Source organism: Pseudoalteromonas sp. SG43-6, assembly GCF_014164365.1.
GTDB classification, from domain to species: domain Bacteria; phylum Pseudomonadota; class Gammaproteobacteria; order Enterobacterales; family Alteromonadaceae; genus Pseudoalteromonas; species Pseudoalteromonas rhizosphaerae.
The window spans coordinates 1-57,671 of sequence record NZ_JACJEZ010000005.1 but is presented as its reverse complement, the minus strand read 5'-3'; the positions used below and the strand labels follow the sequence as shown (position 1 = coordinate 57,671).

The following is a 57,671-nucleotide window of genomic DNA, read 5'->3' as shown; positions in this document are numbered from 1 at the left end:
TGCTCGACAGTCAATTACATATCAAGCTAACCCCGAGCGAGCAATCTCAAGCGATTAAGCCCGATTGGTTTGGTTACCATATATTATAAATAATCAAGAGAGTGTGTGGTACAAGCGTTAGCCGTTATCACTTTGTTCTGCACGCTCTTTGTCTTCACTGTTACTGGCAATTTTAAAAGCGATAATCACTAAGCCAAACATAGCAAAAGGTAACGCAGCAAGCATATACTCGGTAACATTGCTATCTTGGAAGCTGGCTTGTAGTAAAAAATGCCCAGCAATACACAGTAAAATAACAATCAGTAAGATCGGTAATAAAATAAGTTCTTTTTTAGCAGAATGAGTTTTCATTATTAGGCAGTACTTTTACAAGGTGCGCCATTGTAATGAGCAAACCACTTTTAGGTCAAACAACTAGGCTGATAAATTACTTTTGATTGCGTTATGTCATGTTTTTCAGTATCAGAGTTAGGTTCGCTACTGTTTAACTCATCACTATCTTCATAGCTGTATAAATCAAAAATAAAATCAATTTCTTCACGTTTCAGTATCGCTTGCATATTGCCTCCTATCTTATCAACTTAGTTAAGTAGTAAGCATATGTCTGCGCGACTGAATTGTAAGTGAACATTAACCGTACAAAATGTGTATAAATGTAATCCTTAATTATTATTAATAGGCAGTCGAACGGTAAAAGTCACACCATCAGCTTGTTGATTATTAGCCGCGCTAACTGTGCCTTTATGGTATTCACACACTAAACGTACTATATAAAGCCCTAAACCCAAGTGTGGTTGCTGCTGCAGTTGTTGACTACGTACCGACACCATTGAATCAAAAATATGCTCTGTTAATCCCTCGGGTAAAAGTGGACCTAGATTACTGACACATAACAGGGCTTCATTATCATGTTGATCAAGGCTGACACTTATAGCGCTATCTTCAACACTAAACTCTAAGGCATTATTGATTAGTTTATCTAGCAACTGAGCAATAAACTCAGGCGCGCCGTTAAGTAGTAATGGTTGCGGACAAATATTAAGGCTAAATTGCTGCTGTGCATAGGTTAGCTGGTAGCCTTGCATACAACCATTGATCACATTTCGCAAATCAAACGGTTCAGCTTCAGCGCTTTGAATACTTTGCTCAAGGCGAGTTGCTTCGCTCATGGTGGTGATTATTTTACCTAAACGCTCGACTCCTTCACTGGCACGATCAAGGTATTTTTGGCTCAGCTCACTTTGTGGCTGCATTTGTAAGTTTTCAAGGGAACTACGTACGACCGCAACGGGTGTTCTGAGTTCGTGAGATAATCGCGACGACATGGTTTCTAAATAGTTAGTGTAACCACCTAAGCGACTTACAATATTTGCAAAACTGCGAGATAAATCGCCAATTTCATCGTTTGAATCGCTGTAATTAATAGTGCCAGTTACTCGCCCTTGAGCATCAATGGCTTGCTCTGCGGTATCTCTTAAGCGACGAATACGACTGGAGATCCTTGATGCAAAAAAGAATAACGTTACTGTGCCTATTAGCATCACTGCTAAAATCACATTAAATAGTTTCTCTAACGATTTGTTGCGTAATGTGCGAACACCATTGGTAGTCTCTTCGGCCACTACAGCACCAATGACCTTATCTTGGATCCAAATAGGATATGCGGCTGATAAAATAACCGCTTTGTTATCTGGAGTGAGTCGCCAAGACGATGCTGGTGTGCCACTGAGTGCTTTACCTATATGTGTGCCTTGCATCGCTGCGACATCGTGCAAGGTATCTAAAAATTCATTTTCAGGGCGGGTAAGTACTTTATAGTAAAGTGGATGTAAGTAGTTTTTCTCAAATCGTTGCCACCAGGTTTTTGCTGGCTGGTCGTTAAGCCCATCAGCCCAAACGCCGTCGGCATGATGAATTGATCCTGACTGCGCTAACACGCGGTGATGATTATCAACCACCCAAATTCGGCTGCCGCTGTGACCCATACCTTTTAATATACGATTTATTTCAGGGGAGGGCACCAGCACTGAGCCAATATCATTGGGGTTTTGTAAGTTTGAAGTCGACATAGTCTGTGGCTCAGGCTTGCCTTGATCCCAATCTTCAATTGCAAAGCCGAGCTTATTGCCAAGCATAGTTAGCGGAAACCGCAACTCTATGTTGTAGCCAGTCTCTGTACTGACAAAATATCCTTGAATTTTTGTTATTGGGGTTTTGCTTTGTGCGTCAAATGCGTTGATCCAGCCATCTTGGCGAGCGGCAACAATATAGTGCTTAAATTCCCCTTGTGGGGTTTTTAACATGATCTGTAAGTGATCATTACGGGTTAAACTTAGGGTGTTTTTAGCGCGATAAACCACCGAGTCATCGGTAACTTTAAATACTGCATATAAAAAGTTTTCATATTTACCAACCATATGCTCAAACGATAAGTCCTCAAGCTGATGGTCTGGTTTATTAGTTTGTAAATAGCGCTCGTCGTAATGCCAAAAAAGACTTTGATAAGGCTGCCAGTCCGACAGTTTGCCATCAAGTTGAATGGGGTTACTAAGGTTATAGGCGTAGAGATCACGGCCTTTTATAACCTGATCTAAAAAATTGGTTTGCGAGTCAAATAATGCTGGGCGCTCATGCAGGGCCGTGGCGAGTGCTCGGGTAGTGCCGACTAAGGTTTTTTCTTGACCTTGACGCAGAAATTTTTCCATTTCCCACACGTATTCATAGCCAAGCCAAGGCAGTAAAAATAAAAAACACGACAGCAATATAAATTTACTGCGCAAACCAAAACGCAGCATTACACTTGCTCCCAGCGATAACCCATACCGTACACGGTATCTATACAATCAAAGTCAGTATCTAAAGCGATAAATTTTTTGCGAATACGTTTAACATGAGAAGTGATAGTGCTGTCATCAACGTAAATCTTTGCATCACTCATTAGTTCGTTACGGCTTTTTACATGCCCAGGGCGCTGTGCCAGTGAATGCAGCATCCAAAATTCAGTTACGGTTAAATCGACTATTTGCTGCTGCCAAAATACTTGCATGCGTTTAGTATCAAGCGTGAGCGGGCCGCGATTGAGTAAAGCATTTTGATCAGCGGGTTGCTCGAGTGCTTCCATACGTCGAAACAGTGCACCGATACGAGCCGCCAAATGCGCCATGCTGATATCTTTAGTGAGATAGTCATCAGCGCCCATGCGTAGGCCACACACTGTATCTATTTCGCTGTCGCGGGCGGTTAAAAAAATAATCGGCAAGGTTTTAGAAAGCGAACGCAGAGTTTGGCATAGTAAGAAACCGCCATCAATTTCATGACCTAAACCAATATCGACAATCGCTAAGTCTGGTAGTGCGTCATTAAAAGCATGCTCTGCACTTTGACGGTTGCTATAGCCGCTGACCAGATAACCCTGCGCGCTGAGCATTTCCATGTAATTTTCGCGGATCGCGGGTTCGTCTTCAATAATTGCAATCTTCTTCATTTACAGCACCTTCTTATATTCTAGTTGCACTATACCTAATTTTTTTGCTTTCGCACTGGCGAAAAAGCAATTGCCTTTTTTTTGCCACAATTGCTCAGCAGTTTGCCTTTTTTGCTCCCCTTTGTTGCCACTTGAGCTTGCTTTAATGGCGTTATACCAAATCGGGCAGCTACCAACCCATGAGTTGCCAACTATTAAGTAATTAAGCAAAAAAGGATTACACCATGAAAAAAATGATTATCGCTTGTACTGTCGCGACTATTTTTGCAGCACCTAACTTAGCCCACGCTGACACAGTTGCAGTTAAAGCAAAAGAAACTCATAAAGAAACGGTGATAGGTTTAAGTACGGGGGCAATTGTTGGCGGTATTGTTGGCGGCCCAATTGGTGCCTTTGTTGGTGCATTTGCCGGAGGCTTGATTGGCGAGCAAGAAGTGGCAGAAGATAAAATTGCCGAGCAACAACGTGCGTTAGTTGTGCTGCAAGATAAAACCGATGATTACCAGCATGTACTTGCTCAAAATGCGCAAATGAGTGAGCAGCTCGATAAGCTTGAGAGTAATAACGAACGCCTTGCATTAGCAAAAATGCACAACCTAATGGCAATGACCATTCAATTTAAAACCGGTTCAAGTGAGATTGCCCCGCACTTTGCCAGCCAACTTGATCAACTAGTGAATTTACTACAAAGCCAGCCAGACTTGCAGCTGGATTTAAATGGCTTTGCCGATCAACGTGGTGATGAGCTCGCTAACTTAGCGCTTTCAAAACAGCGAGTCGCAAATGTACAAAGCTACTTAATAAAGCAAGGTATTAGCCATACCCGCTTAACGACTACCGCATTTGGTGAGCAACAAACTGTGGCAGATAGCGATAATTATGAAGAAAACATGTTTGACCGCCGTGTAACGTTAACAACTCGTCCAAGCACGCAGCCGTATAACCAAACCGCGAGTAACTAATCGCCATTTTGCCAAGTAGCCGCCAAGGGAGTGATTTTTATGTTGAGTAAACCAAGCAAAGTGCTGACCCGTAGCCATTTATGGTTACGGGGAAGCCTTTTTACCTTCATCGCGTTTGTTAGCTGTGCGAGTAACGCCAGCACATCGCCAGAACTAACTATGTTCGACAGCAATGGTGCAAAGGCAGCGCCTGGCGTTATCTTAAAAAGTGATGCCACCATGACAGTCACCGGATTGATAAACCATGTCGTGGTAACTCAACATTATCGCAATGAAAACCCGTTTGCTGTTAATGCACGCTATGTCTTTCCGCTGCCAGAGGAAAGTGCGGTGCATGCTATGACTATGCACATTGGTGAGCGAGTGATCAAAGGTGAAATTGATAAAAAAGCACAAGCCGAGCTGCGTTTTCAACAGGCGCAACAAGCGGGTAAACAAGCCGCTTTAGTGCGCCAGCAGCGTGCAAACATGTTTGTCACTAATGTGGCAAACATCGGCCCCGGCGAAGAAGTACAAATAGAGCTGCAATATCAAGAAGTGATTGATTATCGCAGTGGTACATTTGCACTACGATTTCCAACCACGATAACGCCGCGTTACCATCCGATTAATGGGGTATTAAATGAAACAGCAGAGGATATGATTGACTCGCAGAGTAATGAGTTATCATCAGCGAGTATTGCTGCCACGGGGTGGATAGCACCGATTTACATGGCCACTAAAAATGCAGGCGCGGTTCAAGGCGAGTTTAAGCTAACGGTTAATATTGATGTTGGCCTAGAGCTGGTGGATATTCAGTCTAAATATCATCGTATTAATACCGAAAATCTGGCATTTGGTCAGTATCAAGTTACTTTAAATGAACAACGTGCCGTGAATCGTGATTTTTTACTGGAGTTTAAACCGCTGCAAAAAGAGCAAGCGCAAGCCGCATTTTTTACTGAGCAGCTCAGTAATGGTGAGCGTTATGGATTATTAATGTTGCTGCCGCCGGATGATCATTTTACGCAGACTCAGCGTCTATCAAGAGAAATGATTTTTGTAGTCGACACTTCCGGCTCTATGCACGGACAGTCAATGGAGCAAGCCAAAAGTGCACTTCATTATGCGTTATCGTTACTTGATAGTAACGACAGCTTTAATATTGTCGGCTTTGACGATCAAATTATGCCTATGAGCGATAAACCTGTGCCGGCTAATGATTTTAATTTACGCCGTGCTGAGCGCTTTGTATATAATTTACAAGCTGATGGCGGCACTGATATTAAAGGGGCATTAGATGGTGTACTAGATGCTCGTGAGCATCTAGGGTATGTGCGTCAAGTGGTATTTTTAACCGATGGCAGTGTCAGTAATGAAGATGCATTGTTTAAACATATTAGTGCGCAACTAGGTGATAGTCGTTTGTTTACGATTGGTATCGGTAGTGCGCCTAATAGTTACTTTATGCGTCGAGCTGCAGATGTTGGGCGCGGAACGTTTACTTATATTGGCAGCAGTAGTGACGTGCAACCAAAAATGCAGCAACTATTTGATAAGTTAGCTCATCCTGCAATTACTCAACTTGCGCTTAGCAGTGATTTGGCAAATCAAGCTCTTGAATATTGGCCATCGCCGTTACCCGACCTGTATTTTTCAGAGCCGGTGATGGTTGCTATAAAGCTTGATAATAATGCCGGCGTTACTTTAGCGGGGCAAACGGCGCAAGGACCGTTGTCGATAAAGTTAAATACACAACAAGGGCGACCGGCTCATGGAATTGCAAGGTTGTGGGCACGGCAAAAAATTAAATCATTATTACTTTATAACGAGCAAGAGCAGGTTAAAGCACAGGTTGAGAGTCTAGCGCTTGAACATCAATTACTTAGTCCGTTTACCGCCTTTGTAGCGATTGAACAGACACCATCGAGCACTGTTGCTGAGCAGAATGTGCAAGTGGTTAATCAACGACCTCAGGGTCTAGCAATGAGTTTGCCACAAACTGATGGGCAAAGCAGACTACATATTTTACTCGGTTGCATGCTGTTGGCTGGATTTGCAGTGTTGAGACTGAAAAAATGAAAGCAGTGATTGGCGCTATATTGTTGATTGTTGGCTTGGCGTTGCTTGGTCATGGTAGTTATATGCAAGCTAAAGCGTGGCTGGCACAACACCTTATAGAGCAGGCTTGGCAAGTGGCACTGACAACGCCAGAGCAACAAGTTAAACCCTGGTTCTATGCTGATAGTTATGTAACTGCACAACTGAATTGGCCAAGCCAAAAGCAAACCTTAACAATATTAGCAGGAGCCAGTGGCCGTAACTTAGCGTTTGCTCCGAGTCACTTTTTAGCTAGTGCAGAGCTAGGCTCTGAGCAAGCAGGCGTGTTAATTGCTGGACATAATGACACTCACTTTGCTTTCTTACAAAAAGTGAATGTAGGTGAGCAATTTAGCTTACAAACGCAAAATGGCCAAATTGATCGCTATCGAGTGCGTGGGATTGCGGTTATTCATCAGTCCCAGTACGATTTTTTAGCGCATAAAGGCTTGTATTTATTAACCTGTTATCCGTTTGACTCTTTAGCCTCCGGGACTGAATTACGATTATTAGTCTCTGCCGATAAATTGCCATCACCTGCATCGGTGTTATCTATGTCTACTACCAATTCTTGATGACGCTGACTTATCATTACACCTACAAATACCACGCCAATGCTGAGCCATTGGCTAAGAGAAAGCACTTCTCCCAAGATAATTGCTGATAATATTAGGGTGAAAATCGGTATTAAATTTGAATAGGCTGCGGCAGTGAGCACTGACACCTTACTAATTGCGTAATTATACAAACCATAGCCGCCTAAGGTGACGCAAGAGCCTAAATATAAAATACTTAATAATGCGCCAAGGTCGTGTTGATTTTCACTGGGTAAATCAATAAACAGTAAAAATGGCGCAAAGAACAGACTACCGCTAAAACCTTGCAGTGCAATTAAGGTTAATGGTGAGTAGCGAGCAACTAAATGTTTAACTGAAATAGTATAAAATGCAGCGCAGACCATTGCCATTAACTCCAAAAAGTTACCCAGCAATGGATTGGGAGCCTGCTCTGAGCTTGGCGACATTAAAGTTAATAAGATACTGCCGCCAATACAAAAAGTGAAACCAATAACAATGGCCTTACTAATGTACTCTTTGAGCATAAAAAACGCTAAAAGTGCTACGATAATCGGTAAGCACGATACAATAACCCCCGCTTGAGAAGCTGAAGTATATTCCATCGCATGGCCTTCAAATAAAAAATACAAACAGGGCTCAGCCAGCGACATCCCCACCAGATATTTCCAGTCACCTTGATGATATTTAAAGCGAATAACGTAACGCCATAAGCACAATGCCATGACTAAGGTGGTTAACATGCGTAAAAAAATCACCAGTGCAGGGTCATAAATGGCGATCGCGTATTTCAGCGCGATAAAAGAACTACCCCATAAAAAGGTGGCGATTATTAAACATAAACTGGCTGGCATGAAGGTCGCTTTAAAGTGAATTAAAACACGATCCTAGCACGTCAGCACCGTGATTGAATATTTTTAACTTGTTCAAAAATCGATAACTGGTATAAATAAATCCTTCAATATTTTTGTGTAGTAAAAAGCATGCAAAGGGCACAGGTAATAGTGGTTAAGCTGGGAACGAGTGTACTCACTGGTGGAACCGATAAACTCGACAAAGCACACATGGTTGAATTAGTTCGCCAATGTTGTGAATTAAAAAAGCAAGGTCATCAAGTTGTGCTGGTATCAAGTGGCGCGGTGGCTGCTGGCCGAGAGCAACTATTAAAACCCTGCGGTCGTTCTTTGATTGATAAACAGATGCTTGCCGCGATTGGTCAAGGTCAGCTTATCCACATTTGGCAAAGCTTATTTGCTTTATATGGCGTGAATGTAGGGCAAATGCTACTGACTCGCGCTGACGTTGATGACCGAGAACGCTACCTCAATGCCCGCGATACTTTAACTGCATTATTAAGTTATGACGTGGTGCCAATCATTAATGAAAATGATGCGGTCGCAACTGCTGAAATTAAAGTCGGTGATAACGACAACCTCTCAGCACTGGTCGCTATATTAGCTAATGCCGACAAATTATTATTACTAACCGACCAAGAAGGTTTATTTACCAGTGATCCACGTACTGATGTTAATGCGCAATTAATTGACGAAGTGGCACATATTGATGATGAGTTACGCCAGCTTGCTGGTGGCAGTGGAACTAGTCTAGGCACGGGTGGTATGGCAACGAAATTGCAAGCCGCTGATATCGCTCGTCGAGCCGGGGTGGAAGTGATTATAGCCAAAGGTGCTGGTAAAAATGTGATCCTTAATTGTATGAGCGAACAGTTACCAGGCACACGCTTTGTAAAGCTAACAGCGCCAAGAGATGGCCGTAAAAAATGGCTGTTAGCTGGACCTAAAAGTAGTGGCCAAATAGTGATTGATGATGGCGCAGTAAATGCTTTACAGCAACAAGGCGCTAGTTTATTAGCCAAAGGCGTACGCGGTGTGCGCGGGCAGTTTGAACGTGGCGATTTGATTGATTTAGTCACCAGCGATCAACAATTAGTGGCCCGTGGGTTAGTACGTTTTAGTAAAGCTGAAACCGATACCATTAAAGGTTGTCATTCAAGTGAAATTACAAAGTTGCTAGCTTTTGATTGCGGTAGTGAAGTGATCCATCGAGATGATTTGGTGTTGTTTTAGATTATCAAACTACTACATTGTAAACATTAAAGTCATCCCTTGAGGATATAAATGAATAGTTTAATAATACAGCAAGACTCAAGCTTTTATTCTTTGATGCAGGCCTTTTCACTGCGGTATTGAGTTTTGCTTTATATTTTTAAAATAACGTGGATTGCTTTACCTTTTAGGAGATGGATTCACGTTCTTTGATGCTATTTTAGCTTTATATTCTGTGCTAAAATCTGTGCCCTTAAATTGTTGTAAACAGGGCCCAGTTGATGAAATTAGTTCGTTGGTTATTAGGTAGTTTGATCTTATTTTTTGATTTTGTTTTTACACCACGTAGTAAAAAACGTCCTGCGGGAGAGCAAGCTCAGCTTGATCAACTCACTGCACAATTTAAACTATATCAATTCAAAGCTTGCCCATTCTGCGTAAAAGTGCGCCGTGCAATTAAACGCGAAGGGTTAAAAGTTGAAACGCGCGACGCGAAAAGTAATGAACGGTATCGTCAAGAATTGCTCGAACAAGGCGGAAAAATAAAAGTACCGTGTCTACGTATCGAAAAAGATAACCAAGTCACTTGGTTATATGAATCAAACGATATCATTGCTTACTTAAATAAAGCTGCAGCTTAATATTCATTTTTCAAGCGCATTTGCTGTGTTAGCATTTAGCGCATATTTTATTGCCCATTGAAAGAGAACATAACCATGACAATTCGTACACGTGTTGCGCCGTCACCAACCGGTGACCCGCATCTTGGTACCGCTTATATCGCCTTATTTAATTACTGTTTTGCTAAGCAGCAAGGTGGCGAATTTGTACTTCGTATTGAAGACACAGACCAAGTACGTAGCACTTCAGAATCAGAACAAGCGATTATGGATAGTCTTCGTTGGTTAGGGCTTGAATGGGATCATGGTCCTGATGTCGGTGGTGAGTTTGGTCCTTATCGTCAATCAGAGCGTAGCGATTTATATAAAAAATATGCGCATCAGTTAGTTGATGATGGCAAAGCATTTTATTGTTTTGCAACTAGCGAAGAGCTGGACCAAATGCGTGAAGAGCAAATGGCTGAAGGCCTGCGTCCTAAATACGATGGCCGTGGTTTAAACCTTACGGATGACGAAATTAAAGCCAACTTAGCTGCCGGTAAGCCTTACGTTATACGTATGAATATTCCAAGCGAAGGTACCTTTAAATTTAACGATTACTTACGTGGTGAAATTGAGATCCCGTGGGAAAACGTTGATATGCAAGTGTTACTTAAAGCCGATGGTTTCCCAACTTACTTTTTAGCTAACGTGGTTGATGACCACCATATGGAAATTAGCCATATTTTCCGTGGTGAGGAGTGGATCAACTCTGCGCCTAAGCTGCTAAAATTATATGAAGATTTTGGTTGGCAAGCGCCGGTGCTTGGTCACTTACCACTATTACGTAATCCAGATAAGTCAAAGCTATCTAAGCGTAAAAATCCAACTTCTATTAATTACTATAAAGAAATGGGTTACTTACCTGAAGCGGTACTTAACTACCTTGGACGCATGGGCTGGTCAATGCCGGATGAGCGTGAAAAGTTCACGCTTGCTGAAATGATTGAACATTTTGATATGAAGCGTGTATCACTCGGTGGCCCAGTATTTGACGTTGATAAACTAAGCTGGTTAAACGGCATGTGGATCCGCGAAAACTTCAGCAACGAAGAGCTAATTCAGCGCTTTGTAGATTGGAAGTTTAATGGGGCAATGCTTGCTAAAGTATTACCAGAGGCGAAAGCCCGCATTAATACCCTATCAGATATGGTTGATTTAGCCGGTCATTTTGTCGGTGGCATTCCAACTTACGACCCTGCGTTACTGACCGCTGGTAAAGCCGATGAAGATGTAATTCGCCAAGCTTTACAGTTCTTTATCTGGGAGCTTGAGGGCTTACGAAGCTGGGAAAAATCAGCAATATTTGCTATAGCTAAAGCGGTGTCTACTTTCCATGAGCTGAAGATTAAAGACTTTTTAGAGCCGATATTTGTCGCTATTACTGGCAAAACGTCTTCAACATCAGTACTTGATGCAATGGAAATATTAGGCTCAGATCTATCGCGCGCACGTTTACGTGTAGCACTTGCGCATTTAGGTATCTCTAAAAAGCAAGCGAAGAATATTGAGCGTGCGTATCGCGAGTATCCTGCTGCATAGGTAAAGTAATCTAGCTAAGCTTGATGATCATTAAAAGCCGAACTTTATTAACGTGGAGTTCGGCTTTTTTGTGGAAAAATAATGGAGTATTGCCAACAAGCAAAGCTAGTGTGTGGACGATGAAATTATAACAGTTGGCTGTTCTCACGCAATTTGTTAGCTCAGCAGTGAAAAGTGGGGTATCGGTGGTTTATTTTTTCGAAAAAAAAGCCGTGTTTTAAATCAACACGGCTTTGTTGTTTTAATTTGCTTTGCCCTAGACTTTGAACTCATCTACAGACAAGCGTAACTCTTCGGCAAGTTTAGCGACCTCAGAGCTTGATATATTAGTCTGATTAGCTCCTTCAGCGGTTTGTTCAGCAATGGCTACGATAGACTCAAGGCGCTCGCTGATCTCTTGTGAGACTTGTTGTTGCTCTTGTGCTGCGGTCGATATTTCTTCACTCACATCATGTGCTAAAGCAACCGCTGAGGTGATTGAATCCAGTGCTGCGTTGGCTAGGTCTGATTGTTCAACACAAGAATCAGCTTGTTGCTTGCCTTTAGACATTGCAGTTACGGCTGCTTCAGCGCCTGTTTGCAATGATTCGATCATGGCTTGAATTTCTTGAGTCGAGGCTTGTGTTTTACTAGCCAATGAACGAACCTCATCAGCAACAACGGCAAAACCACGACCTTGTTCACCGGCACGTGCTGCTTCAATAGCTGCATTAAGTGCTAGTAAGTTAGTTTGATCCGCGATACCACGAATAACATCAAGAATACTACCAATCGAGGCGCTATCTTGATGAAGCTTATTAATGACTAGTGAGGCTGATTCAACTTCACGAGCTAGCTGCTCAATGGTCGATTTATTCTGGCTAGAAATACCCTTAACTCGTTCAGCTTCTTTATCGGCATTTTTGATTTCTTTAAGTGCCTGTTGTGCGCTATTACTCACCGTTTGTGAGGTACTGCTCATTTCTGTTGTCGCTGTTGCCGCTTGTTCTACCTGTGCTTGTTGATTACGAATTGCTTGGCTTGATTCACCGGTAATAGCAGACGTTTCTTCTGAGGCCGCAGCAAGTTGTGTGGAACGAGATATAATGCCTTTGATCAAGCTGCGTAAGCTGGCGATAAGTGTATTACAACTACGCGATAGCTCACCAAATTCATCTTTAGCCGTATCATCAAGACGTTGTGTCATATCGCCACTAGCAACAATATCAAGAATGCGGTTAACTTCTGCAAGTGGTTTAGTAATGCGATTAACTGTTATATAAGCCACTATTATAGCTAGTAAGGTAGCACTTATCATACCAACCCAAGTCCATAAGTTGGCTGAGTCGACGTCGATCCTAACTTCTTTTTGTAATTCAAAAGCAACATTACTCGCTTGAGCGACTAACTCGTTGAGTTGTTTTAATGCAGTTGCCGTAGCTTGCTCTGCCTCAGTAAGTTCCGTTTCAGTCATTGCGATCACATCAATTAAACGCTTTTTATTAGCTGAAATACTATTGTTGCCGAGAATGTTATCGCGAATAGAGACAAAGTAGTTGTTTAGATCGTTGTATAAACCCGGCTCAGCGGCTTCAACAACCGGTTTGAGTAGCTTTAAACTACGCTCAATTTCTTCTAAATAATAAAGCTGCTCATTTTTGACGATATCTAAGGTATTTTGGGTTTTAACTGTCAGCATGTCAGTGCTGTTAGTCACCAAAGATAAAAAGTTATTTTCTAATTTATTAGCTGCTTGATAGGCTCTGCTATCACTGCTTTCTAAACCATCAATATCGATAATATCCAAAACCACAGAGTTAGCATCTTCTGCAGCAAGCTCAATAGTTTCTAACTGTGCTCGTAATGATTTATTGAGTTCTAATTGAGTTTTTTTATCTTTTAATAAATCTTCTACTAATTTAATAAAACTTTTGTAAGTTCGTTCCACGCTTTGACTACTTTGATTTAGTTGAGCATTGTCACTGACAACTTGTCGTAATTGCGAGTAAGATTTATCAAAGCGTTGTTTTTGTTCGAACACTGATTTTTCAATTGGCGCAAGCTCTGCAGCTGAAGTGGTATAAAAGCTTGCTTGGGCAGCTTTACTCATTAAGATAAACTCAACCTGAAGTTCAGAACTTTGTTCCAGTGCAGGCAATGATAATTGATTTACTTGCTGCGCTGAATTATTAATATTTGCGATTCTGAACAGTGAATTACCCCCAATTAAAAGAAGTAATAAGGTGATACAAATAAAACCACCCCAAATACGCTGGCTGACAGTTAAGTTCATATAAAAATTCCATAAAGAGAGTAGCAATTAGACTTTATCGGCTTTATTGCGGATAAGTTAAGTAATTAAATTTAATTACTTTTAACATTTATAACTTTAAATCTAACAGAAGATGAGTTTTTTTTCAGGTTATTTAGATAGAATTAGCTGAATTAATGCTGAATAATTGTTTGTTTTTTAATTCTAGCAAGGTCATAGCTCCACCCCACACACAACCAGTGTCTAAAGCGTAGATATTTTCATGATCGGTTACACCTTCAAGAGCAGCCCAATGACCAAAAACAATATGTTGTTTAAAAGTTGTAAATCTTGGGTGCTTGAACCAAGGGATCATTGCAGTAGCGTTAGCAATACCACCTTTATAGCTTAACTCTAATTGTTCATCAAGGGTTAAAAATCGCATTCGAGTAAAGTAATTTATAATATAACGAAACCGCTCAAAGTCATTGAGTTGTTCACTCCAAAGGCTAGGGTGCTGCTCATACATATGTTTGAAAAAATCGCGCGCATTCTCACCTTGATAGCAGGATTCAGCAAATTGAGCATGTTGCAGAGCCTGCTCAATGGACCATGCGGGGTTGAGACCGGCGTGGCTAATAAATACCTGTTCTTTTTCAAGCCATAAAGCAAGTGGTTGCTGTTGTAACATGGCTATATAAGCAGGTAGCTTTGTGGAATCAAGCAGGGCGGTGAGCTTGTCTTTAGGATTAGCGGGTTTATCTAACATGTAATTGGCAATCAGGTGTAAGTCGTGATTACCCAAGGTAACGGTGATGCTATCTTGATGTGTATATATATAATCTAGGCAGGCAAGTGAGTCGGGGCCGCGGGCGACAATATCGCCCACTAAATAAAGGTGATCTTTGCTTGGGTTGAAGTCAACTTGCAGCAACAAAGCTTGAAATTCTTTATAACAACCTTGTAGATCACCTATCGCATAATTTGCCATTATTTAACCTAAATTCGGGAGAATAAATCTATCTCCTGTGGCTATTTTCAACGCTAACTGCGTTGAATCTACTTGCAATAGGCCAGCTATTGACGCGTAAATTCGCCTTGTTATCTCTGAAAATCTCCGACAGGACAGCTTAAAGGCTAGTTATATCATTAAATCAATGCGTTAATAAATATCTTAACCCGATTTCAGGTTATTTAATGTAAAATATTAGGCAGTGATAAACGAAAAACATTAATAGGTGCATCAAACTCTGTACCGAACTCATTCTTCAAGGTGTAATAACCTTGCATCGTTCCTACGGGAGTATCTAGCACTGCACCACTGGTATATTTATAGCTTTCACCAGGACCAATAGTTGGTTTTTCACCGACTACGCCTTCACCTTGTACCTCGATTTCTTTACCATTTGCATCAGTGATCAACCAATAGCGGCTAATTAACTTTGCGCTGCATAGACTGTGATTTTTAATGGTAACGGAATAAGCAAATACATATTTATCAAGTTCAGGTTGTGATTGACCCTCAACATAAAATGTTTCTACCGATACTTTGATGGGTGAGCCCAAATTACTGCTTGTTGTCATAAATCCAATTAGCTATATCAATAAATTGTTGTAACGAAAGGCTTTCAGCACGCAACGTGATATCTATACCAATGCTAGTTAATTCATCTGCGGTGAGTAAATTAGCTAAGCTGTTGCGCAGTGTTTTGCGGCGCTGATTAAAGGCCTCTAAACACACAGTGTTAAGAATTTTAGTACTTTTTGCTGTACGTTGCTCTGGCTTTTTCGGTATTAAACGAATAACGGCAGAATCAACTTTCGGTGCTGGTTTAAAACACTCTGGTGGTACTTCGATGACAGGCATTGCATTACAGTAATACTGTGTCATTACACTCAAGCGACCAAATGTTTTACTACCAGGTCCTGCTACCATGCGTTTTACCACTTCTTTTTGTAGCATAAAATGCATATGCTCAATGTTGTCGGCAAACTCGAATAAATGGAACAGTAACGGTGTTGAAATATTGTACGGTAAATTACCAAACACTTTTAGTTTGTTGCGGTCAGCTTTGATCAAACTTGAAAAATCAAATTTCATTGCATCACCTTGATGCACAGTAAGCTTAGGCCCTAAAAAAGGATGCTCAGTTAAGCGCTGGGCTAAATCTTTATCTAGCTCAACAACCGTTAAGTGGCCACTTAGCTCACTTACCGGTTCAGTGATAGCACCTAGACCAGGACCGATTTCAACTAAATTATCTTCAGGTTTAGGATCAATCGCGGTGACGATTTTATCGATGATCATCTCATCACATAAAAAGTTTTGCCCAAAACGTTTGCGGGCGCGGTGTCCTAAATGTACTTTATCTGTCATTGATTTTGTGCTTTTTCATGGGCGAGCTTAATTGCTTCGCGGATCGCTAATTCAAAACTACCAACATCAGCATCACCAGTACCGGCTAAATCGAGCGCCGTACCGTGATCAACTGAGGTGCGTATAAACGGCAAACCAAGGGTGATATTAACCGATTTGCCAAAACCTTTGTATTTTAGCACAGGTAAACCTTGATCGTGATACATTGCCAGCACAGCATCAGCTTGTGATAGATATTTGTCTTGGAACAAGGTATCAGCAGGCAATGGCCCGATTAAATTCATACCTTCACTATTTAGCTGTTCAATGGTTGGGGTGATGGTGTCAATTTCTTCACGCCCTAAATGGCCATCTTCACCCGCATGAGGGTTAAGCCCACAGACTAAAATACGTGGTTTTTCGATACCAAATTTAGTTTGTAAATCATGGTTTAAAATACCCGCAACTTTACTTAAACGCTCACTTGTAATAGCACGTGATACATAAGCTAGTGGGATGTGCGTGGTCACTAGTGCAACTCTTAAGCCTTCAGTAGCTAACAACATCACCACATCAGGGGTGTTTGATTGCTGGGCAAAGTATTCGGTATGGCCGCTAAATGAAATACCAGCTTTATTGATAATACCTTTATTAACAGGGCCAGTTACAACCGCAGCAAACGTACCATTCATATTTTTTTCGCACGCGATACGTAAAGTATCGAGTACGTATTGGCCGTTGGCATCATTTAATACACCCATTTCAACTTCGGCACCTAAATCAACTTGGTGCAGATAGACACTCCCTGCTGGAGCGATTGCTGCTGCTGCGTTTTCATCAAATGGAATTAAATTGATTGTTAAACCAAGCTGTTTGGCTCGCTGTTGTAATAACTGCTTATCAGCAATCACAACCAGCTGCGCAGGCCAATCATGCTGTGCAAGTTGCAACAGTAAATCTGGGCCGATCCCGGCAGGTTCGCCGGGAGTAATTGCAATACGTAGAATCATTGGTTATTCATCAATTGGGAAAATTTCAACATGGGCTTGCTCACGCATTTCTTGCTGCCAGTTAAAGCTTTCTTCTTTAAATTTACGATTAAAGAGCATGCCATGAGCACGGTTACGTTTAGCTAGTTCGGTTTTATCAGCAATGCGTTTGTCTAATAGCTGCACTATATGCCAACCAAATGTGGTTCTAAACGGGTCACTGATCTCATTTTTATCAAGTGATAGTAGGGCGTCTCTAAACTGTGGCACATAGGTTGTAGGATCTGTCCAATCGTACTCTCCACCTTTAAGTGCAGAGCCTGGATCTTCTGAATACTCTTTAGCAAGCTCACCAAAATCAGCTGTACCTGCGCGTAACTCTTTGGCAAAACCATTTAGCATATTGCGGGCTTTTTCTTCACTTAAGATAATTGACGGCTTGATTAAGATATGGCGAGAACGAACTTCAGTTGTTTCAACAACCTGGCGACCACGAATATCTTGCACTTTAATGATATGAAAACCAGCGCCAGAGCGTAGCGGGCCGATAATGGCATCTTTTTTAGTGCCTTTAACTGCTTCAGCAAATAATGACGGCATTTCATTGATACTCATATAACCTAGCTGACCACCTTCAAGAGCTTTTGAACCACTTGATGATGAAATAGCGATGCGTTTGAATTCTTTACCTTCTCGTAAAAATTCGATGACTTTATCGGCACGAGTTTTTGCATCAGAAATTTCATCTGCAGTGGCATTATTTGGAATATCAATGAGGATATGACCAATGTCATACTCTTCCGTATTTTGACCTTGGCTTTCCATTATTTTTAAAAGGTTATCAACTTCTTGCGGGCTAATATAAATACGACGATCTACGTTTGCGCGCATCACTTGTTGAGTAGTAATTTCTTTACGAATTTCTTCACGATAAGACTGGAAACTCTCGCCTGACGCTTCAATCGTACGGCGCAAGTCTGCAATTGTTCCGCCTTGTTCTTTAGCCATACTAACCAAAGTTTGATCCAGTTGACTATCAGAGATTTCTAACCCCATACGCTCGGCTAATTGCATCATCAGCGCTTGATTTACTAAGCGCTCCATTGCTTGAATGCGTAGCGTATCATCCGAAGGTAATTCTTGTCCTTGCTCTTTGGCTTGGGTTTTTACACGGTTAACTATGGTGTCAACTTCACTTTGTAAAATAACCCCTTGGTTTACAATACCAACCACCTTGTCTATTTCAACAGGGGCTGCGAAAGCGCTTTGGTATAAACCAAGCGTCAAAAATGCTGATGCTAATAATTTTTTTAAATTCATACTTTTTCTAATACTCTTGCTAATAGTACGGTAATACTAGTTATTAAGAAAATACGGTCTACGATAGCCAAAAATACCTTGTTGTAATAATTTTTGTGCATCATAACGGCTTTTACTACCTAACCCTTTTAAGACAATATTAAACCCAATGCTTGAATCAAAAGTGGCTTGTTCTTGGCCTATCGCTTGATTTAAATCAGTTGCGATTTGGCGACGACCGGTAATTTGAAAGGCCCAACAGCAGGATTCATATTGCAATCCGCTGAACACCTCGACACTACGACCGCTTTCTAAATCGCGGTGATAGCTACTTACAAACTGCCATTGATCACTGAGCGGAATGCTAGTAAAAAAGCCAACTTGTTCGATTGTATTGCCTGAGACATCATTTGCATAGCGATGGTTCAATTGTACCAGCTGATTATCGTCACCTTTATAATCTAAAGTCACATTTGACTGGATAATCTGCTTTCCATCGGTGTCATACTGAATTCCGCCTGATAAATACCAGCGGCGGTGCCAATGTAACATGGTTTGTGCGGCAAACAAGGCATTATAGTTGGTATCTGAGTTTAACCCTTGTGATGTTGGCTTGGCAGAGTCACTTAAATAAAATATTTGACCGGCACTAAAATTAAACAATTCTTCGTTTTTATTATTAAATAAACGCGTGGTTGCACCTAATGTAAATTGATTCGCTGCGGCTATACGATCAACGCTTGAGAAGCGACTATCACGGAATAAACCAAAAAAATCATCTTGTAGTTTTGTCGTATCGTATAAACCTATATCGGATTGATCTTTATTTGGTGTATACAAATATTGCACTTGTGGCTCTAAGGTTTGAATCCCATCATCAGCGAAGATAGTGGTATCACGCTCAAAGTTTAATTGGCTGTATAAACGCACTTTAGGCAAGGTACGTGAAACTGATTTAGCATAATCGGTATTAGCTAAATCACCTTCTTGCTTATAGTTAGTGTGCAGTACGCTAAATTCAGATAAAAACGACCAAGCATGCTCTTGATAACCATAACTTACTTTGGGTTCGATGTGCACCCGAGTGGCTTTTTCTATGATTGCCGTATCATTAGTAAAGTGGCTCAGTTCACCGTCTAGGGTCAGTTCAATATCCTGAAAACTAAATGGTGCTGTTTGTGAAAAGCTAATTTGTGGCCATGCCGCATACGATTCAAGATGATCACCGAGCACTTCAAAGTTTTGTACTTTAATATCTGTACGCCAAGTATCACCTAAGTGTGATAACGAGCCAGTACGATACAGTTGGGTGTCAGTACGTGTTGCGTAATTAGAACCCAAATCAGTGAGATAGTTATCATCGCTGACGTTGGTTATATCAACATTTGCACGCCAGTTTTCGGCAAAATAACTTTGTTGTTGCCAGTGAAATAGAAAGCGCTCTTTGAGTTCTGGTTCGGAGTCGTCTTTGTCAAGGTATTCAAGTGCTACGAGACCTTCATTGATATCACTTAAATAACGAAACTCGGTTTGCAGCTGTAAGCCTTTTTTAGACATATAGCGAGGTGTAATCGTGGCATCAAAGTTTGGTGCAATATTCCAATAATATGGAGTAACAGTTTCTACGCCGTAGCGATCTGAACTGGAAATATTGGGTGTTAATAAGCCTGATTTTCTTCGATTATCAATTGGGAAAGTGAAATAGGGTAAATAAAGTACTGGCGTATCCATAATACGTAATACCATATCATGGGTTTCGCCCCAGCCTTCTTCACGGGATAATAAAATTTGTTCAGCTTGAATTGCCCACACGGGCGTATCGCTTGGACAGGTAGTAAAGCTTGCGTTCAGCAGATCTAAGCCAGACTTATTAATGGTGAGCTTTTCTGCACCGCCGTGTGCTTGTTGATCCGTCAGCTTATAATCGGCACCAAGTAGGCTGATTTCAGAACTATTTAAATCAGCATTAAGACCTGAGCTATTTACTTCACTGATAGTGTCACGGTAAGTAATAGGGCCAGTTGCATTAAGTAACCCACGCTGTTTGTCAATTAGCGCACTTTGTGCGGACAAACTCATAGTAAGGGTGTTAATATCAACATTACCGGTAAATTCTGCGCTTTGGGTGCCAAGCAGTTCAATATCATCTGAACGGATATCGATCATGCCTAAGTCAAGGCCAGCAAGCGGTTGCCAAGCTCTGGTTTGCATTGAATTGCCACAAAAGTTGTGTGTCAGTTCAGTTTCGGCGAACGATGGTGCGCTGATCACACTTAGCATCATCATGCCCCAGGTTTTGCTCATTTATTAACCTTAATATGCTGTCGTTGGATGTAAGAATGACATAATAAAGGAAAACAATGGCAAATACAGTAATTGACTTAGTGAAAAATAGATATCTTGTAAAATGAATCGTTATAAAAGTTTACAGCAGTTTTTAAATCCGCACTTCGAAGATGAAGTATACCAGCTAGCTGCGATCACCGGAGACGCCAGCTTTCGTCGTTATTTCCGCCTAAATCGCGGTCAAGATAGCTATATAGTTATGGACTCAGATCCAGCTAAGCTCGATAACACTCCTTATATAGAACTCAACAAAGTTTTTTCTGAGCATGGTTTCAAACTACCAAAAATATTACATGCTGATGAAAAGCAAGGGTTCTTCTTATTAAGCGATTTAGGCAACACACATCTTGCTGATATGCTGGATGATAAAGAACGTATCAATCACTATAAACACCTTATAAAACTTAGTGCACAATGGGCAAAAATGCCGCCTGTTGAGCACATGAAAGATTTTGATCGGGCATTTTTAGAATTAGAACTAAGTATTTTTTTAGAATGGTTGGTAGAGAGATTTTTAGAGCTAGAAGTTACTGCTGCAGAACGTAATTTATGGCAAACGAGCTGTGAGTTATTAATTGAAAATATACTCGCGCAACCTAGCGTCACCGTACACCGTGATTTTCATAGCCGTAATATTATGCACAGTGAACAGCAATGGGCAATTATTGACTATCAAGATGCCGTGCAAGGCCCGGTATGTTATGACCTGGTATCGTTACTGCGTGATTGTTATTTTAAACTTCCTCACGATGAACTTGAATACTTACTTGAGCATGCATTTGCTGAGTTTGAGCAACAGGGCTTGCTCAGTAACATCAGCTTTGCAACCTTTAAACAATGGTTTGATTTAACCGGTATTCAACGCCATTTAAAAGCGGCGGGTATTTTTTGCCGGTTAAATTTACGCGATGGTAAACTCGGTTATATGGATAATGTATTACCGACACTGCGCTACATTAGTGATGTGGCGCAAGATCATTCATCGTTGGTGGAGCTGGGTAAATGGATCAACAGTAAGATTATTCCTGCTACCTTAGTCGCACTTAATAAAGTGCCAACTAAATAATGAAAGCGATGATTTTAGCCGCGGGTCGCGGTCAGCGAATGATGCCACTTACCGCAGAATTACCTAAACCTATGTTAAAGGTGCAAGGAAAACCATTAATCGAGCATCATATTGAGCGACTAAAAACAGCAGGGATCACTGATTTTATTATAAACCTTGCTTGGCAAGGAGATAAGATCCGTGCTTACTTTGGCGATGGTAGCCAGCTTGGAGTACATATTGAGTATAGCCAAGAGCCTGAGCAGGGATTAGAAACTGCAGGTGGTATTATTCAAGCATTACCTTTGCTTGGTGAGCAATTTATTGTTATTAATGGCGACATATTTACCGACTATGATGTTAGTTCATTACTGCATATTCACTTAGATGCGGGCGAGGCACATATTGTGTTGGTTGAAAATCCAGCCCACAACCCAAATGGTGACTTTACGTTGCGTCATCTAAGCGCAGATAGCCCCAAGTATACATTTTCTGGTATTAGTCGCTTTCATCAGCAATTTTTTGCAGGAATTACAGCGGGTACTCATCGCTTAGGGCCATTATTAAAAAGTAAATTGGCTGAGCATGTTGTCTCTACGGAGCTGTACATAGGTAACTGGGACGATATCGGAACTCCAGAACGATTAGCTCAATTGAATGAGTTGTTGATAGAGCAACAAAAAACTCATTAAGTAATTCACATATAATAGGAGCGCCTCATGTGGGGTAAAATTTTAGGTGCCTGCTTTGGCTTTATGTTTGGGCGTATTATAGGCTTATTTATAGGCTTATACCTGGGCCATATGTTTGACAAGAGTTTAAAGCAGAACTTTGATAAAGCCGGCGGCTTTTCAAGCTTATTTAAAGGCGATGATGATATTAATCAGCGCCAAGCGTTATTTTTTACCAGCTGTTTTGGAGTAATGGGGCACATTGCTAAGTCAAATGGCCGCGTAAGCGAAACCCACATCCGTGCTGCCAGTTTATTTATGGATGAAATGGGACTCACTGGTGATGATCGCAAAGAGGCACAAGATGCGTTTAAAACGGGAAAAGACGCTGATTTTTCATTAAAAGAAACTGTTTTCGATTTTAAAGAGCGTTTTGCTCGTCGCCATGATTTATTACAACTGTTTTTAGAAATTCAAATCCAAATGGCGTTTTCTGATGGGGTGTTAGCTGCGCAAGAAAAGGAGCTACTCCAAGAGGTAAGTAAGTTATTAGGGATCTCTAAAACTCACTTTGCATTTGTACTTAAACGTTACCAAGCTGAATTTTCATTTCGTCAGCAACAACAACGCTATCAACAGCAGCAACAACGTCAACAAGGGCAAAGCAGCAGTTATCGTGAAGGCTCAGGGCATCATGTACCGCCAAATAGTGGCATGAGCCGTACTCAAGCGCTGGCTTTGCTGGGGCTAAATAATGAGGCGAGTGAACGAGAAGTAAAAGTAGCGTACCGTAAATTAATGGCGCAGCACCATCCTGATAAATTAGTTTCTCAAGGTTTACCTAAACATATGATGGAACTGGCAGTCAAGAAAAGCCAAGATATTCAAGCCGCTTACGAATATTTAAAAAAGGCGGCGTAAAAACCCGTCTACTTCTTTGGTCAAGCGCTCATGTTGCTCAGGCTCAGAGCGCAAACCAAACAGCTCACGTTGGCGGTAATCATATTTACTGTGACGTTTAACCCAGCGTTTTCTATCCGCCACACTCAGCAGTAAGTCCGGGTTATCTATGTTGTAGTAAATATCCAATAACGGCGGGCTAATAGTCGATATAATCGCGTTAAGTTGTTGGTTACGTTTACTGTTTGGTAAATAACTGCTAAGGCTGACAAATGCATCTATGTTGGTATTTGGATATTCGCCATAGTGTTCGAGCAATACTCCCGCAGAGGCACCTTGTGCAATAACAACAATTTTCCCATCTTCATCCAATGCACTTTGATACAACGCATTAAAGCGTGCAATTAAGTTGAGTTTATAATTATCTATTATCGCATTGCTTATATGAGCGATAGCATCAACATGTACAACAGGAGTGGCTGTGTCAGCTGATGGTTCGCCATTGTCTGAACTTGTAGTTTGCTTAGCCGCTGCAGGTTCAGTTGTTTCACTTTCATCCGCAGGTGGCGCTGCCTGCCAATCAATATCGGGTACCGTCATAGCAATTGTGGCATAGCCTAAATCGTTAAGTTGCGTGCGTAAAAAGTTGAGCCCGTTGTTATTGGTAGGTAAGTGTTGCCAATCAGGGATAATCAATACCACACCGCGCTGCTGGGCACTCATGTGTTGGCGATATAAACTTAAAAACTCAGTATCACCAGCGAGTAGCGGTTTTAGTTCATCTTGCGGCATTAGGCGTGATAAATCATTACTGCTGATTGTTGACCATGGTGTGGGTGCAATAAAGTCGGCTGCTTGGGCTGGCATGGCCAAGAAAGTCCCAGAAACCAAACTAATTAATTGCCATACTTTAAACTGTTTGCCGATAGCCATATAAACCACCACGATGAATCAATAAGTTGTTATCGGCGTGTACAGCAAAAAGTTTAGTGTGATTTTAAGCTCGTAATTAAAACTCTGGCTCAGCTTCAAAAGTCATAATTTGTGCTGTTCCCGGGTGAGTGAGCCGTAGCATTTGTGCGTGCAATTGCAAGCGCGGGGCAGCAGCCAGTGCATCAGGGTGAGCATAGAGCCTATCGCCTAAAATAGGATGTCCCAATGACAACATATGCACACGTAATTGATGTGAGCGTCCGGTAATAGGGGTAAGTTCCACACGAGTAGCGTGCAGCTCATGCTCCAGTACAGTGTAATGAGTTAAAGAGGGCTTCCCCTTGTCATGATCAACCATTTGCTTAGGGCGGTTTGGCCAATCACAGATCAGCGGCAAATTGACTGATCCCGTTAATGGCTCTAGTTTACCGTACACTCGTGCAACATAGCGCTTTGCAGTTTGGCGTTCTTGAAACTGCATACTTAAATGACGATGAGCCGCTTTATGCATTGCTAAACAAATAATTCCAGAGGTTGCCATATCTAAGCGGTGAACTATTTTTGCCGTAGGAAAAACACGGTTAACGCGAGCTATCAAACAATCGGCGTGTTTAGGATCTTTTCCCGGCACAGTCAAAAGTTCACTGGGCTTGTTGACGATCAGTAAATCATCATCTTGAAATAAAATGGTTAAATACGGATCTAATGGAGGATTGTAGTTAATTAACACGGCCGACCTCAATGATTTATGAGCGCGCTATTTTAGAGAAGTCATCGCTTATACACAATCAATAACGTATTAGATTAGACGCGAGAGTATTAATGAGCGAGTTAATTGGCAAGTAGTCGTTAAGCTGAGGGTATTTTTGGGCAAAAGAAAAGCGCGAACTATCTCTAGTCGCGCTTGCGGAATCTTCTAATTTTTTGCATCCTGCAATTGAACTTAATCAACTCCTAAACTTTACTAATCCATGTGATCACACTGTTACTTATTCGTTCTGCGTGATATAGGCTATCCGTGCCTCTGTCCTATGTGCTTCCTTTTGATCCTTTTTGGTAATCTCTATTACCGGTCCTTTACGCATCGTCCTGATGCTATCCCTTAGTTAACAGTTCCATTGCGATACCCTTTAGGGCCTGTCCATCTGTCCGCTTTTATAACATCCTGTTTAACAACTCTCTTGCGAGCCCTGTTGTTATTCCTTTTCGCATCATCTTGACGCTGTCCGTATATTTACTATCCTTAGTGCTACTCATCCTGAGCCTGTCCGTGAATCCATTTTTTCCTAACGTAACCTTTAATTCGAGGTTTATGAGTAATCATTCCTTGTCCGTTTACTCATTTAAGCGTCACTGCTTAACCGATGAAGTAAGTATAGAGAGTATCGGCAAACAAAATAGGCTAAAAATAGTAATGAAAATACAGTCATTATTTTGAAATTTAATAATAGTTATTATATTTCATGTGGTTAGTTTGTTTTTAGACTTTTTTTATGATGCTTTATACTCAATAGCTGTCATAACCGTGAGATATATCGCACAAGTGATTTCCATTATGGGCGTGGTTGCCTTTAATAGTGGATGTAATTGTAGTGTTGCTTAGACGATTTCTAATCGTATATGGTTTAAGTTTATTGCATATATCCCTTAAATGATTAAAAACCAATATCTATTAAGGCGCTTTGTAATTCTTTAAAATAAATGCGACTTGCCGATAAATAAGCGGCTATGAATTGTGGGGAAATTGCTCAACAAGACACGTTTGAGCCGCTATTTAGCGCTTCAAGCTCAAAGGTAGTTGCAGAATTTCTTGGTCAGGGCATATACTTAGGTGCAGATGTATTAACAGCAACTGAATATAGTAATGCTTACGGGGGCTGAGTCATTAGTTACTTATCGTCGAGTAAAGCAAGTTGGGTAACTTTATGTTCGCCCATACCATCTTGAGTTAATACCTTTTCAATCACAAGGCTGTAGTGCAAATACGGTGACTATTTTAAATCATCGTTTTGTTGTTCTGCATTTTGTGTATAAGGTTATGCTCGATGGACAATAAATTGAAGTTGCTGCTTAGTTGGGCCAATCATTTTAGCAAATGAGTAGGTGACAATAAAAATAACACCACACACGGTTAACTTTTTCGCAGATTAAGTGTTTTAGTATTTTTAATTTCATTAAAAACGCCGTGTATGAGACTTTGAGTTAAGGAAATACCATGGCGCAAGCGCAATCTGGAATTTGTGCTGAAGCAAACTTGCACGGTTTACATTTGTTTTTTAATGTATTTGATGGCCACGATGAGTCATTACGCAAAAAATTAAAATACGTTAGCGCTATCCAAGATGAGTTTTCAGATCAGTTTTCTGAATCGATGCTCTCCAGCCTAGTTGCTGTGGGGGCACAGTACTGGCCGCACATTCTGCCTGAATTTCTGCCTAGTGAATTACAGAGCTTTCCTAATATTACTCATAATGATCATATTATGGGGGCTCAGCCTTTTGATTTATTTGTCCAAATTCGTTCCGATAGGGAAGATGTAAACCATTTATTTGCTTTGCAAATTCTCAAGTTATTTGCCCCCGATGTTGAATTGGTTGAGCAAGTGCGAAACTTTCGATTTTTAGATGGTCGCGATTTTAACGGTTTTATACTCGGTGGTGACACTCCTCATGGTCGCCAAAAGCGCATCACAGCGTTAATCAATAACCCCAACCATTTTGAAGATCAAGGCAGTTACGTACATATACAGCGCTATAAGCATGATTTAAGTGTGTGGCAAAACCTACCACTGAGTGAGCAAGAACAAATAATGGGACGCACTCGCTTAGATAATACCTTGATTATGCCAGCGACTGAAAATAGTCATGCTGTACGCACTGAGTTAAAAGATGAGCAAGGGCAACCACTGCAATTAAATCAAAACATGCCTTATGGTGACGTTTACGAACAGGGTATATTAGCGATTAGTTATGCAGCACAGGGAAATGCATTTGAGCAAGTATTACGAAGTCGATTAGGTGATGGCGATTGCTACGATCATTGGCTTGATTTTACTCAAGCCGATATGGGGTCTGCGTTTTTTGCCCCATCAATTAACTTTTTAAAGCAGCTGTAAAAAGTTTGAATCGGTAGACTTATACCGTATCAAATAAAATACGCACGCGTTCAAGAGTTACATCAATTTCAGATACTTTAGCTGGAGCGATAAAAATAGTATCGTCACCAGCAATGGTGCCTAGTACGCCATCTGCTTTACCTAATGAATCTAATAGTCGAGCAATTAATTGTGCAGCTCCTGGGCTGGTTCGAATAATGATCATCATTTCGTTATGCATTATATCAATCACTAACTGACGTAATGGGCTTTTCGCTGTAGGTACGCCCATTTCAGCAGGCAAACAATAGACCATTTCTTGTTTGGCATTACGAGTGCGTACCGCGCCAAACTTGCTTAACATCCGCGACACCTTACTTTGACTAATATTATCAAAGCCTTGCTCTTTTAGGGCGTCAACAATCTCACCTTGTGAACCAAAGTTTTCTTCTTTTAAAAGTGCCTTAAAGGCCTTTACTAATGCTTCTTGTTTATCTTGTGGTTGCATATTATAGGTTCTTATTCATAAGTGATGCGCTAATTGTACACAATATTGCATACTTATGCAGTAGTTGTTTGCTTTTGCGATGGATTTTAGTGCTGTAAACCAGCAAGTTTACAACTATGGTCTAAATTATATGTGAAATAAGCAGGATAAATTTGTCTTTAGTCGTTAATTTCATTATCTTTAGAGCCACAAATATTTCCTACCTCAAATTACGGAGAATTCCAATGAAAGTTGCTGTATTAGGTGCTGCTGGCGGTATCGGCCAAGCGTTGTCTTTATTATTAAAAACAGGCTTACCAGCTGGTTCTGAATTATCACTTTATGATGTTGCTCCAGTTGTTCCTGGTGTTGCTGTTGATCTTTCTCATATCCCAACAGACGTTAAAGTTGCAGGCTTTGGTGTTGATGCACTAGATCAAGCGTTAACTGGTTGTGATATCGTTCTTATCCCTGCTGGTATGCCACGTAAGCCTGGTATGGACCGCGCTGATTTATTTAATGTTAATGCTGGTATTATTAAAACATTAGCAGAAGGTATTGTTGCTAACTGTCCAAAAGCATTAGTGGGTATTATCACTAACCCAGTAAATGGCACAGTGCCAATTGTTGCGGAAGTATTCAAAAAAGCAGGTACTTACGACGCGAAACGTGTTTTCGGTATTACCACTCTTGATGTGATCCGTTCAGAAGCATTTGTAGCTGAGCTTAAAGGTGTTGACGTTGCAACTGTGAAAGTACCAGTAATTGGTGGTCACTCAGGCACAACAATCCTTCCGTTACTATCTCAAGTTGAAGGCGTTACTTTCACTGATGAAGAAGTTGCTGCGCTTACTCCACGTATCCAAAATGCAGGTACTGAAGTAGTAAATGCAAAAGCTGGCGGTGGTTCTGCAACATTATCAATGGGCGCTGCTGCTGCACGTTTTTGTATGTCTTTAGTTAAAGGCTTACAAGGTGAAGACGTTGTAGATTACGCTTACGTTGCTGTTGAAAATGGCGATGCTGCATACTTTGCACACCCAGTACGTTTAGGTAAAAACGGCGTAGAAGAAATTCTTTCTTACGGTGAACTAAGCGCATTTGAAGAGCAAGCTAAAAACGACATGCTTGATACGCTGAAAAAAGACATCCAAGAAGGTGTTGATTTCATCAACGCTTAATTGCTAAGACGATTGATACAAAAAAGCCTGCATTTGCAGGCTTTTTTATGCTCGAAGGATTTTTATACATTAGGTATTTATTAGTGATTACGATCAACGGCAATACGAGCCAAGCTAACGAGTGCTTCTTTATACGGTGATTCATCTAATACAGATAAACACGCAATCGCTTTATCAGCTTCTTCGTTGGCTTTATTCATCGTAAACTCAAGTGCTTTGGTTTCATTGAGGGCACTTAGAATAGCTTCTAAGTGGTCCATACCATTACTGTGCTCAATGGCATCACGGATCAACTGTACTTGCTCAGCATTACCGTGGCGCATAGCATAAAGTAGTGGCAGGGTAGGTTTGCCTTCGGCCAGATCATCACCGATGTTTTTACCTAACTGCTCAGCATCAGCATTGTAATCAAGCACGTCATCCACTAATTGAAAAGCGGTTCCTAAATGCATACCGTAAAGATTAAGCGCTTGCAGCATAGAGTCGTCTTTTTCGGTAATAATCGCAGCAAGGCCTGTTGCAGCTTCAAATAATTTAGCTGTTTTAGAGTAAATTACCTGCATGTAGCTATCTTCGGTGGTATCAGGGTCGTTACAGTTCATTAATTGCAGTACTTCACCTTCGGCAATCACGTTGGTTGCATCAGCGAGTATTTGCATAACTTGCATTTTACCAATACCAACCATCAGCTGAAATGAGCGGGTGTAGATAAAGTCACCAACAAGTACGCTGGCTGCATTACCAAACTCAGCATTTGCCGTCGGTGTTCCTCTGCGTAAATTTGATTCATCAACGACATCATCATGCAGTAATGTAGCTGTGTGAATAAATTCAACAATAGTTGCTAAAGTAACATGATCTTTGCCTTCATAGCCAAGTGCTTTAGCCGCTAAAATAGCCAACATAGGGCGAACACGCTTGCCGCCGCTGTTTACTATATATAAGCCTAGTTGATTGACTAATGCTACATCAGAGCGCATTTGCGCGTAAATTAGTTGATTGACGTCATTCATATCGTTTTCGATTAACGCCTGGATAGCTTTTATATCCATTGATCTCCGAGCCAATTTTAATGGGTATACGGGGCTGATTGTACAACAAAAAACAGCTTTGCTCGACAGTTTGTGACGATTCGCTGAAAAAACACGGTTAAGCTGCTTAATTTAACCTTAATTAGCAAAGATAACTTTTTAATTAAAGAAATTAACGACAATCCAACATGGTTGTTTTTTATTCTTAGTGCGTGTTTGTTCGTGGTGTAATTTATTTGTCATGAAACGCTAAAAAGGCTTGGCATAATGCCAATTTAATATAAAATAGGTGAAAATATTGAATCGCCTTCAATGCAGCTATTTTTTATTCATTTAATTAATAAAACAGGCTTGCTAGTTTTTGCACATTAGCGTAAACTTCGCGCCCTATTGAATAATATTTTAGTTGCGTCGATTTGAGGGCGCACAGACGGAGTTAATTATGTACGCGGTTTTCCAAAGTGGTGGTAAACAGCACCGTGTGACTGAAGGTCAAACAATTCGTCTTGAGAAATTAGACGTTGAGACTGGTGCAGCAGTTGAATTTGATTCAGTACTTTTAGTTGCTGATGGTGAGAAAATCGAGATCGGTGTACCGTTCGTAAACGGTGGTAAAATAACAGCTGAGGTTGTTTCACATGGTCGCGGTGAGAAGATTAAGGTTGTTAAATTTAGACGCCGTAAGCATTCTCGTAAGCAAATGGGCCATCGTCAATGGTTCACAGAAGTTAAAATCACTGGCATTAGCGCTTAATTAGAGGTACTTAGAAATGGCACATAAAAAAGCAGCTGGTAGTACTCGTAACGGTCGCGATTCAGAAAGCAAACGCCTTGGTGTTAAGCGTTTTGGTGGCGAATCAGTTCTAGCGGGTAGCATCATTGTTCGTCAACGTGGAACTAAATTCCATGCTGGCACAAACGTAGGTATCGGTAAAGACCACACTATCTTCGCAAAAGCAGATGGTAAAGTTCAGTTTGAACAAAAAGGTCCTTTAAACCGTAAATACGTAAGCATCGTATCTGAGTAATCAGAATCGGTTCTTAAAAAACCCCGCCTTTGCGGGGTTTTTTGTTTTGAAAATAAATATATACCTAAGCCAAGCCTGCAATCAGCTTGGCTTAGGTATATAATAGTGAAATTAACAAGCCAATCCCTAAAGTGAGTAATCATGAAGTTTGTAGATGAAGTAGAAATTCGCGCAGAAGCTGGAGACGGTGGCAGCGGCATCGTATCTTTCCGTCGTGAAAAATATGTCCCAGATGGTGGACCAGACGGCGGTGACGGTGGAGATGGTGGTAGTGTTTATCTACAAGCTGATGAAAACTTAAATACCCTTATCGATTATCAGTTTGAGCGTTTTCATAGAGCTGAACGTGGTACTAATGGCCGCAGTCGTAACTGTACCGGTAAAAAGGCTGATGACTTATATGTGATGGTGCCTGTAGGTACTCGGATCATGGATGTTGATACCCAAGAAGGTCTTGGTGATTTAACTCAACATGGTCAAAGAATTTTGGTTGCAAAAGGCGGTTTCCACGGCTTGGGGAATGCGCGTTTTAAATCAAGTACTAACCGAGCGCCTCGTCAAAAAACATTGGGCACACCGGGTGAAGTACGTAACCTTAAACTAGAGCTATTATTATTAGCTGATGTTGGTTTATTAGGTTTGCCAAATGCAGGTAAGTCTACTTTTATTCGTAGTGTATCGGCAGCGAAACCAAAAGTAGCTGATTACCCATTTACTACGCTGATTCCAAATTTAGGTGTGGTACGTCCAGAAGCAAATAAATCATTTGTTATTGCAGATATCCCAGGGTTAATCGAAGGTGCCTCTGATGGCGCTGGCTTGGGTATTCGCTTCTTGAAACATTTAGAGCGTTGCCGTGTATTACTGCATATTATCGATGTAATGCCTGTCGATGGTTCAAACCCAGTAGACAATGCATTTGCAATCATCAATGAGTTGCACCAGTACAGTCCTAAGCTGGCTGAAAAACCACGTTGGTTAGTATTTAATAAAATAGACTTATTACCTGAAGATGAAGCACAGGCGCTATGTGAGCAAATTGCTGAAGAGTTAGGCGAGACTGAAAATATTTATCATATTTCTGCAATTAATAAGCTAAATACTCAACCATTAATTCATAACATCATGACGCTACTCGATAGCATGCCAAAAGAAAAATTTGTGCCAATTGAAGATGAAGAAGTTGAATTCAAATGGGATACTTATCATAAAGATGCCACTAAGAAGAATGATGACGACGACTGGGATAGTTGGGATGATGACGATTATGACGTTGAAGTTGTCTATGAGCGTTAGACTAAAGTAAATTATTTTAAAAGGAGCTGGTGCTCCTTTTTTCTTGTTTAATAAAAAAGTATTAGGTTTTAATGTGAAGATTTCAATGATTGCAGCTATGGCTAAAAATAGAGTGATTGGCCAAGATAATAATATGCCATGGCATTTACCTGCTGATTTACAGCATTTTAAAGCGGTTACTATGAATAAACCAGTAATTATGGGGCGCAAAACATTTGAGTCAATTGGTCGCCCTTTACCTGGTCGACGCAACATTGTTATTAGCCGAAACACTGACTACACTGCAGCTGGAATTGATGTTGTAGCATCCCCAGAGGCCGCTATTTCATTGGTGTGTGAGTCTGATGAAGTAATGGTGATTGGTGGCGGGAATATATATCAACAATTTTTAAAAAGTGCCGATACACTTTATTTAACGTTTATTGATCTTGATGTTGCAGGAGATACACAGTTTCCTGATTACGAACAATCAGCAAACTGGCAAGTTGTAGAAGAGCTGTATAATCAACCGGATGATAACAATATTTATGGTTATAAATTTGTCACATTGGATAAAGTTAAGTAACATTATTGCGGTTAGGCTTATAGGTTGATACAATATTAAACAACTAGGGTAGTTATAAAGTATTACACAAGGGTCTACAATGATAAAATTATCAACACTCGTTATTGCTGCAGCTGTTATTTCTGGTTCTGTTGCTTTTAGCGCGCCAGTAAAAGCGGATGATCAGTTAGCTGTTTCAATCTGTGAATACATAGCTGCGGACGATAAAAACCGTTTACGTGATAAGTTAAAAAGCTCACGTGTAAAAATTCGTAATATTTATGATGCAGTACAATGTAATGGTCTTAACTTGCTACGTCATGCAGTTGCCAGTAATGCCGTAGATACCGGTGAATATATTGTGAAAAACTTATCTAAAAGCTCTTTAGAAGATGGAGCAGATATAGCATGGGCCGAAGCAAATGGTCATGGCGGTTCTGCATTAATACCAGCAATTAAAGAACGTGCTGGTTTATAAGTTATAATAAATCATTAAAAAAGTCGCGATATCGCGGCTTTTTTGTATCTGAAACAAAAGTTTAACAGATTCGACCTCTATTGTAATTTTATCTGGTAGAATAGGCAGGTTATAAGCAGTTTAAGCAGTGAACAACTATGTTAAGTCCTTTTTATCAGCAACATGCTGATTATGTCTCTATTTCTCGTGAACAAGGGTGTCGTTTCGCAAAGTGCGTTGCTGATGATTACAATCCACTTCATGATAAAGATGCAAAACGTTTTTGTGTGCCTGGAGATTTATTATTTTCATTGGTATTAAGTCGTTATGGCATCAGTGAAAAAATGGAATTTACCTTTGCCGGCATGGTTGATGAGAATACCAAACTCAACTTCCCTGAGGGCGCAGATGAGTTTGATATTACCAGTGGCGATAAAGTCATGCTGAAGGTTAAGCGCGAAGGTATAACTAGCCAGTGCCAAACACTCACCGATAGTCTAATAAAAAATTATGTTGAGTTTTCAGGTACAACTTTTCCGCATGTTATTATTCCACTTATGGGCAATCAAGATGTCATGATCAACCCAGCTCGCCCTATGATTATCTATGAGTCAATGTTGATTAATCTCGATACATTAGAGATCCATGCACCGACGTTAGAATACGCAGAGCCGAGTTTTGAATATACAGGCAAGCGTGGGAAAATCACTTTGCGCTTTAACTTGTTAGAAAATGGTGTAAAAGTCGGCTGTGGTGAAAAGCACATGTTGGTATCAGGTATTCAACAATATTGCCAAGATACGGTGGATGATCTAATTACCTTCTATAACCAACGAAAAGAAACCCTCAAACCAGCTTGAACATTTAGCAAGCTTAGAAAGGCGCTGCAAAGCGCCTTTTTTGTTATTCGCTTTGGGCGTACAATAGCGCCATTATTTGTTACACAAAGCTAAACTTATGTCTGCGACTACTTTCTCTGAGTTAAAACTCGATCCTGTACTGCTTAATGCACTTGAACAAAATCAATATCATACCCCTACGGCGATACAGCTAAAAACTATTCCGCTGATTTTAGCTGGTCATGATGTTATGGGGAGTGCACAAACAGGAACAGGTAAAACAGCTGCTTTTGTATTACCTCTGTTACATAAATTACTTAATACACCAAGTAAAGATGAGCCAGGTACTGCTCGAGTACTTATTTTGACACCAACTCGAGAGCTTGCTCAGCAAGTCTTTGCTAGCTTTGAAAAATACGCGCAAGGTACTGATATTAAAGGCGCGCTTGCTTATGGTGGTGCCAGTATTGGCCCGCAAATTAAAGCCATGAAAGATGCACAAGTTGTAGTGGCAACGCCAGGGCGATTGCTGGATCACATAATCAAAGGCAGCATTAAACTATCTAGTGTTGATTCACTGGTGTTTGATGAAGCAGACCGTATGCTTGATATGGGCTTTATTGACGAAATTAAACGTATATTGCGCCATGTTCCCAGTGATCGTCAGACCTTACTATTTTCAGCGACCTTTGACGATAGTGTATTTGAGCTCAGTAAAAAGTTATTAAAAGATCCAAAACTTGTTGAAGTCAATAAACGTAATTCTGCGGCTGTAGAAGTTGAGCAAATCATTTACGCGGTTGATGAAGACCGTAAACGTGAGCTTGTCTCGCACATGATTGGCATGAAAAACTGGCGCCAAGTACTGATCTTTACTCGCACAAAGCAAATGGCCGATCAACTCGCCAAAGAAATGTGTAAAGATGGCTTAAAAACACAGTCAATTCATGGTGATAAATCTCAAGGTGCACGTGATAGAGCACTGCAAGATTTTAAAGAAGGTACCACTCGTGTACTCGTGGCAACCGATGTTGCAGCTCGGGGTCTAGACATAGCGTCGTTAAAGTATGTGATTAATTTTGAATTACCCTATATAGCTGAAGATTATGTCCACCGTATTGGCCGCACTGGGCGCGCTGGCGAGCAAGGCTTAGCGATGTCATTAGTCAGCCTTGACGAGCAGTGGTTACTTGAAGAAATTGAAGTGTTGCTTGATACTCGTCTAACACCGCAGTGGTTAGCGGGCTATGAACCGGATCTAAATAAAAAGCCCAAAGATAATCGCAAAAACTCTAATAAGTCGCGAAAAGACCGAGATAAAAAACGTATTACAGGGCAAAGAGCACCTAGTAGACGCCGTAAATAAAAGCTTTCAGTTTTTAGTTATCAGCTGTCAGTAAAGCTCTAGCACGGCGCTAAAACGAGCGCCGTAGCTTTATTGTTTTATATGCTAAATTCAGTAGTCAATAGTATTAATAATAAAGCGCGATATAACTTTACTAAGCTAGAGTGCCCTCTAAAAAGATAAATTTTTAAATTAAAATCGCAGCTAAAGGTTCTTACTTCAATTTAGTGTAGTTATTTCATATGGTTTATCTGCGGATTTTTTCGTAACCATAATAAGCTTAAACCCTTTACTAAATGCATCAATTACCTGCCAGTCAATACGAACTAATGCGTCTTGAACTTTATCAGCATTGAAATCGCCTGTGGCAACAACGTAGTAAAACATCTGATCTGTTTCTGTCTCAACCTTTATTGCTCCACTAATGTCCAATGATGTATTAAACTTTTTATGGTATTCACTTAGTGTTTTACCTCGCCTTTGGCTTTTATCATGTTTATTAACATAAGGGGAAGCTGTAGCAGGAAGATTGCTAATATCCTTTTTATCAAGAATTTCCTGTAAATAACTGACGTTTGAACTTTTAGCTTGGGAGTACTGTTTTAATGCGGCACAGTTCGCTTTCAACATCTGTAACAAATGAAATTCGCTCACTGCTATATCATCAGAAGCGGTTTCTTCTACTTGTTTACAGGTAGAAAAGTGTACATTCTTCTCTGAACGTAAAGTTAAATCATAATTTAATTTAATGCTCTGGTAATCCATCACAATTTCAGATTCTAAACCTGTAAAATAATTAGTAAATAATTTAGGTTTTATTTCATTAGCAGATAATTTTGAGCAGCTAACACAGATAAATATCGATAATACTAATGATAAGTTTTTCACGGTGTCGTTACCTTTATGCTGTTAGCCGCAGATAGCTTTGCTCTTACGTAGTTATTTCTTTCTGCGCTGAGTTGAGGACGATAGCTTTCTTTAGCTGCTTTAATCCAATCTCCAGTTTTGATTGCTTTATCAAACTCAGTAAACTTCGTGACAATTTTTACTGCACCTAAGTTAAAAATCATATCAAATAATGCGACTTGTATATTTTTGTCTAATTTATCAAAATCATCATAATAACCATTAGACTTTTTATATAGAGTAGAAAGCTCTCTGTAAAAAGAATCCATATGTTTGTCTAGTTGGCGTGTAATTTCTACATCTTTAATTATGAGTGTAGTAAATTGCTTATACCATTCAGCTTTATAATTTCTTTTTTGTTTAGCTATTGTTTCAAATTCTTTTTGCTTTTCTAGAGGAGTTGCAGGAGGACCCGGTTGATTGTTAACTACTTTATTCATTGGGAGCAGGGTTGCAGCTTGTTTGTTTTTTATCATATGACCTACGCCTGTGGTTACATAGCCCTGAGAGTCTAGATAAAAGTGATTAATTTTTTCTCATATTTTATAATGTTTTTAATTACTTCTTATTTCACCTGTGGATTTAATGGCATTTAAAATTCCTTTTAATAGTATTACCTAATTAGCATACAAGAATACTTAAAATTACCTAAAAAAACAACAATCATGAACACTAGTTCACTTAAAAATAATGGGCAGGCTCAAGTTTAACTCTATTAAGCAATCTGTTTTTCAGCAAGATTTAATTCCATTGTCGCTTTTAATAAGCGGTAAAGATTAATTGATGCATCAATTTCTTCTTTACGGTTGGTTAAACTTTCAATATTTAACCCCAGTGGCACGTCTAAATGCGCGCAACTTCTTAGTATTAAATCTAAGTTTTCACGGCAAATACGTACAGATTCACTCAGTGGGTTTTGCGAATCAAGCATCCGCCATTTAGTTGCATCAGGTACGGAAATTCCTAACCATTGCATAAACTCTAAGGTTTTTTCACTGCCACAGGGCGTAAAGGTTAGAATAATACGTTTAGGTTCGATACCTTGAGCTTTACAGCTGCGCGCATAACTGGTGATCAAATCCACGGTTGCTTGCGCGTTATACACAGCTTGTGAGATAAAAAATTTACAGCCTTGCGTGGTTTTTTCAAGTAAGCGTTCATGTTCATTACGTTTACTTGCGTGGCGCTCGGCAATGGTAACGCCTCCTAAAAAGAAGTCTTGAGGCTGTTCGCTTAAGACTTTATAAGCATCAGGCAGGCTTAATTTAATATCCCCGTCAGATGATGGACTACCGACTAATACTAGGTTTTTTAAATTAAACTGGTTTTTAGTTTCGCTTAACCACTGTTTAAATTCGGCCACACCGCGCTGTGCAACACTTTTATAAGTGATCACTTCTTGATGCGATAAATTACGTAGTAAGTTACTGTATTCTCGAGGATCTACCGTTTGCTTGAACGGAAAAGGGCGAGGCATCTCAGTGCGACTACTTTCATCTTGAATGTCATAAATAATCACGCCATCGTATTCAATTTCATGCAAACGAGCTAAGAGCTTTTGGGCGATAATTTCAAGCTGCGCTTTATCAGTACCAATACGTGGTGGGGTGGTACCAATTAAGTACACACCCTGATTGGTGTCTTCAATTTTCTCTTGTAGTGATAAAGCCATAATCCTCATTCCAGCTAAGTTAGTGTCTATGGCAAATAATATAGCAGCCATTTAGACGTCTAGATAGATTTTTTTAGTGAAACTTTTTCAACGAAGGTGAGTTTTATTCATGTTGCTCTGAATGAAGAGTTCTCTGATACACAACTGTTTACATAATTTATTACCTCAGGGGTCTTATATTGACTTGCTTTGTTGCATAATCGGATGACTAAAAACAAGAAATTTATTCAACTAACAAGGGATAGCAATGAAATTTAAATTATTAGCAACGAGCCTTGCGGTAACGCTTGCACTGAGCGGCTGTGCAAATAACAGCGGCTCAAACATGGTCAAAGAGGTTGAGATTGAACAGTCAACGGTTGCCAGTAGTAATGATCGGGTGTTCTCACAAGATTATTTATTAGAAGAGCTTGATAACGGTTTACGCGTTATGGTGGTGAAAACTGATTACCCTGATGTGGTATCACTACAAATTCCAGTGTCTGTCGGTTCTCGTAATGAAGTCGAAGCAGGTAAAACCGGTTTTTCACACTTTTTTGAACACATGATGTTTAAAGGTTCTGAAAAATATCCGCAAGATGTGTATTCTGATATTCTAAAAAATTCTGGGGTTGATAATCGCGCTTATACAACCAATGATTACACTAACTATCACTTAAACTTTTCAAAGCAACATCTTGATAAAGTACTTGAAATTGAAGCGGATATTTTTCAAAACCTGACTTATTCAGAAGAGCAATTTCGTACCGAAGCATTAACAGTTAAAGGCGAATACCTTAAAAATAATGCCAGCCCGGTTCGTAAGTTACTTTCTGCAGTACGTAATGAAGCATTCGAAAAACATACTTATAAACATACCACCATGGGCTTTTTTGAAGATATTGAAGCCATGCCGGATCAAATGGCATACGGTAAAGAGTTTTTTGCTAAGTTTTATAAACCTGAATATGTGTCATTAGTGATTGTAGGCGATGTTGATCCAGCTGAAACTATGGCTATGGTTAAAAAACACTGGGGCCAATGGCAAAAAGGCGATTTCGTTGCTGATATTCCAACCGAACCAAAACAGCAAGCGGCGAAATATATACATGAGCAAAACGAAGGCTTACCAGGGCATTGGTTATTAGTATCTTATAAAGGCACAGCCTGGCAGCCAAAACAAAAAGACAGAGCCGCGCTTGATTTACTGTCACAGCTTTATTTTTCAACCAACTCAGAGCTTTACCAAGAGTTAGTAGTTGATAAACAAATTGCTAGCCAAATGTTTAGCTATAACCCTGATACCAAAGATCCCGGCTTATTACATGTTTTTGTGAAAGTTGAAAATGAGGCTGATTTAGCGGTTGCTCGTGATGCAATTAATAGCACCTACGCAAAAGCTCGCACTGAGTTGGTTGATAGCCAAAAGCTAGCTGATTTAAAATCCAATCTTAAATACAGCTTTATTAACGGCCTAGACTCATCACAAGCTATAGGTTCAACCCTTGCCAGTTATATGCATTTTGAGCGCGATCCAGAAGTCGTCAATCAGTTATATGCAACGGCAGATAGCATCACCGCGCAAGATATTAAAGACATTGCTAATAAGTATTTTGTAGACAGTGGTCGTACTACTGTGACTATGTCTGCACTGGATAAAGTGGCTGGTTTTGAACAAGAAGTGGACTTAAACACTCTCGTTGCTAGCAAGCAAACTGTGCAACAGCGTCATTTTAAAGTGCTAGATAAAACCAATAGTTCGCCATTGATTGATATTAACTGGTTATTCCATACCGGTGCTGCGGCTGATCCTAAAGGTCAAAAAGGCGTAGCTGCACTCACTGCGGCCATGCTTGCTCAAGGTGGTTCACAGGCGAAGAGCTACAACGACATTAAACAGGCACTTTATCCATTGGCAGGTAGCTTTGGTTATCAGATAGATAAAGAAATGATTTCGCTACAAGGGCGTGTCCATAAAGATAACGCTACACAATGGTATGCACTGGTTAGTGAGCAGTTACTAAATCCTGGCTTTAGAGAAGATGACTTTAAACGCCTTAAGAAAGAGCTCATCGACGGTATAAAATCTGGCCTAAAAGCCTCAAATGACGAAGAGCTAGGTAAAGAAGTGCTTTATCATAAGCTGTATCAAGGTCACCCATATGAGAGCTATAACTACGGTGATCTATCTGATTTAGAAGCATTAACACTTGATGACGTGAAAGCGTTTTATGCGAAAGAATTTACTCAAGCTAAACTAACTGTCGGTTTAATTGGCGCAGTACCTGAATCACTTAAAGCAACCATGTTTAGCGATTTAAGTGCTTTGCCTAAAGGTCAGCAAAGTCGTTTATCGATTCCTGATGCACCAGCGCTAAAAGGTCATCACGCTACAATTGTAGAAAAATCAGCGCAATCGACTGCGGTATCGTTTGGCTTCCCAATTGATACCATTCGCAGTAGTGAAGACTGGACGGCACTGTGGTTAGTTCGCTCATACTTTGGTGAGCACCGCAGTTCAAACTCATATCTTTATGAGCGCATTCGTCAAACCCGCGGTATGAACTACGGCGATTACGCGTATATTGAGTATTTCCCACGAGGTATGTTCCAGACTAAGCCTGATGCAAACTTAGGCCGCTCTGAGCAAATATTTCAAGTATGGCTTCGCCCGCTGCGCTCGAACAATGACGCTCATTTTGCAACGCGTACCGCTTTATTTGAACTTGATAAGCTAATCAAAAATGGCATGACAGAAAAAGACTTTGACGCAACGCGTAACTTCTTAATTAACTTTGTGCCGCAAATGGTAGCAAGCCAAAACCGTCAATTAGGGTATGCGCTAGATAGTGAGTTTTACAACACCGATACTTTCGTAAAGTATGTAACGAGCAAGCTTGAAAAACTGACAGTAGCTGATGTAAATCGTGTCATAAAAGAGAACTTACAAACGGATGATATTCAGTATGTGTTTATCACCGGCGACGTAAAAGATATGCAAAAGCGCCTAGCGTCAGAGCAAACATCCCCTATGGTATATAATGCAGAGAAACCAGCTGAATTAGTTGCTGAGGATAAAGTAATCGCTGATTACAAACTGGCAATACCAGCGAAAAATATTGAAGTACTTGCTGTAGATAAGGTGTTTGAATAACGAGCATTTAAATAACTAAGAAGCTTAATTTAGATGCCCCAAATTTGGGGCATTTTTATAACATTGCGCCAATTTTTACACCTAATCCAAAAAGTATAATTGCACTGACGATAAGCACTAAGGTGATGTGTCCTCGCGATTCCTTTGACATAGTTTAAATCTCCTTATTTCATAATTAAAAACACGGTGATCATGCCAAGCGCAAAGCTGGCAATGGACGACAGCGCTAAAATTGTTGTGATACTTTGCGTATTTAAAGTATGTGTCTGAGCAACTGAAACTGTATTTTCCTCAAGTTTTATTAACTCACCTTGACGTACTTCTAACACTGCACACAAGGCCATGGTGGTTTCTTTAGACGCTGCGCCTTCTTTTTTTACCCGTTGAATAGTTCGTAAACTTACGTCACAGGCATCTGCAAGCTGTTGTTGAGTCCAATCAAGCTTTTGCCTTAATGCTTTTATAGTTTTGGGGTTTAATTGCATGATTATTTCCCCAAAGCTAATGTTGAAATAATATACCCAACAGTAAAACCAACAACAAAACACCCAGCAATAAAAAGAGCTGATTTTTTAGGGTTACTAAATAAAGTTGTTTGCTCTAAGCTTTTAACTAACTTTTTATTTTTAAACAGTGAGCACTCAAGCCTACCAGTTAAAATATTGTGCATTTCAAACTTAACATTAAAAGTATTACCTGATAGTTCAAATTGGTGTTTACTTGTGACATTAATACTTCGCTTTTCACTAACTAGCTCATCATTAATATAGACTTCTTCCTTACCGGTGAAGTAACTGCCAAAGCAGGCTATTTGATCGTCGCCATCTTGAAAGTAAAATTTATAGCCTAGTTTCTTTGTATTGAGTATGTCATTGTTCATCATCGTATTCCTTATTAAGTTGATGATGCTAATTTAGCGTTTATTATTATTTTTTACGCCGTCAGCTTTACGCCAGTTGTTATTTTGTCATATGACAGGATAACTTTCATTGATGTTTAGTTATTGAGTTTTAAAATCTATATTTTTTATAGCGACGGGTTAATTTTATCTACTGTCGTAACTCATTGTGTAAAACTATAATGAGATTATTAAAGAATGATTTTGAAATTTAGTTATATCTAATAACCAGAACAAATAACCGCAGCGTTAACACATCTGACTTGAAATCCGTTAAACTGCATAAAAGCTTATCTTCGTATTAATTTAAGGCCGTCCTATGCGTCATGAAATTTGGCAACAGCTCCGCACCGAAGCAAATGAAGTCGTTACCCGTGAACCTCTGTTAGCAAGTCATGTGTATTCATGCATTTTAAATCATGAGTGCTTAGGGTCTGCGTTGAGCTTTATTGTTGCTAATAAGCTGGCAGACGCAGTGGTATCTGCATTTACTATCCGGGAGTTATTTGATCAGGCTTTTGTTGAATGTGATCGAATGCTTACTCATGTCGCCCATGATATAAAAGCCGTTAAAGATCGTGATCCCGCTGCCGATACATATTTAACTGTGATATTAAATTTAAAAGGTTTCCATGCAATTCAAGCACATCGACTCGCCCATTGCTTATGGTTACAAAACCGTAAAGAGCTCGCTCGCTTTATTCAAAGCCGTACCTCAGAAGTATTTGGCGTTGATATCCATCCTGCTTGTAAAGTCGGCCATGGTATTATGTTTGACCATGCAACTGGTATAGTGATTGGTGAAACAGCTGTTATTGAAGATAACGTCTCTATTTTACAATCAGTTACTCTAGGTGGTACTGGTAATGAAAAAGGTGATCGTCATCCAAAAATTCGCGCCGGTGTTTTAATTGGTGCTGGGGCTAAAGTGCTCGGCAATATTGAGGTCGGCGAGGGCGCCCGAATTGGCGCAGGCTCAGTGGTACTGAGCGCCGTACCACCACACACCACGGTTGTAGGCGTACCAGCTAAAATTGTTGGTAAACCAAATTGCCCCTGTCCAGCGCAAAGCATGAATCAAAACTTTTTAGAAGTTGAAGCTGAAAACGAATCGCACACCAGCGCAATGTTATAAATCAAAATTAACCATAAATGGAATTATAAATGAGTAATAATGGTTTGTTTTCTCGTGTGCTGGCGTTTGCTGCTGGCGTGGTTTTAACTTGGGGTTACTTTCAGTTGGCCTCAAGCAAGACAACACCTGTTCATACACTGCTAACACACGAGGTTGAGCAGCAACGCGATATAATGGCGACGGACGTTGAAACAGCTGTTGCTAATCAAGCAGCAAATTTTGCACAAGCGATTGATAGCAAAAAAATGGCCATTGCACCACAACAGCAAACGGCAGAAGAGCAACCGCTTGAGCAACAAGTGCAACAGCTCAAGCGTGAGTTACTGCAACAGCAAAAATTAGTAAAAGCTTACGAACAACAATTGCAAGCACCGTCCGATTTTGAACAAGCTTTGCTAGACAAGTTTACTGAGCAAAGTCGCAATGAAGAGTGGGCTTATCGTACCGAGACTGCCATGAAAGACTTTTTACAGATTGCTGATCTTGGCATCACCCCTGAATTGGTTAGTGCGCAGTGTAAAAGTTCGGTATGTAAATTTGAACTTGCAGCGCCAAAGGATGTAGATGATTTTGATCATACCCAATGGCGCGAACTCAACGATAAGTTGGTACAACAAGACTTTTGGCAGCAATTTAAAGTCAGTACTTCAAAATCAAGCGATCGCGATTTTTCATTATTATTAAGTACTGAGTCAGAATAACGAGCCTCAGCTGACACGAGCTTGAATTACGCCATCAGCAAGCTCGGTTACAATTAAATCACCTTGAGTTACTTGCTTAATAGACTTAATCACTTGCCCTTGCTCATTTTTAGTGATGCTATAACCACGAGCGAGTACATTGAGCGGACTTACAGATTCTAATCGGCTAGCCTGCATTGCGAGGGCATTTTGGGCACTGTGTAATTGTTGCTGCATGGTTTGTGTTAAACGCCCTTGCAGTTGCTGTAATTGATGACTTGCCTGAGTAATTTTGCGATCTGGTGAGCGCTGCATTAGTCGCGGCGTTAGATTATTTAAGCGGCGCTCATATTGATAGAGCCGATGTTGTATCGCCTGCTGTAATGCTACTGTCAATTCATCTAAACGTTGCGCTTGTTGATTTAACTGATTACGCGGGTGACATAATGTTAAACGGTGCTCAAGTGCTGTTGCAACGCTTTGCTTTGCAGATAACTGATGTTTAAACGCATTGGCTAAGCGATTTAATTGTTGTTGGATTTGATTATAAAGTTCGCTGCTATTGGGGCTAACAAGCTCTGCAGCCGCGCTTGGCGTTGCGGCGCGCACATCGGCAACATAATCGCTAATGGTGGTATCAATTTCATGACCGACAGCACTGATAATTGGTAGGTTACTGGCAAAAATAGCGCGTGCCAGTAGCTCATGGTTAAAGCACCATAAATCTTCTAGTGATCCACCACCGCGGCCTAAAATAATTACATCAACTTCATTGCGGGCATTAGCAATATTGATTTTATCAATTAATTGTAGGTGCGCGTCTTTACCTTGCACCATAGCAGGGTAGATCACGACTTCAAGTTGTGGCGCTCGACGCTTAAGTACCGTTAAAATATCTTTGATAGCCGCCCCTGTGGCTGATGTAATAACACCAACACGATGCACAACCCCAGGCAATGGTTGTTTATGGGCGGAGCTAAATAAACCTTCGGCGGCTAAGCGCATTTTTAATTCATCAAACTGTTGCTTTAGTTGCCCTTCGCCAGCAGCTTCCATGTGTTCAACAATCAGCTGATAGTCACCACGCGGTTCATACAGCGATACTCGGGCTCGAACTGTCACTTGTGCGCCATTTTCAGGGCGATAGCGTTGGCCTCGATTGTTGCCTCGCCACATCGCCGCTTTTACTTGAGCGCGATCATCTTTGAGCGTGAAATACCAATGACCAGAGGCTGGTGTAATGAAATTTGATATTTCGCCGGTTAAATTTAACGATGCGAATCCTTGTTCGAGTACGGTTCTTATTTCTCTATTTAACCTAGAAACGGTATAAATCGTTTGCTGCTGGGATGTTACGGCCATAAAGCGACTCTAAAAAGCGATGATGGGGGTATTTTATCATAAATAATTGTGAAATCTTATTTACTCGTGCCCACAACGCTGATAAAATTTGGCCGCAATTCCTTAAACAAGATCCACATGTGAGAAGTTGCCAAAATGCTTAGAATTGCTAAAGAAGCTCTTACCTTTGATGACGTACTTTTAGTACCCGGTCATTCTACTGTTTTGCCACACACGGCAAACATTTCAACTCGCTTAACGCGTGGTATCAAACTTAACTTGCCGCTAGTTTCAGCATCTATGGATACTGTTACCGAAGCACGCTTAGCGATTGCGCTAGCGCAAGAGGGCGGTTTAGGTTTTATCCACAAAAACATGACAATTGAAGAACAAGCCAAAAACGTACGTAAAGTTAAAACGTATGAAGCGGGTATTGTTTCTTTCCCTGTTACTGTGACAGCGGATTTAACCATTGCAGATGCAATTGTACTTGCTGAAGAAAAAGGCTTTTCAGGTTTTCCGGTAACGGACGCTGAAAACGGCCTTGTTGGTATTGTTACCAGCCGCGATATGCGTTTCGAAACCAAGCTTGAGCAACCGGTTTCAACAGTGATGACTAAAAAAGAAAAGTTAGTCACTGTAAAAGAAGGTGCTGCGCGTGATGAAATCTTAGGATTAATGCACGAACACCGTATCGAAAAAATCCTTGTTGTTGATGATGCGTTTAAATTAAAAGGCATGATCACAGTAAAAGATTATCAAAAAGCACAAGACAAACCACATGCATGTAAAGATGAACAAGGTCGTTTACGTGTAGGTGCTGCCGTTGGTGTAGGTCCAGGTACTGATGAGCGTATTGCTGCATTAGTCGAAGCGGGCGTTGATGTATTACTAATTGATACCTCACATGGTCATTCTCAAGGTGTTATCGACCGTGTTGCACAAACTCGTCAAACTTACCCTGAACTACAAATTGTAGCTGGCAATGTGGCAACAGCTGAAGGTGCGATTGCGCTTGCCGACGCCGGTGTTGATGCAGTTAAAGTAGGAATTGGCCCAGGTTCAATCTGTACTACGCGTATTGTTACTGGTTGTGGTGTACCACAAATCACAGCTATCTCTGATGCTGTTGATGGCCTAAAAGGTCGTGACATTCCAGTGATTGCTGATGGTGGTATTCGTTTCTCAGGTGATATTGTAAAAGCACTTGTTGCTGGTGCATCATGTGTGATGGTTGGCTCAATGCTAGCGGGTACTGAAGAAGCGCCTGGTGAAGTCGAGCTTTACCAAGGCCGTTACTACAAGTCATACCGTGGTATGGGCTCGCTTGGTGCGATGAACCAAAAAGAAGGTTCATCAGATCGCTATTTCCAAAAATCAAATCAAGCAGACAAGCTTGTGCCAGAAGGGATTGAAGGTCGTGTGGCTTATAAAGGTCCAATCGCGACAATCATTCACCAACAAGTTGGCGGCCTGCGCAGCGCAATGGGTTTAACCGGTTGTGCCACGATTGAAGAATTAAACACTAAACCTCAGTTTGTACGTGTTACTTCAGCAGGTATGGGTGAGTCACATGTTCATGATGTGCAAATCACCAAAGAAGCACCTAACTACCGCTTAGGTTAATAGCTTCAAATCTATTAAAATTACTGGGCTAGCTTCGCTAGCCCTTATTTATTATAGTCATTCAGGTAACCTGAGTGCTAGTTCTTGACTAACGAGACCCTCAATGAGCAAAGACATTCACGATTCACGAATTCTTATTTTAGACTTTGGTTCGCAATACACGCAATTGATCGCCCGCCGTGTGCGAGAAATTGGTGTTTACTGTGAACTGTGGGCATGGGACGTAACGGAAGAGCAGATCCGTGAGTTCAATCCACAAGGTATCATTCTATCTGGTGGCCCTGAGTCAACAACCTTAGAAAACAGCCCGCGTGCCCCTGAGTATGTATTCAATGCAGGCGTACCTGTACTTGGTATTTGTTACGGCATGCAAACAATGGCTACTCAGCTTGGCGGTAGCGTTCATAGCTCTGATAAGAAAGAGTTTGGTTACGCGCAAGTTGAAAAAGTCGGTAACTGTGCATTATTTGATGCCATTGAAGACAGCATTACCGATGGCGGTGAAGGCATTTTAGACGTGTGGATGAGCCATGGTGATAAAGTAATGGAAATTCCAGATACTTTCAAAACCACAGCTAAGACATCTACTTGCCCACATGCGGCAATGTCTAACGAAGAAAAGCGTTTTTACGGCGTACAATTCCACCCAGAAGTAACCCACACTCATCAAGGCCAACGTTTGCTAGAACGCTTTGCGATTGATATTTGTGGTTGTGAAAAACTGTGGACTGCTGCAAAAATCATTGATGACGCCATAGAGCGCATTAAAGATACTGTGGGTGATGACGAAGTAATCTTAGGTTTATCTGGTGGTGTTGATTCATCAGTGGTGGCTATGCTTATTCACCGCGCGATTGGCGACCGTTTAACCTGTGTATTTGTTGATAACGGTTTACTGCGTTTAAACGAAGGTCAGCAAGTAATGGATATGTTTGGCAATAAGTTTGGCCTAAACATTATCAAAGTGGATGCCGAAGAATTATTCTTAGCGGATCTTGCTGGTAAATCAGACCCAGAAGACAAGCGTAAAGCGATTGGCCATACATTTATTAAGGTATTTGATAGCGAATCTAAAAAGCTTAAAAATGCAAAATGGTTAGGTCAAGGTACTATCTACCCAGATGTTATCGAGTCAGCAGCGTCTGCAACTGGTAAAGCGCATGTGATCAAGTCTCACCATAATGTGGGCGGCTTACCAGATGACATGGAAATGGGCTTAGTTGAGCCACTGCGTGAATTATTTAAAGATGAAGTACGTAAAATTGGTTTAGAGCTAGGTTTACCGTATGACATGCTTTACCGTCACCCGTTCCCTGGGCCTGGTCTAGGTGTGCGTGTACTTGGCGAAATTAAAAAAGAGTACTGTGACTTATTACGCCGTGCTGACGCTATCTTCATCGAAGAACTACACAAAGCCGAGCTTTACCATAAAGTAAGCCAAGCATTCACGGTATTCTTACCGGTGAAGTCTGTAGGCGTTATGGGTGATGCACGTAAGTATGATTGGGTTGTAAGTCTTCGTTGTGTAGAAACTATCGACTTTATGACTGCACGTTGGTCACATTTACCGTATGAGTTCTTAGGTCTGGTTTCAAACCGCATCATTAATGAAATCGACGGTATCTCACGCGTTGTTTACGATATTTCAGGAAAACCACCTGCGACTATTGAGTGGGAATAATTTTTAGGCCTGAAACGTCTGGCACTAACGGCATTAAATCTTAATTAAGTCCGCGTAATTGCGGACTTTTTTTTATTCGGAACATCACTGAAAAAATGCTCTGACACTTTGTTCTATAAGTCAAAATATGGCCCAGCCTTGATTCTGCGTTACCAATTCACAAATCAAATAATAACTGTCTAAATCCCAATGATCTGGGCTTAGGGCATTTTCGCGGTTCTCTCCTGAGCGGTTACATAGTACGAACTGACGATATTGTTGTAGTTGCGAAAGAATCAATACATCTTCTTTAGCGAGAGGGTGCTTTTTACCGATATACGTTACTTTACGTTGTCAAAAGCTAAAACCAAGCTATCGGTCAAACAACTTGATAAGACCATCGCCATTCGTATCGTGCAATTAGGGTCGTCAAACTTAGTGATGTTTATCTACTTCAGCTTCGTCATGGCGTTCCATAACATGCAATTTATGGCCTACGGAGACACCACGCAGTTAGCCGCATTTGCGATTGTTGGCTACTTAGCGAGCTGTTACTACTTCTTCGCTGAAGGCTTAGTCAGCGGCTTGCAGCCACCAGTGAGTCACTACTTAGGCGCCAAGCAATACAAACGCATTAGCGAAACCGTAAAACTGGCTTTTTCTGTTACCGTTGGGTCCGGTATAGCTTTGGTAATACTGTTTAACATTTTTCCAGAAATCTTTATCGGCATCTTTACTACAGGCAATGATGCATTACTTGAAGCAAGCAAAAACGGTATTCGTTTACACTTAATGGCATTGTTTTTAGATGGCTTCTTATTCATGGCGTCCATCTACTTCGTCGCCGTTGGTAAAAGCGGACAAGCCCTGTTTGTTTCCGTCGGCAATATGTTGATACAGTTTCCTTTCCTATTCATCTTGCCGAAATATCTAGGTATCGATGATGTTTGGTTAGCCGTCCCTTTATCTAACATTGCCTTCGCATTGATCGTACTGCCGATGCTATTAAGCAACCTGAAAGGTTTTATGTACATGCACAAACAACAAAGTTTCGCTTAAAAAACAATAAGAAAAAAATAGTAAGGATATTTTTATATCGACGAGCGTTAAATAACTTTGGGGCAAAAGCGAGTTATGAGTTTTAACAACAGAGTCTGCATCACTTAGTATGACTTGATATGCAGCTGGTCGCTCATGTTTTGATACGCTTTAAAAATGGACAACAAGTTGAGTATAAAAAGTGAATAGAATTGAACCTAACCGCGCTTACTACTGAAAAGAAGCACGGGCTTCGTTGTGATATGGCCGAATCATCAGTCTGGGCCAAAGCTGAACTAAAACGTCTGCGAGTAGCAAAAAGTAAAAAATGCTGAGCATGGATATATATGAAGGCTTATCCTAGTTTAGGTAAGTAATTATAAAAACGGCGAATTAGTTGGCTAATTCGCCGTTTTGTTTATTTAAAAAGCAGTTAAACTAAAAGAGTGATTTTTTTCTTTACCTTTAGCGAAACTTCTCTATAATTCGTCGTCATTGCAGGGGCGTAGTTCCAATTGGTAGAACAGCGGTCTCCAAAACCGATGGTTGGGAGTTCGAGTCTCTCCGCCCCTGCCACTTCTTCTTTACATAGCCTTGATTACTTCTTATATTGTTCCAGTGTTTAAGTCTACTGAGTTTTTATGCATCCACGATACGCAGCTATTTTTGGTATAGAAAACCTCGAACTAAATCAGCATTTCCGATTACAGCCTGTCGCTGAACAACGTTCTGATGCACCAAGTGCAGCGCTGCAGGTAAATATAGAGCTAAGTACAACGCTATTGGCTGATTTAAATCGCGCTATTGCCCCATTAAAAATTAGCCAAGTAGTGCAAAGCGATAAGCTTGCATGGCATGATGGTCAATTGAGCTTACCAACCCAGCAGCTTAATGCTGATAATAAACGCGCGCTATGGGCGCTGATGAGCACACACCTTGATAACCTTTGAATCTGTTAATGAATTATCCATTGATGCGCTGATGCGTGTTGAGAACGCGTGTCACACTCATCCGTGGACAGTAAACACTATGCAATCATGTCTCGCTGGGCGTTACTTTAATTTAGCTGCGTTTAATGAGCAGCAAATTATTGGTTTTTATATCGGTGAAAAAGCAGGGCCTGATTTTACTTTAATGGATATCTGCGTGGCACCTGATTTTCAGGGGCAGGGGATTGCCAAACAATTGCTTGCAGCGTTTATTGAATACGGCGAAAAACACCACGCTGAAAACTTATTTTTAGAAGTACGTGAAACCAATACTCGTGCCATCGCCTTATATGAGCAGGCAGGCTTTAGTGAAATGTCGGTACGTAAAAATTACTACCCAAGTAGTGACCCATCAAAAAATGGCCATGAAGATGCTATCTTAATGGGAATGACATTACTTTTTGGTTAATGACTGTTCTTGTTGCAAGGTATATTTTATCGCTTCAATTAAGCTCAGTGCTAAATAATCACGGCGGTTGTGATCACGGCCACGTAAATTATCTTCAAGTGTGGCCGCCGCATGGTGAATATTACTAAAACCAAAACAACCAGCACTGCCTTTTAAACTATGGGCCAGCGCTCTGAGCTGCTCCCACTCACCATTATTGTATAGCTGCGTAACGTCGGTTAAATAACCTGGCAGTTTTAAGCGATAGTTGTCGTTGATCTGTTGAAATTTTTCGCTGTTTAGCAAGCTATCCCATTTATTCTGGCTGTCTTTTTCAATATTTAAATAGCTAACAAGCACACTTTCTAAGGCATCTTTATCGATAGGCTTAGCCAGTGCTTCGTCGCAACCGGCTTGCAAATAGGTGTTTACGTCATGTTTCATAACATTCGCGGTAAGTGCAATGATCGGCCCATCGTAGGCTGCATGGCGGAGCATTTGTGTGGCTTCTAAGCCGCCCATTACCGGCATTTGCATGTCCATAATGATTAATTGATAGTCATTCACCAGCGCCATTTCAACAGCTTCTGCACCATTGTTGGCTATATCAGGCTCAAGCCCCCATGTTTGCAGTAATAACTTGATTAGTACTTGGTTGTCAGGGTTATCCTCGGCGACTAATATATTGGCATCAAAGCTATTTTCTGCGAATGAAAGCTGTAAGTCCTTAGCGGGAGTTAATTGGCTTAACTCAGTCAGCATTGGCACTGTTTGTTGTTTATCAGCAGGTAAGTTACAGGCAATTTGCACGCAGAAACAGCTTCCTTGGCCTGGCGTGCTTGTTACATAAACATCACCACCGAGCAATTGTGCTAAATTTTTAGAAATACATAAGCCTAAGCCAGTGCCGCCAAAGCGTCGTGTTGTTGTTGTATCAGCTTGTTCAAAAGGTTTGAATACCCGTTCAACTTCTCGCTCTGACATGCCAATACCGCTATCTTTAATGGCAAATTCTATGAGTTGTAAATCACTGTTATAGGTAATATCTAATTCAATTAAACCTTGCTCGGTAAACTTCACTGCATTGCTGGCAATATTAATGAGAATTTGCTTTAAACGAGTGCTATCACTATTAATTATACGCGGTAATGGTAAGTGAAAATTGATATTGCAGTTAAGTTTTTTCTCTTGTGATAAAGGACGAATAATCGAATCAATATCATGAACTAACTGCACAATATCTAGCGGTTCTTTTTCAACAGCTAATTTTTCGGCTTCGATTTTCGACAAGTCTAAAATATTATTGATGAGTTCAAGTAAGTGTTTAGAGTTACGTAATATAGTATTTAGGTGCCAAGCGTCGCCGGTTGTATTTTGGCTGTGTAATAGCTGCTCAGTAAAGCCCATGATAGCGGTTAGTGGTGTACGTATCTCATGACTCATATTGGCTAAAAAGCGGCTTTTTAATTGGTTCGCTTGTTCCGCTTGGGCAATGGCCACCTCGAGTTGACTATTCATGGTTTCAAGTGCTTTGGTACGGCTTTCGACTTTATCTTCTAAGTGATGTTTATATTCTTCAAGTTCGTCTTGATAATGACGAATTTGGTTCACCATGTGATTAAAATCATTAAATAATACCCCCACCTCATCATTATTATGGGCAGGCAAATATACCGACAAATCGCCGTCACCTACTCGATGGCTGGCTGCCCCAAGTAACTCAATTGGGTTAAGTAGTAAATTACGTACCACAATAAAAATCAGCATCGGCAGGGTGATCACTGAAATAATCACGATCAAGGCGGTGATCAAACTGATCGCTTTGCCGGATTGATAAAGCAAGGCTTTGGGAATGGTAGAGACATAATAATAACCGCCGCTCATTTGGATGGCGTAAATCATCCGCTCAACTTTATCAATACTCGATAACTCTATGGTTGAGAGCTTACCTAGATCGGCTAAGTCGTGAATTTGTTGCAGCTCATATTCGCTAATATATTGACCGCGCTTATTGTAGTCTGAGCTAAATAATATTTTGCCATTGCTGGTCAGTAATAAATTTAAGGTATTGTTATAGGGCGCTTCTAAAATGCTGGTATTTAAAATCGATGGCTCAACATGCAACACAATAAACCCTAATTGTTGCGGACGTTTAAGGTAGTAATCAGCACTGTAAATACGTTGAATAAAATACAAGCTGGTAGTGCCATCTTGTTTTTGCACCATAAACTGTTGTTGGCGTAAGTTACTTTGTAAAACTTGTGAGAAAAATGGATAGCTGGTTGGTGCGGTATTTAAATTACTGGAGTAATAGGCGTCGCTTTGACCATCCGGAGAGACTAAATTTACGCTAACAATATCGGGATAAGCTTCTGAATAGCTTGCAAATACATCCATTAGTGCGCCTAGACGACGGGTATAATTGCCGTTATCGCGTAAGTCATCTGCTAAAAAGTCACTTAGTACAGGGGAGGCCGAGAGTAACTTTGTAGTGGAGTGGAATGAATCGATGTAATTGAACATTTTTTGTTGTTGCTGTTCAACAAAACGGCTAACAATGAGCTCGGCTTGTTTTTGTGTGGAGCTGGTAACGTTGGTGAGAGTAAAGCCACCTAAAAACAATAACGGTAAAATCACCAAAGGCGTGATATACCATAATAATCTTATACTTAACTTACTTGTTCTCATACCCAAACAAAATATCCTCCATGTAATCTATCAATAGTATGCGTTAGCGTAAAATTACACAAGTTTAGTGCGTTCGCTGCAGCAAACGGGTTGAGCTGATTTTAAACCAAGTTATCGGCTAATTACTTGCAATCGTTGCTTTTTTGGCTAAGACAAACAAGGTATAATGTGACTAATTCTATTTTATATTTACAGTGCGTAGCGAAGACCTGTGCTTAGGTTTGTTTTTGGTTGCGCCTTGTTATGACTTAAAGCGGCTTACATGTCTAATTTATTAAACGAAATCAATACGCGACGCACGTTCGCGATCATCTCGCATCCGGATGCTGGTAAAACTACCATCACCGAAAAAGTACTGTTGTTCGGACAAGCTATTCAAAAAGCGGGTACCGTTAAAGGCCGTGGCTCTAATCAACATGCCAAGTCTGACTGGATGGAAATGGAAAAAGAGCGTGGTATCTCGGTCACGACCTCTGTTATGCAATTCCCATACAATAAAGCGCTAGTAAACTTACTTGATACCCCAGGACATGAAGATTTCTCTGAAGATACTTATCGTACCTTAACTGCGGTCGATTCATGTTTGATGGTGATCGATGCGGCTAAAGGTGTTGAAGATCGTACTCGTAAATTAATGGAAGTAACGCGCTTACGTACCACGCCAATTGTCACATTTATGAATAAATGTGACCGCGATATTCGTGATCCGATGGAGTTGTTAGACGAAGTTGAAACAGAGCTAAATATAGCTTGTGCACCGATCACATGGCCAATTGGCTGTGGTAAAGAGTTTAAAGGTGTTTATCATATTCACCGCGGCGAGACCTTGTTATACAAAACCGGCCAAGGTCATACTATTCAAGAAGTACGCAGTATTAAAGGGCTTGATAATCCTGAGCTTGATGCAGCGATCGGCGATGAGCTTGCTGGGCAACTGCGTGAAGAGTTAGAACTTGTTATTGGTGCATCGCACGAATTTGATTTAGAGCTATTTTTAGCGGGTGAGTTATCACCAGTGTACTTTGGTACTGCGCTTGGTAACTTTGGTGTTGATCATGTGCTTGATGGCCTAACTGAGTGGGCACCAACGCCATTACCGCGTGAAACAGAAGACCGTACTGTTGTTGCAACAGAAGAGAACTTCACTGGCTTCGTATTTAAAATTCAAGCGAATATGGACCCTAAGCACCGTGACCGTATTGCGTTTATGCGTATTGTGTCGGGTAAATACAGCCAAGGCATGAAAATGAACCATGTGCGTATAGGTAAACAAGTCAGTATTTCTGATGCGGTAACCTTTATGGCGGGTGATCGTGAGCGTGCAGGTGATGCTTTTGCAGGTGATATTATTGGTTTACATAACCACGGTACGATCCAGATAGGTGATACCTTCACACAAGGTGAAAAGCTTAAATTTACTGGTATTCCAAACTTTGCGCCGGAATTATTCCGCCGCATTCGTCTGCGTGATCCACTTAAACAAAAGCAATTATTAAAAGGCTTGGTGCAGCTATCTGAAGAAGGTGCAGTACAAGTATTTAGACCGCTTATTAATAACGACTTAATTGTAGGCGCGGTTGGTATATTGCAGTTTGATGTGGTTGTAGCGCGTTTGAAAGCAGAATATAACGTAGATGCTTTATACGAAAGCGTAAATGTAAATACCGCACGTTGGGTAAGTCCGACTGACGTTAAAAAGTTTGAAGATTTTAAACGTAAATGCGAAAGCAACTTAGCGCTTGATGGCGGCGATAACTTAACTTACATAGCGCCGAGTCGTGTAAATCTTAACTTATCAATTGAGCGCTATCCAGAAGTGACATTTAACCACACGCGTGAAAATTAGACTCAAATTTTAATTTAAAGCCCGCTAACGCGGGCTGGTAAAGGTAATAAATTACATGAATATTCGTACCCTACTAATTGAAAGAGCCATCGCAGCCATGACTGCCGCTGGCTTACCTGCAGATACTAACCCTGCGGTAACACAGAGTACCCGCCCACAATTTGGTGACTACCAAATTAATGGTGCAATGGGCGCTGCTAAAAAAATGAAAAGCAACCCGCGAGAGCTTGCACAACAAATTATTGATCACTTAGATGTAAGTGATATCGCAGACAAAACAGAAATTGCCGGCCCTGGTTTTATCAATATTCACCTAAAACCTGAGTTTTTAGCGCAAAGCTTAAAAGCGGCAAACCAAGATGCAAAGCTGGCTGTTGCTGAGCATGCACAACCGCAAAAAGTAGTGGTTGATTACTCATCACCTAATCTTGCTAAAGAAATGCACGTTGGGCATTTACGTTCAACGATCATTGGCGATGCAGTAGTACGCGCACTGGAGTTTCGTGGCGATACAGTTATTCGTCAAAACCACATGGGCGATTGGGGCACGCAATTTGGTATGCTGATTGCGCATCTGGAAGATCAAATCAGCCAAGGTGTTGATTTAGATTCTGTGGCACTTGCTGATCTAGAAACCTTCTACCGCGATGCTAAAAAGCGTTTTGATGATGAACAAGGTTTTGCAGATAAAGCGCGTGATTACGTAGTAAAACTACAAGGTGGCGACGCGCATTGTGAAAAACTATGGAAGTTGTTTATCGCAACCTCGGTAAAGCATTCTGAAGAAGTATATAAACGCTTAAATGTAACGCTTACACCAGACGACATCATGGCTGAAAGTGCTTATAACAGTGAACTGAACAATATCATTAAGTTATTACAAGATAAGAATATTGCTGTTGAGTCACAAGGCGCACAGGTGGTGTTTTTAGATGAGCTGGCAAATAAAGATGGTGAGCCATCAGTGTTTATCGTGCAAAAATCAGGTGGCGGTTTCTTATACGCAACCACCGATTTAGCCGCCTGTGATTACCGTTCAAACAAGTTAGGCGCAGCCCGCATTTTAATTTTTGTTGATGCGCGTCAAAGCCTACACTTCAATCAAGTAGAGCTTACTGCACGTAAAGCCGGTTTACTACGCGATGAAACTAGCTACGAATTTTGCCCATTTGGCACCATGATGGGTGAAGACGGCAAACCATTTAAAACGCGTACAGGTGGCACGGTAAAACTTGCTGATTTACTTGAAGAGTCAATCACTCGAGCTGCTGCTAAGCTTGCTGAACGTGAGTCTGACTTAACTGATGAAGAGCGCAGTGAAATTGCCCGTAAAGTAGGTATTGGCGCAGTTAAATATGCAGACCTTTCTAAGCACCGAACCAGTGATTACATTTTCAACTGGGACAGTATGCTTAGCTTTGAAGGGGCAACAGCACCTTACTTACAATATGCTTATACTCGTGTACGCAGTATTTTCCGTAAATCAGGCGTAGACGCAGCAAGCTTAAACGCAGATGTCGCTATTGTTGAACCGCAAGAAAAAACCCTTGCACTTAAACTACTGCAATTAGAAGAAGTACTTGATCAAATGATCAGTGAGGCAACACCGCACGTATTATGTAGTTACCTATACGAGCTTGCCAGCCTATACATGACCTTCTACGAAGCTTGCCCAGTACTTAAAGAAGGCGTAGAGCCAAGTGTACGCGATAGCCGTTTAGTGCTGTGTAATTTGGTAGCGGATACGCTGAAAACGGGCCTAGATCTTTTAGGCATCGAAGTCATGGAGCAAATGTAATCTGCTGCGTGTAGTTCGCTTTAGCTGCGTTAATGAGTTTATTTAGCCTAAGTCACATACAAAATACGTATGCTCCTTGGCATAAATAAACTCACTGCCTTGCTAGCGCTCCTACACTTGCAGATGTGTAGTTTGGCACTTAGTTACTGACCCTAATCACATACAAGAGCGTATGCTCATAGGGATAAGTCGAGTGTCCGCCTTATCTTAGACTAAACTACTTAGGTGAACGTCTGCTGTGTGTAGTTCGCTTTAGCTGCGTTAATGAGTTTATTTAGCCTAAGTCACATACAAAAGTGACAAGGTACTAGGAAGAAATAGGCCCTAGGTTCTAAGAATAGTTTGATACACAGATAGTTGTTTATAAATTTTTGAAGAACCTAGCACCTAGAACCTAGAACCTAGAACCTAGAACCTAGAACCTAGCGGGAATTT

At 40.8% G+C, this 57,671-nt stretch carries 52 protein-coding genes and 1 tRNA gene (1 of these 53 running past the window's edge); 30 read left to right on the top strand and 23 right to left on the bottom strand.

What is annotated here, in order from left to right; all coding sequences use genetic code 11:
• On the top strand, nt 1-89 hold the 3' portion of the coding sequence (locus H5201_RS03210; protein WP_145235413.1) for a DUF1543 domain-containing protein. It extends 412 nt beyond the left edge of the window; 89 of the gene's 501 nt are visible here — the last part of the coding sequence; the start codon falls outside the window, past its left edge; the stop codon is at nt 87-89.
• Nucleotides 90-117: 28 nt separating this feature from the next.
• On the opposite strand, the gene H5201_RS03205 is transcribed toward H5201_RS03210, so the two are convergent.
• The 4 genes from H5201_RS03205 to pdsR all read right to left on the bottom strand — a co-directional run bounded on the left by H5201_RS03205 (nt 118) and on the right by pdsR (nt 3,484).
• The gene (locus tag H5201_RS03205) at nt 118-351 is read right to left on the bottom strand and encodes a hypothetical protein (protein WP_145235415.1); all 234 of its coding nucleotides are present in this window, start codon (nt 349-351) and stop codon (nt 118-120) included.
• A 50-nt stretch (nt 352-401) separates the two neighbouring features.
• On the bottom strand, nt 402-560 hold the full coding sequence (locus H5201_RS03200) for a hypothetical protein (protein WP_179959192.1): 159 nt from the start codon (nt 558-560) through the stop codon (nt 402-404).
• A gap of 102 nt (nt 561-662) precedes the next feature.
• On the bottom strand, nt 663-2,795 hold the full coding sequence (gene pdsS, locus H5201_RS03195; protein WP_182717163.1) for a proteobacterial dedicated sortase system histidine kinase: 2,133 nt from the start codon (nt 2,793-2,795) through the stop codon (nt 663-665).
• Nucleotides 2,795-3,484 carry a proteobacterial dedicated sortase system response regulator gene (gene pdsR / locus H5201_RS03190; protein ID WP_145235419.1) on the bottom strand — a complete coding sequence of 230 codons (690 nt, stop codon included), beginning with the start codon at nt 3,482-3,484 and terminating at the stop codon, nt 2,795-2,797. Before pdsR ends, pdsS begins: the two co-directional genes overlap by 1 nt.
• Before the next feature lie 224 nt (nt 3,485-3,708).
• Between pdsR and pdsO the strand changes: the two genes are divergently transcribed.
• The 3 genes from pdsO to H5201_RS03175 are packed head-to-tail and all read left to right on the top strand — an operon-like array spanning nt 3,709 to nt 7,100.
• Entirely contained in the window at nt 3,709-4,446 is a 738-nt protein-coding gene (gene pdsO / locus H5201_RS03185) for a sortase-associated OmpA-like protein PdsO (RefSeq protein ID WP_182762064.1), read from the top strand.
• Between the two features lie 39 nt (nt 4,447-4,485).
• On the top strand, nt 4,486-6,507 hold the full coding sequence (locus tag H5201_RS03180; RefSeq protein WP_182783702.1) for a marine proteobacterial sortase target protein: 2,022 nt from the start codon (nt 4,486-4,488) through the stop codon (nt 6,505-6,507).
• The gene (locus H5201_RS03175) at nt 6,504-7,100 is read left to right on the top strand and encodes a class GN sortase (RefSeq protein ID WP_145235426.1); all 597 of its coding nucleotides are present in this window, start codon (nt 6,504-6,506) and stop codon (nt 7,098-7,100) included. The genes H5201_RS03180 and H5201_RS03175 overlap by 4 nt, the downstream gene beginning before the upstream one ends.
• On the opposite strand, the gene H5201_RS03170 is transcribed toward H5201_RS03175, so the two are convergent.
• The gene (locus tag H5201_RS03170; RefSeq protein WP_145235428.1) at nt 6,992-7,954 is read right to left on the bottom strand and encodes a DMT family transporter; all 963 of its coding nucleotides are present in this window, start codon (nt 7,952-7,954) and stop codon (nt 6,992-6,994) included. The two genes, H5201_RS03175 and H5201_RS03170, sit on opposite strands and share 109 nt — an antisense overlap.
• 129 nt (nt 7,955-8,083) lie before the next feature.
• Between H5201_RS03170 and proB the strand changes: the two genes are divergently transcribed.
• The 3 genes from proB to gltX all read left to right on the top strand — a co-directional run bounded on the left by proB (nt 8,084) and on the right by gltX (nt 11,367).
• Nucleotides 8,084-9,187 carry a glutamate 5-kinase gene (proB, locus tag H5201_RS03165; protein WP_145235430.1) on the top strand — a complete coding sequence of 368 codons (1,104 nt, stop codon included), beginning with the start codon at nt 8,084-8,086 and terminating at the stop codon, nt 9,185-9,187.
• A 260-nt stretch (nt 9,188-9,447) separates the two neighbouring features.
• Nucleotides 9,448-9,807 (top strand): glutathione S-transferase N-terminal domain-containing protein, encoded by a 360-nt coding sequence (locus tag H5201_RS03160; protein WP_182762069.1) that lies wholly within the window; start codon nt 9,448-9,450, stop codon nt 9,805-9,807.
• A gap of 75 nt (nt 9,808-9,882) precedes the next feature.
• On the top strand, nt 9,883-11,367 hold the full coding sequence (gene gltX, locus H5201_RS03155) for a glutamate--tRNA ligase (protein ID WP_182717159.1): 1,485 nt from the start codon (nt 9,883-9,885) through the stop codon (nt 11,365-11,367).
• A 256-nt stretch (nt 11,368-11,623) separates the two neighbouring features.
• Here gltX and H5201_RS03150 read toward each other — a convergent pair whose 3' ends face one another.
• From H5201_RS03150 to lptD, 7 genes are all read right to left on the bottom strand, one after another.
• Complete coding sequence (locus H5201_RS03150) at nt 11,624-13,639, bottom strand: methyl-accepting chemotaxis protein (protein WP_149982095.1); 2,016 nt, start codon at nt 13,637-13,639, stop codon at nt 11,624-11,626.
• Nucleotides 13,640-13,772: 133 nt separating this feature from the next.
• Nucleotides 13,773-14,588, bottom strand: coding sequence for a symmetrical bis(5'-nucleosyl)-tetraphosphatase (locus H5201_RS03145; RefSeq protein WP_182783700.1), 816 nt, complete (start codon nt 14,586-14,588; stop codon nt 13,773-13,775).
• Between the two features lie 203 nt (nt 14,589-14,791).
• On the bottom strand, nt 14,792-15,181 hold the full coding sequence (gene apaG, locus H5201_RS03140) for a Co2+/Mg2+ efflux protein ApaG (RefSeq protein ID WP_145235442.1): 390 nt from the start codon (nt 15,179-15,181) through the stop codon (nt 14,792-14,794).
• Nucleotides 15,165-15,974: a 16S rRNA (adenine(1518)-N(6)/adenine(1519)-N(6))-dimethyltransferase RsmA gene (gene rsmA / locus H5201_RS03135; protein ID WP_145235444.1), complete on the bottom strand. Its 810-nt coding sequence runs from the start codon at nt 15,972-15,974 to the stop codon at nt 15,165-15,167. Before rsmA ends, apaG begins: the two co-directional genes overlap by 17 nt.
• Complete coding sequence (gene pdxA / locus H5201_RS03130; RefSeq protein WP_182717156.1) at nt 15,971-16,963, bottom strand: 4-hydroxythreonine-4-phosphate dehydrogenase PdxA; 993 nt, start codon at nt 16,961-16,963, stop codon at nt 15,971-15,973. Before pdxA ends, rsmA begins: the two co-directional genes overlap by 4 nt.
• A gap of 3 nt (nt 16,964-16,966) precedes the next feature.
• Nucleotides 16,967-18,262, bottom strand: a complete 1,296-nt coding sequence (surA, locus tag H5201_RS03125; protein ID WP_182762070.1) for a peptidylprolyl isomerase SurA — start codon at nt 18,260-18,262, stop codon at nt 16,967-16,969.
• 36 nt (nt 18,263-18,298) lie between these two features.
• Nucleotides 18,299-20,545 carry an LPS assembly protein LptD gene (gene lptD, locus H5201_RS03120; protein WP_182783698.1) on the bottom strand — a complete coding sequence of 749 codons (2,247 nt, stop codon included), beginning with the start codon at nt 20,543-20,545 and terminating at the stop codon, nt 18,299-18,301.
• 103 nt (nt 20,546-20,648) lie between these two features.
• On the opposite strand from lptD, the gene H5201_RS03115 reads away from it, so the two are divergent.
• Genes H5201_RS03115 through djlA form a run of 3 tightly spaced genes read left to right on the top strand, consistent with a single transcriptional unit; the run spans nt 20,649 to nt 23,224 of the window.
• Nucleotides 20,649-21,653 (top strand): aminoglycoside phosphotransferase family protein, encoded by a 1,005-nt coding sequence (locus tag H5201_RS03115; protein ID WP_182717154.1) that lies wholly within the window; start codon nt 20,649-20,651, stop codon nt 21,651-21,653.
• Complete coding sequence (gene murU / locus H5201_RS03110) at nt 21,653-22,324, top strand: N-acetylmuramate alpha-1-phosphate uridylyltransferase MurU (protein ID WP_182717153.1); 672 nt, start codon at nt 21,653-21,655, stop codon at nt 22,322-22,324. Before H5201_RS03115 ends, murU begins: the two co-directional genes overlap by 1 nt.
• Nucleotides 22,325-22,351: 27 nt before the next feature.
• Nucleotides 22,352-23,224 (top strand): co-chaperone DjlA, encoded by an 873-nt coding sequence (gene djlA / locus H5201_RS03105; protein WP_182717152.1) that lies wholly within the window; start codon nt 22,352-22,354, stop codon nt 23,222-23,224.
• Here the strand turns inward: djlA and H5201_RS03100 are convergent.
• Both H5201_RS03100 and rluA read right to left on the bottom strand, forming a co-directional pair.
• Complete coding sequence (locus H5201_RS03100; protein ID WP_182783696.1) at nt 23,207-24,136, bottom strand: DUF3530 family protein; 930 nt, start codon at nt 24,134-24,136, stop codon at nt 23,207-23,209. The two genes, djlA and H5201_RS03100, sit on opposite strands and share 18 nt — an antisense overlap.
• Before the next feature lie 76 nt (nt 24,137-24,212).
• Nucleotides 24,213-24,866, bottom strand: coding sequence for a bifunctional tRNA pseudouridine(32) synthase/23S rRNA pseudouridine(746) synthase RluA (gene rluA, locus H5201_RS03095; RefSeq protein ID WP_182739817.1), 654 nt, complete (start codon nt 24,864-24,866; stop codon nt 24,213-24,215).
• A 1,485-nt stretch (nt 24,867-26,351) separates the two neighbouring features.
• Between rluA and H5201_RS03090 the strand changes: the two genes are divergently transcribed.
• Nucleotides 26,352-27,251, top strand: a complete 900-nt coding sequence (locus H5201_RS03090) for a Dyp-type peroxidase (protein WP_182717149.1) — start codon at nt 26,352-26,354, stop codon at nt 27,249-27,251.
• A gap of 19 nt (nt 27,252-27,270) precedes the next feature.
• Here H5201_RS03090 and argR read toward each other — a convergent pair whose 3' ends face one another.
• Nucleotides 27,271-27,738 (bottom strand): transcriptional regulator ArgR, encoded by a 468-nt coding sequence (gene argR, locus H5201_RS03085; RefSeq protein WP_145235470.1) that lies wholly within the window; start codon nt 27,736-27,738, stop codon nt 27,271-27,273.
• Nucleotides 27,739-27,962: 224 nt separating this feature from the next.
• Here argR and mdh point away from each other — a divergent pair, with 224 nt between their 5' ends.
• A complete protein-coding gene (gene mdh, locus H5201_RS03080; protein ID WP_145235472.1) occupies nt 27,963-28,898 on the top strand; it encodes a malate dehydrogenase in 936 nt (311 codons plus the stop codon).
• Nucleotides 28,899-28,978: 80 nt separating this feature from the next.
• On the opposite strand, the gene ispB is transcribed toward mdh, so the two are convergent.
• Nucleotides 28,979-29,950: an octaprenyl diphosphate synthase gene (gene ispB, locus H5201_RS03075; protein WP_149982084.1), complete on the bottom strand. Its 972-nt coding sequence runs from the start codon at nt 29,948-29,950 to the stop codon at nt 28,979-28,981.
• A gap of 421 nt (nt 29,951-30,371) precedes the next feature.
• Here ispB and rplU point away from each other — a divergent pair, with 421 nt between their 5' ends.
• The 7 genes from rplU to H5201_RS03040 all read left to right on the top strand — a co-directional run bounded on the left by rplU (nt 30,372) and on the right by H5201_RS03040 (nt 35,459).
• On the top strand, nt 30,372-30,683 hold the full coding sequence (gene rplU, locus H5201_RS03070; RefSeq protein ID WP_006794538.1) for a 50S ribosomal protein L21: 312 nt from the start codon (nt 30,372-30,374) through the stop codon (nt 30,681-30,683).
• A gap of 16 nt (nt 30,684-30,699) precedes the next feature.
• Nucleotides 30,700-30,957: a 50S ribosomal protein L27 gene (gene rpmA / locus H5201_RS03065; protein ID WP_064665557.1), complete on the top strand. Its 258-nt coding sequence runs from the start codon at nt 30,700-30,702 to the stop codon at nt 30,955-30,957.
• Nucleotides 30,958-31,098: 141 nt separating this feature from the next.
• Nucleotides 31,099-32,253 carry an Obg family GTPase CgtA gene (gene cgtA / locus H5201_RS03060; protein WP_149982083.1) on the top strand — a complete coding sequence of 385 codons (1,155 nt, stop codon included), beginning with the start codon at nt 31,099-31,101 and terminating at the stop codon, nt 32,251-32,253.
• 85 nt (nt 32,254-32,338) lie between these two features.
• Nucleotides 32,339-32,818, top strand: a complete 480-nt coding sequence (gene folA, locus H5201_RS03055) for a type 3 dihydrofolate reductase (protein WP_220491262.1) — start codon at nt 32,339-32,341, stop codon at nt 32,816-32,818.
• A 79-nt stretch (nt 32,819-32,897) separates the two neighbouring features.
• Entirely contained in the window at nt 32,898-33,275 is a 378-nt protein-coding gene (locus tag H5201_RS03050; protein ID WP_145235479.1) for a DUF3718 domain-containing protein, read from the top strand.
• 137 nt (nt 33,276-33,412) lie between these two features.
• Entirely contained in the window at nt 33,413-34,114 is a 702-nt protein-coding gene (locus H5201_RS03045) for a DUF3581 family protein (RefSeq protein WP_182717147.1), read from the top strand.
• A 97-nt stretch (nt 34,115-34,211) separates the two neighbouring features.
• On the top strand, nt 34,212-35,459 hold the full coding sequence (locus H5201_RS03040) for a DEAD/DEAH box helicase (protein ID WP_182717146.1): 1,248 nt from the start codon (nt 34,212-34,214) through the stop codon (nt 35,457-35,459).
• A 198-nt stretch (nt 35,460-35,657) separates the two neighbouring features.
• On the opposite strand, the gene H5201_RS03035 is transcribed toward H5201_RS03040, so the two are convergent.
• The 3 genes from H5201_RS03035 to H5201_RS03025 all read right to left on the bottom strand — a co-directional run bounded on the left by H5201_RS03035 (nt 35,658) and on the right by H5201_RS03025 (nt 38,016).
• Nucleotides 35,658-36,326, bottom strand: a complete 669-nt coding sequence (locus H5201_RS03035; RefSeq protein ID WP_182762077.1) for a hypothetical protein — start codon at nt 36,324-36,326, stop codon at nt 35,658-35,660.
• Nucleotides 36,323-36,820, bottom strand: a complete 498-nt coding sequence (locus tag H5201_RS03030) for a hypothetical protein (protein WP_064665912.1) — start codon at nt 36,818-36,820, stop codon at nt 36,323-36,325. Before H5201_RS03030 ends, H5201_RS03035 begins: the two co-directional genes overlap by 4 nt.
• A 239-nt stretch (nt 36,821-37,059) precedes the next feature.
• Nucleotides 37,060-38,016, bottom strand: coding sequence for a methylenetetrahydrofolate reductase (locus H5201_RS03025; RefSeq protein ID WP_145235486.1), 957 nt, complete (start codon nt 38,014-38,016; stop codon nt 37,060-37,062).
• A gap of 247 nt (nt 38,017-38,263) precedes the next feature.
• Between H5201_RS03025 and H5201_RS03020 the strand changes: the two genes are divergently transcribed.
• A complete protein-coding gene (locus tag H5201_RS03020) occupies nt 38,264-41,149 on the top strand; it encodes a pitrilysin family protein (protein WP_182783694.1) in 2,886 nt (961 codons plus the stop codon).
• A 164-nt stretch (nt 41,150-41,313) separates the two neighbouring features.
• Here the strand turns inward: H5201_RS03020 and H5201_RS03015 are convergent, their stop codons facing one another.
• Nucleotides 41,314-41,634, bottom strand: a complete 321-nt coding sequence (locus H5201_RS03015) for a helix-turn-helix domain-containing protein (RefSeq protein WP_182717143.1) — start codon at nt 41,632-41,634, stop codon at nt 41,314-41,316.
• Nucleotides 41,635-41,636: 2 nt separating this feature from the next.
• Nucleotides 41,637-42,029 carry a hypothetical protein gene (locus tag H5201_RS03010; protein WP_182717228.1) on the bottom strand — a complete coding sequence of 131 codons (393 nt, stop codon included), beginning with the start codon at nt 42,027-42,029 and terminating at the stop codon, nt 41,637-41,639.
• 337 nt (nt 42,030-42,366) lie between these two features.
• Here H5201_RS03010 and cysE point away from each other — a divergent pair, with 337 nt between their 5' ends.
• Complete coding sequence (gene cysE / locus H5201_RS03005; RefSeq protein ID WP_149982076.1) at nt 42,367-43,182, top strand: serine O-acetyltransferase; 816 nt, start codon at nt 42,367-42,369, stop codon at nt 43,180-43,182.
• 29 nt (nt 43,183-43,211) lie between these two features.
• Nucleotides 43,212-43,883 carry a hypothetical protein gene (locus tag H5201_RS03000; protein ID WP_182767234.1) on the top strand — a complete coding sequence of 224 codons (672 nt, stop codon included), beginning with the start codon at nt 43,212-43,214 and terminating at the stop codon, nt 43,881-43,883.
• A gap of 6 nt (nt 43,884-43,889) precedes the next feature.
• Here H5201_RS03000 and xseA read toward each other — a convergent pair whose 3' ends face one another.
• On the bottom strand, nt 43,890-45,224 hold the full coding sequence (gene xseA / locus H5201_RS02995) for an exodeoxyribonuclease VII large subunit (protein ID WP_182783692.1): 1,335 nt from the start codon (nt 45,222-45,224) through the stop codon (nt 43,890-43,892).
• A gap of 135 nt (nt 45,225-45,359) precedes the next feature.
• Here xseA and guaB point away from each other — a divergent pair, with 135 nt between their 5' ends.
• From guaB to rimI, 6 genes are all read left to right on the top strand, one after another.
• Complete coding sequence (gene guaB / locus H5201_RS02990; protein ID WP_149982073.1) at nt 45,360-46,829, top strand: IMP dehydrogenase; 1,470 nt, start codon at nt 45,360-45,362, stop codon at nt 46,827-46,829.
• 103 nt (nt 46,830-46,932) lie between these two features.
• Nucleotides 46,933-48,510, top strand: a complete 1,578-nt coding sequence (gene guaA / locus H5201_RS02985) for a glutamine-hydrolyzing GMP synthase (protein ID WP_145235498.1) — start codon at nt 46,933-46,935, stop codon at nt 48,508-48,510.
• Nucleotides 48,511-48,840: 330 nt separating this feature from the next.
• Nucleotides 48,841-49,548 carry an MATE family efflux transporter gene (locus H5201_RS02980; protein ID WP_259399648.1) on the top strand — a complete coding sequence of 236 codons (708 nt, stop codon included), beginning with the start codon at nt 48,841-48,843 and terminating at the stop codon, nt 49,546-49,548.
• A 478-nt stretch (nt 49,549-50,026) separates the two neighbouring features.
• Nucleotides 50,027-50,103, top strand: a tRNA-Trp gene (locus H5201_RS02975).
• 65 nt (nt 50,104-50,168) lie between these two features.
• A complete protein-coding gene (locus tag H5201_RS02970) occupies nt 50,169-50,477 on the top strand; it encodes a hypothetical protein (protein ID WP_182783690.1) in 309 nt (102 codons plus the stop codon).
• A complete protein-coding gene (rimI, locus tag H5201_RS02965) occupies nt 50,464-50,925 on the top strand; it encodes a ribosomal protein S18-alanine N-acetyltransferase (protein ID WP_182731775.1) in 462 nt (153 codons plus the stop codon). Before H5201_RS02970 ends, rimI begins: the two co-directional genes overlap by 14 nt.
• On the opposite strand, the gene H5201_RS02960 is transcribed toward rimI, so the two are convergent.
• Complete coding sequence (locus H5201_RS02960; RefSeq protein WP_182783688.1) at nt 50,911-53,592, bottom strand: hybrid sensor histidine kinase/response regulator; 2,682 nt, start codon at nt 53,590-53,592, stop codon at nt 50,911-50,913. The genes rimI and H5201_RS02960 overlap by 15 nt on opposite strands.
• A 262-nt stretch (nt 53,593-53,854) precedes the next feature.
• Here H5201_RS02960 and prfC point away from each other — a divergent pair, with 262 nt between their 5' ends.
• Both prfC and argS read left to right on the top strand, forming a co-directional pair.
• Nucleotides 53,855-55,438: a peptide chain release factor 3 gene (gene prfC / locus H5201_RS02955; RefSeq protein ID WP_182783686.1), complete on the top strand. Its 1,584-nt coding sequence runs from the start codon at nt 53,855-53,857 to the stop codon at nt 55,436-55,438.
• Nucleotides 55,439-55,493: 55 nt separating this feature from the next.
• The gene (gene argS / locus H5201_RS02950) at nt 55,494-57,236 is read left to right on the top strand and encodes an arginine--tRNA ligase (RefSeq protein WP_182783684.1); all 1,743 of its coding nucleotides are present in this window, start codon (nt 55,494-55,496) and stop codon (nt 57,234-57,236) included.
• Nucleotides 57,237-57,671: the final 435 nt, after the last annotated feature.

Coding starts and splice junctions, on each gene's coding strand:
- H5201_RS03205 (WP_145235415.1), bottom strand. CDS start 351: ATGAAAACTCATTCTGCTAAAAAAGAACTTATTTTATTACCGATCTTA.
- H5201_RS03200 (WP_179959192.1), bottom strand. CDS start 560: ATGCAAGCGATACTGAAACGTGAAGAAATTGATTTTATTTTTGATTTA.
- pdsS (WP_182717163.1), bottom strand. CDS start 2,795: ATGCTGCGTTTTGGTTTGCGCAGTAAATTTATATTGCTGTCGTGTTTT.
- pdsR (WP_145235419.1), bottom strand. CDS start 3,484: ATGAAGAAGATTGCAATTATTGAAGACGAACCCGCGATCCGCGAAAAT.
- pdsO (WP_182762064.1), top strand. CDS start 3,709: ATGAAAAAAATGATTATCGCTTGTACTGTCGCGACTATTTTTGCAGCA.
- H5201_RS03180 (WP_182783702.1), top strand. CDS start 4,486: ATGTTGAGTAAACCAAGCAAAGTGCTGACCCGTAGCCATTTATGGTTA.
- H5201_RS03175 (WP_145235426.1), top strand. CDS start 6,504: ATGAAAGCAGTGATTGGCGCTATATTGTTGATTGTTGGCTTGGCGTTG.
- H5201_RS03170 (WP_145235428.1), bottom strand. CDS start 7,954: ATGCCAGCCAGTTTATGTTTAATAATCGCCACCTTTTTATGGGGTAGT.
- proB (WP_145235430.1), top strand. CDS start 8,084: ATGCAAAGGGCACAGGTAATAGTGGTTAAGCTGGGAACGAGTGTACTC.
- H5201_RS03160 (WP_182762069.1), top strand. CDS start 9,448: ATGAAATTAGTTCGTTGGTTATTAGGTAGTTTGATCTTATTTTTTGAT.
- gltX (WP_182717159.1), top strand. CDS start 9,883: ATGACAATTCGTACACGTGTTGCGCCGTCACCAACCGGTGACCCGCAT.
- H5201_RS03150 (WP_149982095.1), bottom strand. CDS start 13,639: ATGAACTTAACTGTCAGCCAGCGTATTTGGGGTGGTTTTATTTGTATC.
- H5201_RS03145 (WP_182783700.1), bottom strand. CDS start 14,588: ATGGCAAATTATGCGATAGGTGATCTACAAGGTTGTTATAAAGAATTT.
- apaG (WP_145235442.1), bottom strand. CDS start 15,181: ATGACAACAAGCAGTAATTTGGGCTCACCCATCAAAGTATCGGTAGAA.
- rsmA (WP_145235444.1), bottom strand. CDS start 15,974: ATGACAGATAAAGTACATTTAGGACACCGCGCCCGCAAACGTTTTGGG.
- pdxA (WP_182717156.1), bottom strand. CDS start 16,963: ATGATTCTACGTATTGCAATTACTCCCGGCGAACCTGCCGGGATCGGC.
- surA (WP_182762070.1), bottom strand. CDS start 18,262: ATGAATTTAAAAAAATTATTAGCATCAGCATTTTTGACGCTTGGTTTA.
- lptD (WP_182783698.1), bottom strand. CDS start 20,545: ATGAGCAAAACCTGGGGCATGATGATGCTAAGTGTGATCAGCGCACCA.
- H5201_RS03115 (WP_182717154.1), top strand. CDS start 20,649: ATGAATCGTTATAAAAGTTTACAGCAGTTTTTAAATCCGCACTTCGAA.
- murU (WP_182717153.1), top strand. CDS start 21,653: ATGAAAGCGATGATTTTAGCCGCGGGTCGCGGTCAGCGAATGATGCCA.
- djlA (WP_182717152.1), top strand. CDS start 22,352: ATGTGGGGTAAAATTTTAGGTGCCTGCTTTGGCTTTATGTTTGGGCGT.
- H5201_RS03100 (WP_182783696.1), bottom strand. CDS start 24,136: ATGGCTATCGGCAAACAGTTTAAAGTATGGCAATTAATTAGTTTGGTT.
- H5201_RS03090 (WP_182717149.1), top strand. CDS start 26,352: ATGGCGCAAGCGCAATCTGGAATTTGTGCTGAAGCAAACTTGCACGGT.
- argR (WP_145235470.1), bottom strand. CDS start 27,738: ATGCAACCACAAGATAAACAAGAAGCATTAGTAAAGGCCTTTAAGGCA.
- mdh (WP_145235472.1), top strand. CDS start 27,963: ATGAAAGTTGCTGTATTAGGTGCTGCTGGCGGTATCGGCCAAGCGTTG.
- ispB (WP_149982084.1), bottom strand. CDS start 29,950: ATGGATATAAAAGCTATCCAGGCGTTAATCGAAAACGATATGAATGAC.
- rplU (WP_006794538.1), top strand. CDS start 30,372: ATGTACGCGGTTTTCCAAAGTGGTGGTAAACAGCACCGTGTGACTGAA.
- rpmA (WP_064665557.1), top strand. CDS start 30,700: ATGGCACATAAAAAAGCAGCTGGTAGTACTCGTAACGGTCGCGATTCA.
- cgtA (WP_149982083.1), top strand. CDS start 31,099: ATGAAGTTTGTAGATGAAGTAGAAATTCGCGCAGAAGCTGGAGACGGT.
- folA (WP_220491262.1), top strand. CDS start 32,339: ATGATTGCAGCTATGGCTAAAAATAGAGTGATTGGCCAAGATAATAAT.
- H5201_RS03050 (WP_145235479.1), top strand. CDS start 32,898: ATGATAAAATTATCAACACTCGTTATTGCTGCAGCTGTTATTTCTGGT.
- H5201_RS03045 (WP_182717147.1), top strand. CDS start 33,413: ATGTTAAGTCCTTTTTATCAGCAACATGCTGATTATGTCTCTATTTCT.
- H5201_RS03040 (WP_182717146.1), top strand. CDS start 34,212: ATGTCTGCGACTACTTTCTCTGAGTTAAAACTCGATCCTGTACTGCTT.
- H5201_RS03030 (WP_064665912.1), bottom strand. CDS start 36,820: ATGATAAAAAACAAACAAGCTGCAACCCTGCTCCCAATGAATAAAGTA.
- H5201_RS03025 (WP_145235486.1), bottom strand. CDS start 38,016: ATGGCTTTATCACTACAAGAGAAAATTGAAGACACCAATCAGGGTGTG.
- H5201_RS03020 (WP_182783694.1), top strand. CDS start 38,264: ATGAAATTTAAATTATTAGCAACGAGCCTTGCGGTAACGCTTGCACTG.
- H5201_RS03015 (WP_182717143.1), bottom strand. CDS start 41,634: ATGCAATTAAACCCCAAAACTATAAAAGCATTAAGGCAAAAGCTTGAT.
- H5201_RS03010 (WP_182717228.1), bottom strand. CDS start 42,029: ATGAACAATGACATACTCAATACAAAGAAACTAGGCTATAAATTTTAC.
- cysE (WP_149982076.1), top strand. CDS start 42,367: ATGCGTCATGAAATTTGGCAACAGCTCCGCACCGAAGCAAATGAAGTC.
- H5201_RS03000 (WP_182767234.1), top strand. CDS start 43,212: ATGAGTAATAATGGTTTGTTTTCTCGTGTGCTGGCGTTTGCTGCTGGC.
- xseA (WP_182783692.1), bottom strand. CDS start 45,224: ATGGCCGTAACATCCCAGCAGCAAACGATTTATACCGTTTCTAGGTTA.
- guaB (WP_149982073.1), top strand. CDS start 45,360: ATGCTTAGAATTGCTAAAGAAGCTCTTACCTTTGATGACGTACTTTTA.
- guaA (WP_145235498.1), top strand. CDS start 46,933: ATGAGCAAAGACATTCACGATTCACGAATTCTTATTTTAGACTTTGGT.
- H5201_RS02970 (WP_182783690.1), top strand. CDS start 50,169: ATGCATCCACGATACGCAGCTATTTTTGGTATAGAAAACCTCGAACTA.
- H5201_RS02960 (WP_182783688.1), bottom strand. CDS start 53,592: ATGAGAACAAGTAAGTTAAGTATAAGATTATTATGGTATATCACGCCT.
- prfC (WP_182783686.1), top strand. CDS start 53,855: ATGTCTAATTTATTAAACGAAATCAATACGCGACGCACGTTCGCGATC.
- argS (WP_182783684.1), top strand. CDS start 55,494: ATGAATATTCGTACCCTACTAATTGAAAGAGCCATCGCAGCCATGACT.